At 65.6% G+C, this 57,230-nt stretch carries 53 protein-coding genes and 1 tRNA gene (1 of these 54 running past the window's edge); 38 read left to right on the plus strand and 16 right to left on the minus strand.

What is annotated here, in order from left to right; translation table 11 throughout:
* Nucleotides 1-83 precede the first annotated feature (83 nt).
* Nucleotides 84-158: transfer RNA gene (locus NZ773_06270), tRNA-Met, on the plus strand.
* Nucleotides 159-474: 316 nt separating this feature from the next.
* On the opposite strand, the gene NZ773_06275 is transcribed toward NZ773_06270, so the two are convergent.
* From NZ773_06275 to NZ773_06285, 3 genes are all read right to left on the minus strand, one after another.
* Nucleotides 475-870, minus strand: a complete 396-nt coding sequence (locus tag NZ773_06275) for a zinc-ribbon domain containing protein (GenBank protein ID MCS6801531.1) — start codon at nt 868-870, stop codon at nt 475-477.
* 227 nt (nt 871-1,097) lie between these two features.
* Nucleotides 1,098-2,426, minus strand: coding sequence for a TldD/PmbA family protein (locus tag NZ773_06280; GenBank protein MCS6801532.1), 1,329 nt, complete (start codon nt 2,424-2,426; stop codon nt 1,098-1,100).
* A gap of 10 nt (nt 2,427-2,436) precedes the next feature.
* The gene (locus NZ773_06285; protein ID MCS6801533.1) at nt 2,437-3,879 is read right to left on the minus strand and encodes a TldD/PmbA family protein; all 1,443 of its coding nucleotides are present in this window, start codon (nt 3,877-3,879) and stop codon (nt 2,437-2,439) included.
* 112 nt (nt 3,880-3,991) lie between these two features.
* Between NZ773_06285 and NZ773_06290 the strand changes: the two genes are divergently transcribed.
* Entirely contained in the window at nt 3,992-4,231 is a 240-nt protein-coding gene (locus tag NZ773_06290; GenBank protein MCS6801534.1) for a zinc ribbon domain-containing protein, read from the plus strand.
* 422 nt (nt 4,232-4,653) lie between these two features.
* On the opposite strand, the gene katG is transcribed toward NZ773_06290, so the two are convergent.
* Both katG and dnaN read right to left on the minus strand, forming a co-directional pair.
* Complete coding sequence (gene katG, locus NZ773_06295; protein MCS6801535.1) at nt 4,654-6,897, minus strand: catalase/peroxidase HPI; 2,244 nt, start codon at nt 6,895-6,897, stop codon at nt 4,654-4,656.
* Between the two features lie 727 nt (nt 6,898-7,624).
* Nucleotides 7,625-8,767, minus strand: a complete 1,143-nt coding sequence (gene dnaN, locus NZ773_06300; protein MCS6801536.1) for a DNA polymerase III subunit beta — start codon at nt 8,765-8,767, stop codon at nt 7,625-7,627.
* A gap of 161 nt (nt 8,768-8,928) precedes the next feature.
* Between dnaN and NZ773_06305 the strand changes: the two genes are divergently transcribed.
* Nucleotides 8,929-10,185 carry an FAD-dependent oxidoreductase gene (locus NZ773_06305; protein ID MCS6801537.1) on the plus strand — a complete coding sequence of 419 codons (1,257 nt, stop codon included), beginning with the start codon at nt 8,929-8,931 and terminating at the stop codon, nt 10,183-10,185.
* Here NZ773_06305 and NZ773_06310 read toward each other — a convergent pair whose 3' ends face one another.
* Complete coding sequence (locus NZ773_06310; protein MCS6801538.1) at nt 10,186-11,184, minus strand: cation diffusion facilitator family transporter; 999 nt, start codon at nt 11,182-11,184, stop codon at nt 10,186-10,188.
* 256 nt (nt 11,185-11,440) lie between these two features.
* Here NZ773_06310 and nifS point away from each other — a divergent pair, with 256 nt between their 5' ends.
* The 15 genes from nifS to murA all read left to right on the plus strand — a co-directional run bounded on the left by nifS (nt 11,441) and on the right by murA (nt 24,848).
* Nucleotides 11,441-12,607, plus strand: coding sequence for a cysteine desulfurase NifS (nifS, locus tag NZ773_06315; GenBank protein MCS6801539.1), 1,167 nt, complete (start codon nt 11,441-11,443; stop codon nt 12,605-12,607).
* 173 nt (nt 12,608-12,780) lie between these two features.
* Nucleotides 12,781-13,266, plus strand: coding sequence for a flavin reductase family protein (locus tag NZ773_06320; GenBank protein ID MCS6801540.1), 486 nt, complete (start codon nt 12,781-12,783; stop codon nt 13,264-13,266).
* An 89-nt stretch (nt 13,267-13,355) separates the two neighbouring features.
* Nucleotides 13,356-14,330 (plus strand): acyl-CoA dehydrogenase family protein, encoded by a 975-nt coding sequence (locus tag NZ773_06325; GenBank protein ID MCS6801541.1) that lies wholly within the window; start codon nt 13,356-13,358, stop codon nt 14,328-14,330.
* Nucleotides 14,327-15,268, plus strand: coding sequence for a class I SAM-dependent methyltransferase (locus NZ773_06330; GenBank protein MCS6801542.1), 942 nt, complete (start codon nt 14,327-14,329; stop codon nt 15,266-15,268). The genes NZ773_06325 and NZ773_06330 overlap by 4 nt, the downstream gene beginning before the upstream one ends.
* A gap of 39 nt (nt 15,269-15,307) precedes the next feature.
* Nucleotides 15,308-16,258 (plus strand): hypothetical protein, encoded by a 951-nt coding sequence (locus NZ773_06335; protein ID MCS6801543.1) that lies wholly within the window; start codon nt 15,308-15,310, stop codon nt 16,256-16,258.
* An 83-nt stretch (nt 16,259-16,341) separates the two neighbouring features.
* Entirely contained in the window at nt 16,342-16,572 is a 231-nt protein-coding gene (locus NZ773_06340; protein MCS6801544.1) for an AtpZ/AtpI family protein, read from the plus strand.
* A gap of 17 nt (nt 16,573-16,589) precedes the next feature.
* On the plus strand, nt 16,590-17,660 hold the full coding sequence (gene atpB / locus NZ773_06345) for a F0F1 ATP synthase subunit A (GenBank protein MCS6801545.1): 1,071 nt from the start codon (nt 16,590-16,592) through the stop codon (nt 17,658-17,660).
* A gap of 73 nt (nt 17,661-17,733) precedes the next feature.
* Nucleotides 17,734-17,961: an ATP synthase F0 subunit C gene (atpE, locus tag NZ773_06350; protein ID MCS6801546.1), complete on the plus strand. Its 228-nt coding sequence runs from the start codon at nt 17,734-17,736 to the stop codon at nt 17,959-17,961.
* Nucleotides 17,962-18,031: 70 nt separating this feature from the next.
* Entirely contained in the window at nt 18,032-18,541 is a 510-nt protein-coding gene (atpF, locus tag NZ773_06355; protein MCS6801547.1) for a F0F1 ATP synthase subunit B, read from the plus strand.
* Nucleotides 18,534-19,070 (plus strand): ATP synthase F1 subunit delta, encoded by a 537-nt coding sequence (atpH, locus tag NZ773_06360; GenBank protein ID MCS6801548.1) that lies wholly within the window; start codon nt 18,534-18,536, stop codon nt 19,068-19,070. Before atpF ends, atpH begins: the two co-directional genes overlap by 8 nt.
* A gap of 12 nt (nt 19,071-19,082) precedes the next feature.
* Entirely contained in the window at nt 19,083-20,594 is a 1,512-nt protein-coding gene (atpA, locus tag NZ773_06365) for a F0F1 ATP synthase subunit alpha (GenBank protein MCS6801549.1), read from the plus strand.
* An 89-nt stretch (nt 20,595-20,683) separates the two neighbouring features.
* A complete protein-coding gene (gene atpG / locus NZ773_06370; GenBank protein ID MCS6801550.1) occupies nt 20,684-21,544 on the plus strand; it encodes an ATP synthase F1 subunit gamma in 861 nt (286 codons plus the stop codon).
* A gap of 61 nt (nt 21,545-21,605) precedes the next feature.
* On the plus strand, nt 21,606-23,000 hold the full coding sequence (gene atpD, locus NZ773_06375) for a F0F1 ATP synthase subunit beta (protein MCS6801551.1): 1,395 nt from the start codon (nt 21,606-21,608) through the stop codon (nt 22,998-23,000).
* 77 nt (nt 23,001-23,077) lie between these two features.
* Entirely contained in the window at nt 23,078-23,503 is a 426-nt protein-coding gene (locus NZ773_06380; protein MCS6801552.1) for a F0F1 ATP synthase subunit epsilon, read from the plus strand.
* 1 nt (nt 23,504) lies between these two features.
* A complete protein-coding gene (gene murA, locus NZ773_06385) occupies nt 23,505-24,848 on the plus strand; it encodes a UDP-N-acetylglucosamine 1-carboxyvinyltransferase (protein MCS6801553.1) in 1,344 nt (447 codons plus the stop codon).
* A 3-nt stretch (nt 24,849-24,851) separates the two neighbouring features.
* Here murA and NZ773_06390 read toward each other — a convergent pair whose 3' ends face one another.
* Nucleotides 24,852-26,222 carry a hypothetical protein gene (locus NZ773_06390; protein ID MCS6801554.1) on the minus strand — a complete coding sequence of 457 codons (1,371 nt, stop codon included), beginning with the start codon at nt 26,220-26,222 and terminating at the stop codon, nt 24,852-24,854.
* 148 nt (nt 26,223-26,370) lie between these two features.
* Here NZ773_06390 and NZ773_06395 point away from each other — a divergent pair, with 148 nt between their 5' ends.
* From NZ773_06395 to NZ773_06435, 9 genes are all read left to right on the plus strand, one after another.
* A complete protein-coding gene (locus NZ773_06395) occupies nt 26,371-27,456 on the plus strand; it encodes a rod shape-determining protein (GenBank protein MCS6801555.1) in 1,086 nt (361 codons plus the stop codon).
* A 114-nt stretch (nt 27,457-27,570) separates the two neighbouring features.
* Nucleotides 27,571-28,833, plus strand: a complete 1,263-nt coding sequence (locus NZ773_06400; GenBank protein ID MCS6801556.1) for a serine hydroxymethyltransferase — start codon at nt 27,571-27,573, stop codon at nt 28,831-28,833.
* Nucleotides 28,834-29,454 (plus strand): uracil phosphoribosyltransferase, encoded by a 621-nt coding sequence (gene upp / locus NZ773_06405; protein ID MCS6801557.1) that lies wholly within the window; start codon nt 28,834-28,836, stop codon nt 29,452-29,454.
* A 71-nt stretch (nt 29,455-29,525) separates the two neighbouring features.
* Entirely contained in the window at nt 29,526-30,911 is a 1,386-nt protein-coding gene (locus NZ773_06410) for a polysaccharide biosynthesis tyrosine autokinase (GenBank protein ID MCS6801558.1), read from the plus strand.
* 364 nt (nt 30,912-31,275) lie between these two features.
* The gene (locus tag NZ773_06415) at nt 31,276-32,934 is read left to right on the plus strand and encodes a peptide ABC transporter substrate-binding protein (protein MCS6801559.1); all 1,659 of its coding nucleotides are present in this window, start codon (nt 31,276-31,278) and stop codon (nt 32,932-32,934) included.
* Between the two features lie 105 nt (nt 32,935-33,039).
* Nucleotides 33,040-33,981: an ABC transporter permease gene (locus NZ773_06420; protein MCS6801560.1), complete on the plus strand. Its 942-nt coding sequence runs from the start codon at nt 33,040-33,042 to the stop codon at nt 33,979-33,981.
* Between the two features lie 154 nt (nt 33,982-34,135).
* The gene (locus NZ773_06425; GenBank protein ID MCS6801561.1) at nt 34,136-35,065 is read left to right on the plus strand and encodes an ABC transporter permease; all 930 of its coding nucleotides are present in this window, start codon (nt 34,136-34,138) and stop codon (nt 35,063-35,065) included.
* Between the two features lie 56 nt (nt 35,066-35,121).
* Nucleotides 35,122-36,132, plus strand: a complete 1,011-nt coding sequence (locus NZ773_06430; protein MCS6801562.1) for an ABC transporter ATP-binding protein — start codon at nt 35,122-35,124, stop codon at nt 36,130-36,132.
* A 52-nt stretch (nt 36,133-36,184) separates the two neighbouring features.
* On the plus strand, nt 36,185-37,162 hold the full coding sequence (locus NZ773_06435) for a dipeptide ABC transporter ATP-binding protein (GenBank protein ID MCS6801563.1): 978 nt from the start codon (nt 36,185-36,187) through the stop codon (nt 37,160-37,162).
* Between the two features lie 123 nt (nt 37,163-37,285).
* On the opposite strand, the gene NZ773_06440 is transcribed toward NZ773_06435, so the two are convergent.
* The gene (locus NZ773_06440; GenBank protein MCS6801564.1) at nt 37,286-37,801 is read right to left on the minus strand and encodes a flavin reductase family protein; all 516 of its coding nucleotides are present in this window, start codon (nt 37,799-37,801) and stop codon (nt 37,286-37,288) included.
* A gap of 63 nt (nt 37,802-37,864) precedes the next feature.
* Nucleotides 37,865-38,719 (minus strand): tetratricopeptide repeat protein, encoded by an 855-nt coding sequence (locus tag NZ773_06445; protein MCS6801565.1) that lies wholly within the window; start codon nt 38,717-38,719, stop codon nt 37,865-37,867.
* A 124-nt stretch (nt 38,720-38,843) separates the two neighbouring features.
* Here NZ773_06445 and NZ773_06450 point away from each other — a divergent pair, with 124 nt between their 5' ends.
* On the plus strand, nt 38,844-39,545 hold the full coding sequence (locus NZ773_06450; protein MCS6801566.1) for a hypothetical protein: 702 nt from the start codon (nt 38,844-38,846) through the stop codon (nt 39,543-39,545).
* 52 nt (nt 39,546-39,597) lie between these two features.
* Nucleotides 39,598-40,542 (plus strand): thioredoxin-disulfide reductase, encoded by a 945-nt coding sequence (trxB, locus tag NZ773_06455; GenBank protein MCS6801567.1) that lies wholly within the window; start codon nt 39,598-39,600, stop codon nt 40,540-40,542.
* Here trxB and NZ773_06460 read toward each other — a convergent pair.
* The gene (locus NZ773_06460) at nt 40,526-40,864 is read right to left on the minus strand and encodes a hypothetical protein (protein ID MCS6801568.1); all 339 of its coding nucleotides are present in this window, start codon (nt 40,862-40,864) and stop codon (nt 40,526-40,528) included. The two genes, trxB and NZ773_06460, sit on opposite strands and share 17 nt — an antisense overlap.
* 97 nt (nt 40,865-40,961) lie before the next feature.
* On the opposite strand from NZ773_06460, the gene NZ773_06465 reads away from it, so the two are divergent.
* The 3 genes from NZ773_06465 (at nt 40,962) to NZ773_06475 (ending at nt 43,143) form a co-directional block, all read left to right on the plus strand.
* Nucleotides 40,962-42,074, plus strand: coding sequence for an NAD-dependent epimerase/dehydratase family protein (locus NZ773_06465; protein MCS6801569.1), 1,113 nt, complete (start codon nt 40,962-40,964; stop codon nt 42,072-42,074).
* A 74-nt stretch (nt 42,075-42,148) separates the two neighbouring features.
* A complete protein-coding gene (locus NZ773_06470; GenBank protein MCS6801570.1) occupies nt 42,149-42,787 on the plus strand; it encodes a hypothetical protein in 639 nt (212 codons plus the stop codon).
* A 53-nt stretch (nt 42,788-42,840) separates the two neighbouring features.
* Nucleotides 42,841-43,143 carry a hypothetical protein gene (locus NZ773_06475; GenBank protein MCS6801571.1) on the plus strand — a complete coding sequence of 101 codons (303 nt, stop codon included), beginning with the start codon at nt 42,841-42,843 and terminating at the stop codon, nt 43,141-43,143.
* 145 nt (nt 43,144-43,288) lie between these two features.
* Here NZ773_06475 and gltB read toward each other — a convergent pair whose 3' ends face one another.
* Entirely contained in the window at nt 43,289-47,857 is a 4,569-nt protein-coding gene (gltB, locus tag NZ773_06480) for a glutamate synthase large subunit (protein MCS6801572.1), read from the minus strand.
* 220 nt (nt 47,858-48,077) lie between these two features.
* Here gltB and NZ773_06485 point away from each other — a divergent pair, with 220 nt between their 5' ends.
* Nucleotides 48,078-48,218 (plus strand): hypothetical protein, encoded by a 141-nt coding sequence (locus NZ773_06485; protein MCS6801573.1) that lies wholly within the window; start codon nt 48,078-48,080, stop codon nt 48,216-48,218.
* Nucleotides 48,219-48,474: 256 nt separating this feature from the next.
* Here NZ773_06485 and NZ773_06490 read toward each other — a convergent pair whose 3' ends face one another.
* From NZ773_06490 to NZ773_06505, 4 genes are all read right to left on the minus strand, one after another.
* Nucleotides 48,475-49,629, minus strand: coding sequence for a branched-chain amino acid ABC transporter substrate-binding protein (locus NZ773_06490; GenBank protein MCS6801574.1), 1,155 nt, complete (start codon nt 49,627-49,629; stop codon nt 48,475-48,477).
* A gap of 65 nt (nt 49,630-49,694) precedes the next feature.
* Nucleotides 49,695-49,958, minus strand: a complete 264-nt coding sequence (locus NZ773_06495) for a hypothetical protein (GenBank protein ID MCS6801575.1) — start codon at nt 49,956-49,958, stop codon at nt 49,695-49,697.
* Between the two features lie 163 nt (nt 49,959-50,121).
* Nucleotides 50,122-51,471, minus strand: coding sequence for an MmgE/PrpD family protein (locus tag NZ773_06500; protein ID MCS6801576.1), 1,350 nt, complete (start codon nt 51,469-51,471; stop codon nt 50,122-50,124).
* Nucleotides 51,472-51,489: 18 nt separating this feature from the next.
* Entirely contained in the window at nt 51,490-51,786 is a 297-nt protein-coding gene (locus tag NZ773_06505; GenBank protein MCS6801577.1) for a cupin domain-containing protein, read from the minus strand.
* Nucleotides 51,787-51,910: 124 nt separating this feature from the next.
* On the opposite strand from NZ773_06505, the gene argF reads away from it, so the two are divergent.
* From argF to NZ773_06530, 5 genes are read left to right on the plus strand one after another with little or no spacing between them, the layout of a single operon-like run.
* Entirely contained in the window at nt 51,911-52,843 is a 933-nt protein-coding gene (gene argF / locus NZ773_06510; GenBank protein ID MCS6801578.1) for an ornithine carbamoyltransferase, read from the plus strand.
* Nucleotides 52,844-52,895: 52 nt separating this feature from the next.
* Nucleotides 52,896-54,224 carry a ribosome biogenesis GTPase Der gene (gene der, locus NZ773_06515; protein ID MCS6801579.1) on the plus strand — a complete coding sequence of 443 codons (1,329 nt, stop codon included), beginning with the start codon at nt 52,896-52,898 and terminating at the stop codon, nt 54,222-54,224.
* A complete protein-coding gene (gene plsY, locus NZ773_06520) occupies nt 54,221-54,862 on the plus strand; it encodes a glycerol-3-phosphate 1-O-acyltransferase PlsY (GenBank protein ID MCS6801580.1) in 642 nt (213 codons plus the stop codon). The genes der and plsY overlap by 4 nt, the downstream gene beginning before the upstream one ends.
* Nucleotides 54,859-55,857, plus strand: a complete 999-nt coding sequence (locus tag NZ773_06525) for an NAD(P)-dependent glycerol-3-phosphate dehydrogenase (protein ID MCS6801581.1) — start codon at nt 54,859-54,861, stop codon at nt 55,855-55,857. The genes plsY and NZ773_06525 overlap by 4 nt, the downstream gene beginning before the upstream one ends.
* A gap of 60 nt (nt 55,858-55,917) precedes the next feature.
* Nucleotides 55,918-56,511 (plus strand): hypothetical protein, encoded by a 594-nt coding sequence (locus tag NZ773_06530; GenBank protein ID MCS6801582.1) that lies wholly within the window; start codon nt 55,918-55,920, stop codon nt 56,509-56,511.
* A gap of 1 nt (nt 56,512) precedes the next feature.
* Here the strand turns inward: NZ773_06530 and secF are convergent, their stop codons facing one another.
* Nucleotides 56,513-57,230 carry the 3' portion of a protein translocase subunit SecF gene (gene secF, locus NZ773_06535; GenBank protein MCS6801583.1) on the minus strand. 251 nt of this gene lie beyond the right edge of the window, so only the last 718 of its 969 coding nucleotides appear in the window; its start codon lies off the right edge, out of view; it ends in the stop codon at nt 56,513-56,515.

The following is a 57,230-nucleotide window of genomic DNA, read 5'->3' on the forward strand; positions in this document are numbered from 1 at the left end:
CGAACACGGTCGTGAAACGCTCCAGCGCCGACGGTACTGCCCGGGCAACCGGGTGGGAGAATAGGTCACTGCCGGGGAGTCGCCGCGGGATAGAGCAGTGGCAGCTCGTCGGGCTCATAACCCGGAGGTCGGAGGTTCGAATCCTCCTCCCGCTACCAGAACGGGATCGCACACGATCCCGTTCTTTCTTTTTCGCCGAGCTATCGCGGCCGCCCCGGCCGCGGTCGATGCCCTGCTGAGCGGGGGAGCGCGGCCCGTGCTTCGCCATCCCTTTTGACCCGGAACCCGCGGAACGAGCGAGAAGCCCCGCTCCCTTCACGAAGAGCGGGGCTCTCTGGCTGAGGCGGCAGCCCAAAACGTTCGGACAGGGCGAAAGTGCCGCGTCTGGCAGGCGAGCTTCCTCCCTCGCCGTCAGCAGGGCGGTTCGAAAAGCTGGAAGAGCGCCATCGGCGCGCTATCTACGAGAGGAGACGGTTACCACCGGCCCCGGTTGCTCCGGCCGTTGCTCCGTCCGCTGCTAGAGAACGAGGTGCTACGCCTTTCGTAGCAGGACGAGCAATATACCGGTCGGTCGCCGCGCGGCTGGAAGGGCACTTCCGTCTCCTTGCCGCAGGCGCTGCAGGTCGCCGGGTGCATCGTGCGGGCGCGCCGGTCGTAGTTCCCGCTGGAATAGCTGCTTCCGTATCCGCTGTGGTAGCTGCCCGATGAGGCGTAGCCGCCTTCACTTCGCGCGCGTTTGCGCTCGGCGCGGCATTCTGGGCATCGGGACGGATCGTTCGTTAGCCCTTTGCTTGCGTAGAACGTCTGCTCTCCTTCGGTGAAGAGAAACGTTGTTCCGCAATCGCGGCAGGTGAGGGTCTTGTCTCGCATTGCGCTGACTCCTTAGAGGGTAGTGTGGTTGTGCTTCGGTCAGCGCAACTTCACAGGGGACCATGCTGCCCTGACGGGTCAAAGCTGGCTCGCTTGTGTCGGCCGCTACCGAGTCATGCCGCTCCAACTGTACTCGATCCTCCCGGAAATTGCTAGCATTGCCGGCGGCGCAGCGACGAACTGCCGGCGCCCAGCACGGCGATGCGTCGAGTGCCGGTGCAATTGGCTCAGTGTGCTGTCGCGCTGGTGAAGCGCCATCCTGCAACGCGCAGACGAGGAACGACGGTGTTGATCTCGTCGATTTCAAGCTTGGTGCGCCGGCTGATCCCGGTGACGGCATTGAGAGCGGCGAGGTAGCTGTGGGTGAAGCGGAGGTTCTTGACGGCGGCGACAACTTCTCCGCGCTCGATGAGAAACACTCCGTCCCGCGTCATGCCGGTCATCGTCACTGTCAGCGGGTGGACAGGACGGGTATACCAGAAACGGGTGACGAGCAATCCTCGGTCGACAGCGCGGACCAGATCGTCGTCGGTGCCCGGGGCAAGATAGAGATGGCGCGCGAGCGGCCCAAAGGTCGAGCCGGGGGGAAGAGCGTGGCCCGTTGACTCCTTCCCTGCACGGCTGGCGGTGAGGGTGTCGTAGACGACCCCCGCCGCAACGCCCTTGACGATGAGATCGACGCGCCGGCTGGGCACTCCCTCCGGGTCAAACGGCTCCGGGATTACCTCTTCTCCCCTCGGGTCGTCCCAAATGGAGATGTTCTCGCCCATCACGCGCTCGCCGAAACGTCCGCTGAGGAAGCTGGTCTGGTCTTGCACGCTCCGCGCCCCAAACCCTAAAAAGCTGAGAGCGGAGAGGATGTCGGCGACAGCATACGGCTCGAGCACAACGTCGTACTCCCCCGGCGCGACTTCGATCGGGTTGCGGCTGCGTCGAGCGCGTCCGAGTGCCTCCTCAGCAAGCTCCATCGGGTCGATCTGGGCAGCATCTCGCGCGAAGCGATCGGCGTAGCCCGAACCGCCGTCGCCCTGCACGACGGCCATCGCTCCGGCACTTGTCCGACGGGTAGAGGCGAACAGTCCGAGGGAGTTGGCGACGGTTATCTGTTCCGCGCGTATCTCGACGTACCCCGAGGCGACGAAGCCTGCCTCGGCAGCGCGCCGGCAGACGGGGAGCGCGAAGCGAGCTCGCGCCTCAGGAGAGGAGGCTGCCGTTGTCTCGGACCAGCCGTCGTTGGAGGGGAGCGGCTGCGGACGGGGCAACGACTGAAAGTCGGGGAGTTCGGGCGAGTGCTGAGCGAGTATGCTCGCACGCTCGACGACGCGGCGAATGCCCCCGGGCGAGAGGTCGTTGCCGGTAGCAACGCCAAGACGACGCCCGACAACCGCACGGACGGTGAACTCGACGTTTCGCTCCGCCACATTCTGATGGATGCTGTTGTTGGCGAAGCGGGTAAGCGCCGCGTCTACCTCGCGCACGACGACCTCAGTCTGGTCGGCAGCGCTGGCGGCGAATGCGGTATCAGCGAGGGCACGCAATTCACGGTCGGTCAGCATCGCGGGCTCCCTAGCGCAGTAGGCCGACGCGGACATTCCGGAAGCGGGCAGGAGCAGCGCCGTGGCCGACATGCATGGTTTGCGGCGGCTGCCCCTTGCCGCAGTTCGGCAGGCCCCAGACGATCCACTCCTCGCGATTGCAGACCGCATCGCAGCTGCGCCAGAACTCCGGAGTGATGCCGGCATAGGTAGCGTTCTTGAGAAGCGCTCCGCGCTTACCGCCGCGGATCTCCCAAGCGATTTGGGTGCCGAACTGGAAGTTCCAGCGGCGGTCGTCGATGCTCCACGACCGGTTTGTCTGCATCAGAATCCCTTCGTCGGTGTCGGCGATGAGGTCCTCAAGCGTCCACGTTCCCGGTTCGAGATTGATGTTGGTCATGCGGATGAGCGGGAGCCGGTTCCAGCCATCGGCGCGCATAGTACCATTGCTTGCTTGGCCAAGCTGCGCCGCCGTCTCCCGTGAGGTGAGGTAGCCGACAAAGCGGCCGCGGTCGACGATCGTTGTCCGCTGTGCTGGAACGCCCTCGTCATCGAAACCGAAGGTGCCTAACCCGCCGGGGATCGTTGCGTCGGCGACGATCGTGACATGCTCAGAGCCGTACTGATAGGTCCCGAGCTTGTCGGGGGTGAGAAAGCTCGTGCCGGCGTACGCGGCTTCGCTGCCGAAGACCCGGTCGAGCTCGATCGCGTGGCCGCAGCTTTCGTGCACTTGGAGCGCGGTCTGAGAGGAGTCGAGGATGACCGTGGTAACTCCCGGAGGGCACTGCTTGGCGGTCAGCAGCGCGGCCGCCTCGTCGGCGATCCGCTCAGCATGGGCAAGGATCTGCTGCTGCTCGACGAACTCCCAGCCTGCCGTGCCCATATGGAGACCGAAACTGTTGGGGTAAGAACGCGTCTGGAGCTCGTCCTCAGCGCGGGCGGTGCACTCGATCGCCACGCCGGTCTCGGTCAGCTCCTGTTCGACGTCTGCCCCTTCCGAGTTGAGGAACAGCTTCCGCTGCCGCTCACAGCCGACCCTCCCCTCCGCGACGACAATGGCCGGCTGACGGCGCATCGCTTCGTCGGCGGCGAGGAGGAGAGCAAGCCGTTCCTCGAGCGAAACGGTGAAAGGGTCGCGGATGACTGGGGTGACATAGCGGCCGCGGGTCGTCACGGGCGGGCCCAGCGTGACAGGTCGAAGTGAAAGCAGCGCGGAGGCACGCCCGATCGCGACTGCGAGCGCCGCAACCCGGTCGGCCTCGGCTGTGCTCAGGATCGCAGAACTCGCGAAGCCCCACGCGCCGTCGACGACAACGCGCACGCCGAAACCGGCGCTCTCTTCGGAGGTGATAGCGTCAACGGCTCCGTTCTTGACGGCAACGCTCTCCCGTCGTAGCTCCACCACGCGCACGTCGGCGTACTGAGCGCCCCGGCTGATAGCGGTATCTAAAGCGCGTTGGGCGACATCGCGCACAGCGTTCCCCCTTCGCTCGATTTTGCGGTATTATCGGCCGTGTGCAGGCGCTGCTGTCGGCGTGCCTGCGCCTTCTCTCGAACGTGTAACGCCCGCAGGCGGAGTGGTCCAGATGCCGATTTACGAATATCGCTGTGTTGAGGAGCGCAAGCTGTTTCAAGTGCGGCGGCCGATGAGCCAACTGGATGAGCCGACTGCTTGCCCGGACTGCGGTGCGCCCGCGAAGCGGGTCCTCTCCTTGTTTGCGACGATCGCGCGTGGCGACGGTGCCTCGTCGGCCGAGGAGAGCCTCGCCGCGCCGGGCGGCGGCTGCTGCGGCGGCGCTTGCGGCTGCGGCGCATCGCTCAACTGAGCGCCCTGATCTTCTTCCACTGCTCAAACCTTTTGGAAGGCGCGGCACCGAGCTCATGCTCTCGCGAGCGCTGATGGACGGAGCGGTGCCGCGCTCGCTCCTGCGTACTGCGGCGTCGTGCGGCGAAAAGGCAGGAGCACGCCGCCGGGCAGGCCCGTGGTGCCTGCGTGAGGGGAAGTGGTCTTCGCGAGCGGGGGAGCGTGGCGCGCCGATAAGCGCTCGCTGGGGGAGGCGGCGCTGCTAGTGAGGCTGAAGGCCGCCAGCAGCGTCGGGAGGAGAGGTGGCGAGGCTCGTTGTGCGCGCTGCGGCGAGAGAACGGCACCGCTTCGCGCTCGCGAGTGAACGCCAATCTGCGCGAGAAAGAGAACCGCGCGGGCGGCCACGAGCGGCTGCCCGCGCGGCAGGGCCGAAACGGCAGCGAGTTAGTGGGCTGGTGTGCCGGCCGGCTTCGAGCCGTTGCGCTTGATGCGAAGGTCGTAGCGGTCAAGGTTCATCACCTTGTTCCAAGCGGCCACGAAGTCGCGGACGAACTTCTCTTTGCAGTCGTCCTGGGCGTAGACCTCGCAAAGGGCGCGCAGCTCGGAGTGAGCGCCGAACACCAAGTCGACAGCGGTCGCGGTCCACTTCAGCTGACCAGTTGCGCGGTCGTACCCTTCGTAGACCCCCTCCTGCGAGCTCGACTTCTTCCACTCGGTGCTCATATCGAGGAGGTTGACGAAGAAGTCGTTCGTCAGCGCTTCCGGCCGGGTGGTGAAGACGCCGTGGCGCGACTGCCCGTAGTTCGCGTTCAGAACGCGCATGCCGCCGACAAGCACCGTCATCTCCGGCGGAGTGAGCGTCAGAAGCGCGGCACGCTCGATGAGCAGCTCCTCGGGCGTGTGGGTCAAGGGGTTCGGCCGCTGCAGATGGTCGTGCGTCAGCGTCTCCTTGGCGCGGATGTAGTTGCGGAAGCCGTCCGCGAGCGGTTCGAGGACGTTGAACGACTCGGCGTCCGTCTGCTCTTGGGAGGCATCGGTCCGGCCGGGAGCGAAGGGCACGGTAATGTCGAAGCCGGCATTCCGCGCCGCCTGCTCAACGGCCGCGCACCCGCCAAGGACGATCAGGTCAGCAAGCGAGACCTTCTTGTTGCCCGTCTGAGCGGCGTTGAACTCCTGCTGGATGCGCTCGAGCGTTGCAAGCACGCGCGCCAGCCGGGCGGGCTCATTCGACTCCCAGTCTTTCTGGGGGGCAAGGCGGATGCGAGCGCCGTTCGCGCCGCCCCGCTTGTCGGTGCCGCGGAAGCTGGCTGCCGCGCCCCACGCCGTCGCGACCAGCTCGGGGATCGACAGGCCGGAGGCCAGGATCATCCGCTTCAGGTTGGCGATGTCGTTCTCGTCGATCAGCTCATGGTCGACCGGCGGAACGGGGTCTTGCCAGAGCTGCGGCTCGGGCACCCAGGGGCCGAGATAGCGGGAGAGCGGCCCCATATCGCGGTGGAGCAGCTTATACCACGCCTTGGCGAAGGCCTCTTCCAGCTCCTCCGGATGCTCGTAGAACCGCCGCGCGATCTTCTCGTAGACCGGGTCGAAGCGGAGAGCGAGGTCAGCCGTGGTCATCACCGGCGCGTGGCGCTTGTTTGGGTCGAACGCGTCGGGGACCTTCTCCTGCGCTTCGGGGTTTTTCGCCTTCCACTGCTTGCCGCCGGCCGGGCTCGTGACGAGCTCCCAGTCGTACTTGAAGAGGTTCTCGAGATACTCGTAGTCCCACTTCGTCGGAGTGCTCGTCCACGCGCCTTCGAGACCGCTCGTGGTGATGTGCGGGCCGGGGCCGTTGTGGTAGGTGTTCTTCCAGCCGAGCCCTTGCTCCTCGAGGGGAGCGGCCTCGGGGTCGGGGCCGATGTATTCCGAGCTGACCGCGCCGTGCATCTTGCCAAAGGTGTGCCCGCCGACGATGAGGGCGACGGTCTCTTCATCGTTCATGGCCATCCGGCCGAACGTCTGGCGGATGTATTTGGCTGCGAGCACGGGGTCTGGGTTGCCGCCCGGCCCCTCGGGGTTGACGTAGATCAGGCCCATATGGTCGGCGGCATAGGGGCCGACCAACTCGCCGTCTGGCGTGTGACGCTGGTCGGCGAGCCACTGCTCTTCTGCACCCCAGTCGACCATCGGCGCTTCCCAGATATCCGGCCGACCGAAGGCGAAGCCGAACGTCTTGAAGCCCATCGCCTCCATAGCGACGTTGCCGGCGTAGACCAGCAGGTCAGCCCAGGAGATCTTGTTGCCGTACTTCTTCTTGATGGGCCACAGCAGGCGGCGCGCCTTATCCAAGTTGGCGTTGTCGGGCCAACTGTTCAGCGGGGCAAACCGCTGCGAGCCGTCACCGCCGCCGCCGCGGCCGTCGGTGATGCGGTAGGTGCCGGCGGCGTGCCAGCTCATTCGGATGAAGAGCGGGCCGTAGTGGCCATAGTCAGCGGGCCACCAGTCCTGGGGCGTTGTCATCAGCTCGATCAGGTCTTTGCGCAGCGCCTCAACGTCGAGCTCTTTGAAAGCCTCGGCGTAGTCAAAATCCGGGTCCATCGGGCTGGACGCTGGGCAGTGCTGGCGCAGCACTGACAGGTCAAGCTGGTTCGGCCACCAGTCTCGGTTGGTGCGAGGTCGGCGTCGCTGAGGGGGAGTTGCGGCGATGATAGGCGCTTCGCTCGAGCCGGTGCTGCTGGTGACGTTTTTCGTCTCAGTCACGTCGGTCCCTCTCCTCTCATACTGTGGTGTCCGCCGGTGGGGCACGATGGCCGTCGCGGCCTCAGCCGACTCCTCCCGCCCGGCACGCGCGCTGGTATGGCGCAGGCGAGCGGCTTCCGGCGGGGCAGGCGCCATCTCCCCGCGGCACGTCTGACCCGGCAAGCGCGAGCGGTCTTGCGCGGCGGGCGTCCGTCTCCGCGCGACCAACGGGACGGCAGGCTCGCTGCAGCGCGGCCCTCGCGGCCGCCCGGCCGACGCTGTTGCCGTCGGACGACGCTGTCACTTGGTGACAGTCGAGGCGATCATACTGCATTCTCGCTGTCACCCGGGATCCCCCGGTGCTGCTGCTCTCCTGCCTTGGACGGCGATTCTTATATCGTTCTAACGCGGTTCTAACGCTTGTCGAAAGTGCTCTCTTGGGCGGCATGCCGTTGATGGCAGCGTGGCAGTGTCCTTGCGCCTGCCGATCCCGGAGGCACGCTTTCCTCGACGAGAAGAGGAAGCGGCGTGTCGGGAGCATGTTGCGCGATGGATCTCTATTACGGAAGAGGAACAACCGCGTGCCGGCTCGCTGCTGGCTGCAGGGCGCCAGCCATGCTCACGGCAAGACCCCGCGCTCCTTCCTCTCCTGCGAGCGGGGCGCTAGTGAGAGCAGGCGTGTTTTTCTGACGCCGGCTTACCACGTCACGAACATCGGCATGATGACGTGGGTAAACGAGTCTTCGCCGACAGGACGGACAACGCCGGGCGAGGAGGGGCTCTTTGTTTCGAGGGCCACTTGGGGCGTGTCTAAGACCGACAGCACGTCGGTGAGATATTTCGCGTTGAAGGCGATCTTCGCTTCGCTGCCTTCGACCACCGCGTCGATCTCGCCTTGGTTGTCTCCAAGCTCTTCGGCGCGAGCGCGGATGATCATCTTCCCCGGCGCAAGCTCTCCGCCTGGAAAGGTCTCGATGCGGACGATCCCGTTGCTGTCGCGGGCGAAGATCGCCGCCGGACGAGTGGCTGCGAGAAAATCCGCCGTATTGACAACAACGCGACTGGCATAGTCGGTGGGGATCAGCTGAGCGTAATTTGGGAAATTGCCCTGGATCAGCTGCGACACCACGTCGACGCCATTCAGGTGAAAGACGATCTGCCCTTTGCCGCGAGGAAGGGCAACATACACGGGGTCGTCTTGGTCAGCGAGGAGGCGCCCCACCTCCGAAAGCGACTTGGCCGGCACAATGATCTCCACCGGCCCGTCGCCGCTCCGGTCCAGCACCGGCAGCCGCCGGACGGACAGGCGGAAGCCGTCTGCCGCCGCCATCGTCATCTCGTCTTCCCCAACTTGGAGCAGGACGCCGGCGAGCACCGGGCGCGCTTCGTCGGTCGCCGCAGCAAAGACCACCTGCCCAATCGCCTCGCGCAGCGTTTCCGGGTCGAGGGTGACCGACGCGCGGTCGCCTTCTAGGGTCTCCCACGTCGTCACCGGCGGGAAGTCATCCGCGTCTTGGCCGTTCATCCGCGCCTCGAAGCGCGCGCACTTCAGCCGCAGGATCTTGCCGCTCAGGGAAAGATCGATCCGGTCGTTCGGCAGGGCGCTGACGAACTCGGTGAGCAGCTTGGCGGGGATCGTGATCGCGCCTTCCTCCTCGACCTTCGCGCCGATCCAGCAGGTGATCCCGATCTCAAGATTGGTGGCCGAGAGCCGCAGCCGGCCTTCGTCGGTCGCCAACAGGATGTTCCCCGTGATCGGCAGCGTCGACTTCGTCGCCACGGCGCGGCCTACGATGCTCAGCCCACGCTTGAGGTTCTCCTGAAGGCACGAGACCCGCATTGCCACTCCTCGCTCGAATGTCCAATCCAAGCCCGATGCAGCTTAGGATGAAAGCAGGTGGCGGTGCAGTATAGCAACGCTCCCCCCTCCCAGCAAGAAGAACGCAGTTCGATCGCCAAGATGCACCCTCTTTTTGCGGATTGCCCCCTAGATGTTGGGGCGTGACCGGCGATAGCGCGGCGCGGCGCACTCTGGCAAGATTCTGGTATGACGATTTTTCCCTGCTGCCTGCCCCCTCGATGAACGCCGAGGTCCTCGTTCTGGGGGGCGGCTACGGCGGGCTCACCTTTGCTCGGACGCTCCACCAGCTGCTTCCCGATTGCGACATCCTGCTTCTCGACCGGGAGACAGTGCATCAGTTGGTCATCCAACTGCACGAAGGGGCGGCCTTTACGACGCCGGTCGATCGTCTCGGCATCCCCTTTGAGCGCGTCCGCAATGGGGTCCGGGTTGCGCAGCGAACGGTCACCGGCTTCGACTTCGCCGCTCGCCACGTGATCACGGACCAAGGGCCGGTTGGCTACCGCTGGCTGGTCATCGCGCTCGGCAGTGAGGTGAGCGATGCCGGTATTCCCGGAGTGGGCGACGCCTTCTGCCTGCGCTGGCTCGAGGATGCCCGCCGGCTGCGAGCGCATCTCGAGACCTTGCGCTCCGGCTTAGCCGCCGCTGCCCCCGCCGAGCGGGAGGCGTGGCAGACCATTGTCATCGGCGGCGGCGGCGCGACCGGTGTCCAGCTGGCGGGAGAATTGGCCGACTGGCTGCGCGACGACTGGAACCGCCCCCCCGGCGGGCGGGTCGTTCTCGTTGAGGCGACCCCCACCCTCCTGCCGCGCTTTCCCGCTGAGCTCGGCCGCGAGGCGGCACGCGTGCTGCGCGCGAAAGGGGTCGAAATTCGGCTTGATGAGCCGATCACCGCGGTCGCTCCTGGGGTCGTCTCTCTCGCCTCCGGCGCCCGCCTCGTCACGCGGACGATGATCTGGGCGGGCGGGATCCGCCTGCCGTCCGTAGTTGCGGCTGCCGGGCTCCCATTGCGCCAGCGCGCTCTCGCGACCGATGAGTTTCTCCGCGTGCCCGACCTGCCCGACGTGTTCGTCATCGGCGACTGTCTCGCCGTGATCGACCCCCGATCGGGCGAGCGGCTGCCAGCCTCCGCCCAACTTGCGACCCAGGCAGCGCGCGCCGCGGCCGAGAACGTCGCCCGCGCCCGCACCGGCCGTTCCCTTCGCCCGTTCCGCCCGGCGTATCTTGGCGAAGCGATCTCGCTCGGTCGGGATACTGCGGTAGCGCGGGTCGGTCCGCTGACGCTCCGCGGACTGGCCGGCCTGGCGGTCAAGCACTTCACCGAACAGCGTTATATCGAGGCGCTCGGCGGGATGAGCCTACTGCGCGAGTGGAGCGACCGCCGCCGCGCTCCCTGACTAGCGGGGAAGCGCCGACTCCGCGCACGGGACGCAGTCATGATGAATTGCGGCCGTCGCGGACTCATGCTCGAGCTGAAGCGTGGAATGTTCGATCCCGAACTCGTGATGCAGCAGTTCGGTGAGCGCTTCGAGGACCTTGCACGGCTCGGCGCTCGCGGCAATGAGAACGTGGGCGGAAAGGGAGACAAAGCCGCTCGTTACCGTCCAGAGATGGAGGTCGTGAACCGCGACCACGCCCGGCGTCTCGTTCATGCGCCGGGCAATTGCCGTCACGTCGAGATGGCGCGGCGCGACGAGCATCAGCACATCGACCGCTTCTTTGATGAGGCGAAATGCGCTGATCAGCACGAGCCCGCCGATGAAGACGCTCAAAATCGGGTCTGCAAGATACCACCCGAAGGCGGCGATCAAGAGGCCGGCCGCAATCACGGCGATCGAGCCGAGCAAGTCGCTCAGCACATGGAGATAAGCGCCCCGCTCGTTCAACCCGTGCCCATGGCCGAGGATCCGCAGGCTGACGACATTCGCGGCAAGACCAGCCACCGCAATAAGGAGCATCGGCCCTGTCGCGATCGGGCGGGGGTCCTGCAGGCGCTCAAACGCTTCGTGGCCGATCCAGAGTGCGGCAGCCACGAGAGTAAGCCCATTAATGAGCGCGGCCAGTATCTCCGCCCGGCGAAATCCGAATGTCCGTTCTCTCGTCGCGGGCTTCGCCGCCAGCCACGCTGCGCCGAGGGCGAGCAGCAGTGCTCCCGCGTCTCCCAGCAGATGGGCGGAGTCGGCGAGCAGCGCAAGCGAGCCGGTCCAGAGCCCGCCGATAAACTGAACGACAAAGAAGACCGCGGTTACGCCCAGCGCGAGCGCGAGACGACGGCGGCTTGTTCCGAGCAGCTGATGGCCGGACGCGCTAGCATGGTCATGATCGTCGTGACTGCCTTGGGGAACATGACAGTGCAGGGCATCACGCACACTTACCGCGCTTCGTCGTATCGCCACGCCACAATCATACACGATCGTTGCCGTGAGAAAAGCATCCCCCGCAGACGACTGCCGGGAGCCGCACTCGAAAAAAGAAGAGACGAAAGAGAGTGAGAATGCAGCCATAAGATGATCATCTTCGTCGAAATCGGCAAGATACACTACAGGTGTCTAGCCATTTCCAGTTCGAGATCCGCTCTCATCAGCTCAGCAGCCGATTGGCGGGTGGTGCTGGTACAATGAGAGGCCGAACTTCCGCGGGCAAGGAGGGAGTGTGGTCCGGCGACCGATCTATCTCGATTACGCGGCGACCTCGCCGGTCCATCCCGAGGCGCTGGAAGCGATGCTGCCTTACTTCTCGGAGCGCTTCGGCAATCCGTCAAGTATCTACGGTCTTGCCCGCGAAGCGCGTCAGGCCCTCGACGACGCGCGCGAGCGGATCGCGCAGTGGCTGGGCTGCCGTCCCGCAGACCTTATCTTTACCAGCGGCGGCACCGAGTCCGACAACACCGCGCTCAAAGGGGTCGCGTTTGCTGCTCGCGCCACGGGCAATCATCTAGTCACCACCGCAATCGAGCACCACGCGGTTTTGCATACGTGTGACTACCTCGAGAAGTTCGGCTTCGAGGTGACGTATCTTCCGGTGGACGGCGATGGGCTCGTCTCGCCCGAGGCGGTCGCTGCTGCCCTGACCGAGCGGACGATCCTTGTCTCCGTCATGTTGGCGAACAACGAAGTCGGCACGATCCAGCCTATCCGCGAGATCGCTGCGCTCTTGCGCGCGCAGCCGCGCCGCATCTGGTTCCATACCGATGCGGTGCAGGCGCCCGGCTATCTTGACCTCGATGTCGACACGCTTGGCGTCGACCTGCTCTCGCTCTCGGCGCATAAGTTTGGCGGGCCGAAGGGGGTCGGCCTGCTCTACCTCCGGCGCGGCACGCCGTTCCAGCCCCAGCAGTACGGCGGCTCCCAAGAGCGCAACCGCCGCGCGGGCACCGAGAATGTCCCCGGCATCGTCGGCATGGCGGCCGCGCTGGAAGTCGTGATGCGCGAGCGGGCGACCGTCCAGCCGCGGGTTGAGCGGCTGCGCGACCGGCTGATCGACGGCGTGCTCGCCTGCATCCCGGGTGCGCGGTTGAATGGCCATCGCTGGCGGCGGCTCGCCAACAATGCCAGTTTCTGCTTCGAAGGCGTCGATGGCGAGTCGCTGCTGATGGCGCTCGATCTCGCGGGCATTGCCGCCTCGAGCGGCTCGGCGTGCACCTCAGCTTCCCTCGAGCCCTCTCACGTGCTCACCGCGATGGGGCTGCCGGCAGAGATCGCGCGCGGCAGCCTCCGCCTCACCCTCGGTCCCGAGACGACCGACGCTGACATTCAGACAGTGCTCGACGTCCTTCCGCCGATTGTGGCGCGGCTGCGTGCCGTCTCCGCCAAGGCGTGACCCCTGCCGGACCGGAGAAAGCGGTGCGAGCGCGATAGAGAATGCTGCGCTCGGCTCGGCGATGAGCGGCACCATCAGCCAAGCGCTGGCCGGCGCGCCGGCGAGCAGAGAGCGCAGTATCATGCAGCGGCATCAATCAGCGCATCCTCGGAAAACGCGCTTGGGAGGGCGTGATGAACGAGCAGGCAGAAGCCGCCAAGAAGACAGCGCTCCTGATGATCCCCTATGGGCTGTATGTGCTTGGGACGCGCAACGGCGATGAGCTCCATGCCGGCACCGTCAACTGGGTCACGCAAACCTCGTTCAAGCCGCCGTTGGTGGCGGTCGGCGTCAAGCAGGACAGCGGCCTCTATGCGGCGTTGAAGGCAAGCGGCTCCTGTGCCCTCTCCTTTCTCGAAACCGGCCAGCGCGACCTCGCGTTCGCTTTCTTCAAGCCGTCCAAGGTCGAGAACGGAACGATCAATGGGCAGCCGTTCGAAACGGCCGAGACGGGCGCACCGATCATCACCGCCGCGCCGGCGTGGGTCGAAGGGCGTGTCGTCGGCGAAGTGGCGGTCGGCGACCATAGCTGTGTCGTGTTCGAAGTGACCAATGCTGGGCTGAAGCGCGAGGCGAAGATCCTGACTCTCGAGGAAGTGGGGGTGAAATACGGCGGCTAGCGCGGGCGCGCTACAATCGCCCCAGAAGGGGGCTGGGTGGGCTTCAGATATCCCCCCGAGACGGTAGCGTTTCGCGAAGAAGGCAGCGGATGATGATGGCCGACCGGAATGGCGACGGCCCAGCGACGCAGCGGTTCGTTGACGCCCTGCGCGGGCGCGGCTCCTTGCCCCTGCACTGGCCGAAGGAGGATGGAGGGCAGGGGCAGTCGAGCTTCGAGCGGGTAGTCCGTGCCGGCGCCAGCGCCTACATTGTCGGCTCGGTTGGGGTGAACCTCGCCGCTCCCGCGCTGATGCATATCGGCTCCGGGCAGCAGAAGCGCGACATTCTGCCCAAGATCGCCGGTGGCGAGATGGCCACCGAGCCCAAGGCCGGCTCCGACCTTGCCTCGCTCAAGACGACAGCGCTGCGCGATGGCGGCGAGGACCTCGTCAGCGGCGCGCAGGTATTCATCACTCTCGACATGAACAGCCCCGGCGTCGCAATCCGGCTGTTCCCCCTGATCGACGGCGGACGTCACGGGGTCAGCTCCCTCGACAACGTCGGCATCCTGCGCGCCAACCTGATTGGCAAAGAGAACCGCCGGGGATACCATGCGGCCGTCACGCTCGATTTCGAGCGCGCCGCCGCCGGCGCGGTGACGCGCGGCGAGGGAGACGTCAAGCGCCTGATCGCCTGCGCCCGCGCGATCGAGCGGAAGGGACGGCGTCGCTCGGATGACCTGGAGACCCGACGGGGGCTGCGTACAGCGTATCGCGACGCCCGAATTACCCGGGCGCTCGCCCTGCGCGTGCTCGGCAGTCAGGCGAACGGCCAGGTCGCTCGTGCCGAGACCGCAGCGCTGTCGCTCCGCAGCCAGCTCGCTGAGACCAAATCGCTGATTTACGGGATGTACAGGCTGCTCTCTTTCCCGGCTCGCCCTGCGCCGTTGAGGATGGCGATGGCGTCCACCGCTCGTGGCGCTTGGCAGGACGCCGCGCCGCCAGTACGATTGAAATTCAAAAGAACATCATCGCCCAACGCGGTCTTGGGATGCCGCGTTCGGCGCGAACGAGGAGCGCGATGACGACCGAAGCCCCGCTCGATCTTGCCGACCGCCGCGAGGCGCGCGCCCGTGCCTTCGAAATGGTCGGCAGCACCCCCCAAGGCGCGCCGGAGTATCGCCCCAATATGACCTTGGGGATCTGGATCTCGAAATACTTCCCCGGCCTCGCCAAGCTCCGCAAGCGGATTGTCTGGTCGCTCGGCGAGAAGCTCGATGGGCCCTTCGACGCAACCGACCTGATGCCGCCCGGTGCGACCGAGCCGGCGAAATACCCTGCCTATTACTTTATGAAGCCGGTTCACACCTATCCGAAGCCGGGCGCGCTGGACCCCGCGTTTGGTCCCTTTGTCGCCGAGTTCAACGCGAAGTCGCCGTTCTACTTCGGCAAGCCGGAGACGACCCGCTACTGGCTCCAGCGCGCCTATCCGGACTTCTCGCGCGGGCGCGTGCTCGATATTGGCTGCGGCGTCGGCCCGATCACCTTCGTGATGGCAGAGCTGTGGCCGGAAGCAGAAGTGATCGGCATCGACCTCTCTCCCTCCTGCATTCGCTGGGCGCGGCGAGAAGCGGAGCGGCGCGGCCTCAAGAACGTTTTCTTCTACCACCTCGACGGGGGCGACATGCGTCCGTTTGGGGATGCGACCTTTGACGTCGTCAACGAGGGCTATGTCCTCCACGAAGTGCCGACCTATCACGGCCGCGCTATCTGCCGCGAGATGATCCGGGTTGCCAAGCCGGGTGCCACCTTGACGTGGTTCGACTGGCCGCCCGCCGAAACGCCCGGCGACCTCGTGCGCCGCGAGCTTGCGGTTAAGCGCGACTCGGAGCCGTTTATGCTCCAATATCTCGACCTGAAGCTTGAGCAGTATTTGGTGGAGCTCGGCCTCGAGAATGTCGAGCGGCTGGTTCGCGTCGGTCAAGCGATGATCGTCCGCGCCCGGAAGCCGGCCGCCGCCTAACGCCTGCCTCGCCCGACGCTCCACGGAGGAGACATCGCCATGACCGCCTCTTCTCCGCGGGTCGTCGGGCGGCTCCACGCAGTGACCGTCGTCGTGCCAGCCCTCGAGGCGGCGCTCCGTTTCTACCGCGACGGGCTGGGCTACGATCTGCTCGCCCGTGGCGCGATCGGCAATTCAGCGACATTCGAGGGGGCGTCGCTAGCGGGGCGGCAGTGGGCGCTGCTTAATGCGCCGGGAGCAGTCGACGGCGCAGTACGCCTGCTCGAGGGGCCAGCCGGGGCGCCCCCGAACCGGCCGCGTCCCGAAACCCGCCCCTGGGACCCAGGGCTCGCCGTCCTCGAACTGTATGCCCGCGACCCCTTCGAGTCCTATCACTACCTCCAAGCGGCTGGCGCGCCCACGCTCTCCCCTCCGCTGCCGTATCAGCTCCCCAATGCCGGCCCGTTTGGAACGATCGAAGTGACAAGCTATGCCGCCTTTGGCCCGGCAGGCGAGCAGCTGTTCATTACGCGCGCAACCGGCGGCACGCGCCAGCGGCCGACCTTCACCACGCTCCACAGCGGGGTGTTCAATGTCGTTCTGCCTACCCTCGACCGCCGGCCAGTGCTGCGGTTCTACGAGCTGCTTCTCGGCCTTGGGCCGACCGTCGAAGTAGCAATCCGCCAAGAGACGGTCAACCGCATCATCGGGGCGCCCCCTGAGGTGAGCTTTGCGATGCTGCTGCTCGGGCCGCCGGGAGACGCGACCGGGATCGAGGTGGAGGAGTTTGACGTCGCCCATGGGCGCGTGTACCCGACCAGCCTCCATCGCACTGGGCTGGCGATGTTGACGCTCCGCGTGGCCGACCTCGGGGAATGCCGCGCGCGCTGCCGCGAGTACCGGATTGCCCAAGTCGGCAATGGAGCGCTGCCGCTGCCGGAGCGCAATCACGGCGCGGGCATGATCGTGCGCGGCGCGCTCGGCGAGCTGATCGAGCTGGTCGAGGAGTAGCTGGAGCGATTGACACTATGCTGCGATTGTGCTAATTTTCACAACACCGTGGGCAACCGGTTGTCTCTGGTACAATCGCCCCGGTGAACAAGCGCTACGCTCCGCTGCAGCTTCTCGGCATCGGCTGGTATATCGCCGTTGCTGTCGGGCTCGGGATTGGCGGCGGTATTTGGCTGGACGGTATCGCGGGGACAGCGCCGCTGTTCACGTTGGTCGGCATCCTGCTCGGAGTGACGGTTGCCCTCGTGGGTGCTTTTCGGATGATGCTCCAAGCGACCGCGCCGCGCCGCGACCTCGCGGACCATGACTCCTAACGAAAAGGAGCGCTAGGGTGGGCAAAGCCATCGCCATCGTCGTCCTTGTGCTGGCGGTCATGGTCATCAGCGCGCTGTTTATCCCCGCCCCAAAGCTCCCCGTCATCTTGCCGGCGGAGGCGGTCTTCTCCATCGGCCCCTTCGTGGTGTACAACACCTTCATCGCCGCGGTGCTGGTGACGGTTTTCTGGCTCGTTCTCTCGCTCGTCGCGACGCGCAAGATGCAGCTCGTGCCAAGCGGCGTGCAGAACTTCGTCGAGGCGATTGTTGAGTTTCTGCTCAATACCGCTGAAGAGGTGGCGGGGAAAGAGAACGGTCGGCGCTTCTTCCCCTTCGCCGCAACGATCTTTCTCTTCATTGTGACGGCGAACTGGATGAGCCTGCTGCCCGGCTTTCTCACCATCGGAAAAACGGCCGACCACCACGGTGACGCGCCCTATGTGACGATGGTGCAGCCCTTTGCGGGCGGCCCTTGGATTGTGCCGTTGGGCGGCCGGCTGCCGGAGCCGAAGTCGGAGGCGAAATCAGCCGCGACCGGGGAGGAGGCGGCCAAGCTCGCAGCCCCGGCAGCTGCGGAGCCGGTCCCGCCGGGAACGCCAGTGAAGCGGGAGTTCATTCCGATCCTGCGCGGCGCGAACACCGACCTCAACATGACGCTCGGGCTCGGCCTGATCGCTTTCCTGTTCATTGAGTATTGGGGTATCTCGGCTCTCGGGTTTTTCTCCTACTCCAGCAAGTTCATCAATCTCAAAGAAGGGCCGATCGGGTTCTTCCTTGGGATTATCGAACTGATCGCGGAGTTTGCCCGCATCGTCAGCTTTGGGTTTCGTCTCTTTGGGAACATGTTTGCGGGCGAAGTGCTGCTCGGCGTGATCGTCTTCCTTATCCCCTTGTTCGCTGTCTTGCCGTTCATGGGGCTGGAGCTGTTTGTTGGCTTCATTCAGGCGGCGGTCTTCGCGATGCTGGTCCTCGTCTTCGGCGCAACCGCCGTCGCGGAGCACGGGCATGGGGCGGAGCACGGGCACGGCACAGTGTCCCATGGCAATCATGCCGGCAGTGAGCAGCGGGCGCTGCCCGCCCATCACTGAGGCGAGGCGCCTCTGAAGAAACGGGTCGGCGGCCGCGCCGCCGACAAGCACAAGAAGGGGAGAAGAGCACACGATGGATCTTGCAACCGCACGGCAGTTTGCAGCGGCATTGGCTATCGCTGTCGGCGCCATCGCGCCCGCGCTCGGGATCGGGATGCTGGCTGCGAAGGCCATGGAGGCGCTCGGGCGCAATCCAGAGGCGGTCGACGCAATCCGTCCGAATATGATCCTCGCGATCGCGTTTGCCGAAGCGATCGCGATCTACGCGTTTGTCGTCGCCCTAATTATCAAATTCGTCTAAGCGAGCATGTCGACGGGAGCACGCTCTGCGCCGGGCAGAGCGGCTCTCGTCACCGGTCAGAGGAGGCGGCGTGGATCAGCTTGGGATCAACCTTCCCGGTCTTGTCGCGCAGCTTGTCAACTTCATTATCCTCTTCTTAATCCTGCGCGCCTTCCTCTGGCCGCGTGTCGTTGGCATGCTCGACGAGCGGGCGCGGCGCATCAAGGAGAGCATGGATCGCGCTGCCGAGCTGCAGCAGCAGACAGCGCGGGCGCAGCAGGAAGTCGAGGCACAGCTCCAGCAGGCGCGTCAGGAAGCGCAGGAGATTGTCGCGCGCGCCCTCCAGACGGCCGACCGCGTCAAGGCGGAGGCAGAGAGCGATGCCCGCAGACAAGCCGATGCCCTTATTGCGCGGGCTCGCGCGGAGATCCAGATGGAGCGCGACCGCGCAATCGCCGAGTTGCGCCGCGAATTTGCGGATGTCACCATCATGGCTGCCGAGCGCGTCATTCAGCAATCGCTCGACAAAGAGCGTCACGTCGCCTTGATCGAAGACGTGCTCGCTCAGTCTGGTCGCTTGCAGAGCAGTCGCAATGGCTGACCTGACCGTTGCTCGCCGCTATGCCCAAGCGATCTTCAGCCTCGCGAAGGATCAGAACCGCTTCGACGAGTGGGATGCTGAGCTGACGACGATTGCCGAAGCTCTCCAGCAGCCGGAGCTGCGCGCCGCGCTCGAGAGCGTGCGAGCCCCCTTTGCGGCAAAGCGCGAGCTCATTCAGTCGGTCTTCGCGGAAACGGTCAGTCCGCTCGCGAAGAATTTTTTGCTCCTGCTTGTCCAGCGGGGACGGCTTCAGCTGCTAGACGACATCATTGCCTTTTACCGCCGGCTTGTCGATGAGGAGCGGGGGATCGCGCGGGCGCGCGTCACCACCGCGGTGCCCCTCGACGAGAGCGAGCGTGAGCGCGTGGCACAACGGCTGGCGGCGATCACGGGGAAGCAGATTCGTCTCGAAACCGCCGTTGACCCGACAATTCTGGGCGGCTTGATCGCCCGCATTGGCGATAAGCTGATCGATGGCAGCACCCGAACGCGCCTGCTTGCGCTTCGGCAGCGGTTGGCTGCTGGCTAACAGAGGAGACCCATGGCAGTTCGATCCGAGGAAATCACATCGATCATCCGCCAACAGATCGAGCGGTTCGGGACCGACGTGACCACCGTCGACGTTGGCACTATCGTCGAAATCGGCGATGGCATCGCTCGCATCCACGGCCTGCAGGGCGCGATGGCGAGCGAGCTTCTCGCCTTTCCCCACGACATCTACGGGCTGGCCCTCAACCTCGAGGAGGATGCTGTTGGGGCCGTCATCCTCGGCGACTACAGCAAGATCACCGAAGGGGATGAGGTACGCACGACGGGGCGCATCATCGAGGTCCCCGTCGGCGACGCCCTAATCGGTCGCGTGGTTGACGCCCTCGGCCGCCCGATCGATGGGAAAGGGCCGATCGTCACCGAGAAGTTCCGACCAGTCGAACGCATCGCGCCGAACGTTGTTACCCGCAAGTCGGTGACAGTGCCCGTTCAAACTGGCATCAAAGCGATCGACGCGATGATCCCGATCGGGCGCGGGCAGCGCGAACTTGTCATCGGCGACCGCGGCACCGGCAAATCGGCGATCTGCCTCGACACCATTCTCAATCAGAAGGCGGGCGACCTTATCTGTATTTATGTCGCTATCGGCCAGAAAGCGTCGAAGGTCGCGCAGACGGTCGGCATCCTCGAGCAGTACGGGGCGATGGACCGGACGATCGTTGTCGCGGCGAACGCGTCAGACCCGGCGCCGCTGCAGTATCTCGCCCCCTTCGCCGGCACCGCGATGGGCGAAGAGTTTATGGAGCAGGGGCGCGATGCCCTGATCATCTACGACGACCTGACCAAGCATGCGTGGGCCTATCGCCAGATGTCGCTTCTGCTGCGCCGCCCGCCGGGCCGCGAAGCGTATCCGGGCGATGTGTTCTACCTGCATAGCCGCTTGCTGGAGCGGGCGGCGCGGCTGGACGAGAAATACGGCGGGGGGTCGCTGACCGCGCTGCCGATCATCGAAACCCAAGCGAACGACGTCTCGGCCTACATCCCGACGAATGTCATCTCGATCACCGACGGCCAGATCTATCTCGAGCCCGACCTGTTCTTCGCCGGCATCCGCCCCGCGCTGAACGTCGGCATTTCGGTCTCCCGCGTCGGCTCGTCGGCGCAGACCAAGGCGATGAAAGCGGTCGCTGGCCGGCTCCGCCTCGACCTTGCGCAGTATCAGAACTTGGCTGCCTTCGCCTCGTTCGGCACGGCCGATATGGACCGCGCGACCCGAATGCAGCTCGAGCGCGGACAGCGCGCGACCGAAGTGCTGAAGCAGCCGCAGTTCCAGCCGCTTCCGCTCGAGAAGCAGGTGATGATCCTCTTTGCTCTGGGCAATGGGTTTCTCGATGAGATCCCCGTCGACAAAGTGCGCCAGTGGGAGCAGGCGTTCTACCAATTCATGGACGCCAACTATCCCGAGGTCGGTCAACGGATCGCAGAGACGAAGGACCTCGACGAGAGCACGGTGGCAAAGCTGACAGCGGCGATCAAGGAATTCAACGCGACCGCGCCGCGCTAGGCGTGGAGTGCGCTCTGCCTGCGGGCGTCTGCCGCCTGACCGAGCGGAGAACGGCCTGCTGGGCGGCATAAGCGTCGAGAGGAGAGGCGATGCCAAGCCTGCGCGATATTCGCCGGCGTATCCGTTCGATCAAGAACACCGCGCGGATTACCAAGGCGATGGAGATGGTTGCTGCGGCGAAGATGCGGCGCGCTCAGCAGCGAGTCCTCGCCGGGCGCCCATACGCCGAGACAATCCGCGCGGTGCTTGCCGACGTGGTGGCGAAGATCCCTGCCACCGACGACGGGCCGATTAATCCGCTGCTCGATGTCCGGCCGGTCCGGCGCATCGGCTTGATCCTCATCACCTCGGACCGCGGCCTGGCCGGCGGCTTCAATGCCAACATGACCCGGCGCGCCGCCCAATTCATCTTCGAGTCGGCGGTCCCGGTTTCGGTGGTGACGATCGGCCGCAAGGGACGGGATTTCATGGTGCGGCTCGGCTGGGACCTGCGCGCTGACTATAGCAACCTCGGCGACTATCCCACGCTGCTCGATACCACGCCGATCAGCCGCGTCGTGATGGACGACTTCCGCAGCGGCTATGTCGATGAGGTCTATCTCGGCTACTCGAAGTTCGTCAACACCATGGTCCAGCGTCCCGTGATCGAGAAGCTGCTGCCGATCGACCCGCCGCCGGACCTCGACAGGACAGAGTTCCTCTACGAGCCGTCGCCGGAGGCGGTGCTGGACGCGCTGGTCACCCGCTATGTCGAGATGCAGGTGTATCACGCTGTGCTCGAAAACTCGGCAAGTGAGCATTCCGCCCGAATGGTCGCAATGCGCAACGCGACCGAGAATGCCAACGAAGTCGTCAACGACTTGACCTTGACGGCGAACAAGGTGCGCCAAGAAGTAATTACGAAAGAGCTGCTAGAGATCGTCGGCGGCGTCAACGCGCTGCGCGGTTGAGCGTCGCCTCCCCGCGATCGTCTGGCGGGAGCCCTCGGCGAGAGGGGGCAACGGAGGAGAGATGCCGGCAACCGGAAAAGTCGTCCAAGTGATCGGGACGGTGGTGGATCTGGAGTTTCCACCGGACCAGTTGCCCGAGCTGTTCAATGCGGTCGAGATTCACATGGACGGCGGCAAGCGGATCGTTGCTGAGGTGCAGCAGCATCTCGGCAACAACTGGGTGCGCGCCCTCACGATGGACTCGACCGACGGCTTGCGTCGGGGCGCGCTGGCAGTCGACACCGGCCGGCCGATTGCAGTGCCCGTCGGCGCGCCGACGCTTGGCCGCTTGTTCAACGTGCTCGGCGAGCCGATCGACGGCCTCGGTGACATCCAAGGCGCCGAACGGTGGCCCATCCATCGAACTCCGCCTTCGTTCGAAGAGCAGGAGACCAGCGCCCAAGTGCTCGAAACCGGCATCAAAGTAATTGACCTGATCGCGCCGTTCGCGCGCGGCGGCAAAGTTGGCGCCTACGGCGGCGCAGGGGTCGGCAAGACCGTTGTCATCCAAGAACTGATCCGCAACATCGCCCAGGAGCATGGCGGCTACTCGGTCTTCACCGGGGTTGGCGAACGTTCGCGCGAGGGCAACGACCTCTGGCACGAGATGCAGGCGAGCGGAGTCTTGAGCAAGACGGTGCTCGTCTTCGGCCAGATGAACGAGCCGCCGGGAGTGCGCCTCCGCGTCGCTCTCACCGGGCTGACCATGGCGGAATATTTTCGCGATGTCGAAGGGCGCGACGTCCTGCTCTTCATCGACAACATCTACCGCTATACGCTGGCCGGAATGGAGGTGTCGGCCCTGCTTGGTCGGATGCCGTCCGCCGTCGGCTATCAGCCGACGCTCGCCACCGAAATGGGCGACCTCCAGGAGCGCATCACGTCCACCAAGAAAGGGTCGATCACCTCGTTCCAGGCGATCTATGTGCCTGCCGATGACTACACCGACCCTGGCGTGGCAACGACGTTCGGGCATCTCGACGCTATCATCTCGCTCGACCGCTCAATTGCCGCCCAAGGGCTTTTCCCGGCCGTCGACCCGCTTGCGTCGTCGTCCCGCATCCTCGACCCGAACATCGTCGGGCAGGAGCACTACGACGTGGCGCGCGGCGTGCAGCGCGTCCTCCAGCGCTACAAAGACCTGCAGGACATCATCGCGATCCTCGGCGTTGAAGAGCTCTCCGAAGAAGACAAGCTGACCGTCGCCCGGGCGCGCAAAATCCAGCGCTTCCTGTCGCAGCCCTTCTTCGTCGCCGAGCAGTTCACCGGCCGGCCGGGCAAATACGTCCCAGTCCGCGAGACGGTGCGCGGATTCAAGGAGATCCTAGAAGGCAAGCACGATGACCTGCCCGAGCAGGCGTTCTACATGGTCGGCGTGATCGAGGAGGCGCGCGAAGCCGCCGAGCGGCTGCGCTAGCCGCCTCCGCCGATGGCGCGAACCCCTTGAGTGACGGCCATCCCGTCCGCCAGAATTCCCTGCGGGAGACGGACCTGATGCCGCTGAAGTTTGAGATCGTCACCGCGGAACGCCAAGTCTATGCCGACGAGGTGGACCTCGTGGTCGCGCCCGGCAGCGAAGGAGCACTCGGCATTCTGCCGCGCCACACGCCGCTCGTGACGCGCCTCGTGCCGGGTGAACTGCTCGTTCGCCGCGGCGAAGAGGAAGTGAGCCTCTTCGTCAGCGGCGGCTTCATCGAAGTGCTGCCCGATAAAGTGGTGGTGCTCGCCGACACCGCCGAGCGGGTCGAAGAGATCGACGTCGCGCGGGCTGAAGAAGCGCGCCGTCGGGCGCAAGAACGGCTGCGCGAGCGGCCTCGCGACCTCGATGTGGCACGCGCCGAGTTGGCGCTGCAACGGTCGTTGGCGCGGCTTCGGCTCGCTGAAAAACGCCGAAAACGGGATGCGCGCCCGCAGGTCTAGGATGGATCGCTCGCTCGAGCCGACCTGCTCACCGCTCCTCACCTCCTCTCCCCTGCGTCCGGTTCCTCGCTCAGCTGACGGCGCACGGTTCATCATTCAAGGCCGGCTGCCGCTGCAGGGCGAAGTGCGCGTCTCAGGGGCAAAGAACGCCGTCCTCCCCGCGATGGCAGCCGCCTTGCTCACCTCCGAGCCGGTCATCATCGAGGGCGTGCCTCGGATCGAAGATGTCGCCATCCTGAGCGAGGTGCTGGTCCGTCTGGGCGCGCGGGTGGAATGGCTCGACGCGAGCACGCTTGTCATCACTGCCGACCAGATCCATTCCTTCCATGCGCCGAGCGAGCTGGTGAAGAAAATGCGCGCCAGCTTCCTTGTCGTTGGCCCCTTGCTCGCGCGATTTGGCGAGGGTGCCTCTTGTCCGCCGGGAGGCGACGTGATCGGGCAGCGGCCGATCGATGTCCACCTCGTCGGCTTTATGGCACTCGGCGCGGAGGTGCGGTTCGACGGCGAGGTGTATTGGACTCGGGCATCGAAGCTCCGCGGCCGCACCATCTTCATGGACTACCCGAGCCATATCGGTACCGAGAACTTGCTGATGGCCGCCACGTTGGCCGAGGGCCAGACGATCATTCGGAACGCCTCTGCCGAGCCGGAGGTGGTCGACCTCGCCAAGATGCTGACGGCAATGGGAGCGAAAATCCGCGGCGCCGGCACCTCGACCATCGAGGTCGAAGGAGTGGAGCGGCTGCGGGGTGTCCGTCACCGCGTCATTCCTGACCGGATTGAGGCGGGCACGTTCGCTTTGGCTGCTGCGGCTACCGCCGGCGACGTCTGGATCGAGAATGTCCAGCCGCGCCATCTCGATGCGCTGCTCTGGAAGTTAGGAGAGATGGGCGTGCGCGTCGAGGAGCGGGAGAGCGTGCTGCGCGTTGACGCCCGCGAAGGACGGCTGCGCTCGACGAATGTCCAGTGCCTGCCCTACCCCGGCTATCCGACCGACCTCCAAGCGACGATCGGCGCCGTGCTCACCCAAGCCGACGGCCTGAGCGTCGTTCATGAGCGGGTCTACGACAACCGCCTGCTTCACGTTGCCGAGCTGCGCCGGCTTGGGGCGGAGATCGAGGTCAGCGGACAGACCGCCGTCATCCGCGGACCGGTCGCGCTTGCCGGCACCACCGTGCGGGCGCTCGACATCCGCTCCGGCGCTGCGCTTGTCATTGCTGGCCTTGCCGCCTACGGGCGGACCGAAGTGCTGGACATTAACCATCTCGATCGCGGCTACGAAGCGATCGATGTCAAGCTGCGTCAGCTTGGCGCTCGGATTGAGCGGCGGCCGCTCGCGGCGTAGCGGCTAGGGGATCCATGGCCGCCAGCGAAGCAGCTGGGCATCGCGCACGTCCCACAGGCGCGAGGGGGCATCGTTCACGCTCACCGGCTCGGCATTCCAGAAGTTAACGGCGTAGTTGTTCGCCCCAATCGCGTGGATCGCGACACTGAGGGCGAGGAGCAGCGCCGTCGTGGCCGCCGCAAGGCGGCGCGGCGCGGCGGGTAGGCGGCGGACGGCCTCTACGCCATAGGCGAGGAAGACCATCAAATACGGCAGCACATCGGTCATCAAGCGCGGACCGAAGCTGTGGCCTCCCCACCAGTTGACGAACGAGGCAATCATCAGCGTGTGAAGCGCGACAACGGCCGCAAAGGCGCTGTCGAGCAGCGTCCAGCGACCGCTCCGGGCCCGTGCAACCGCGCCTGCCAGCGCAAGGAGCAGGATCGGCGAATAGATGAACAGCCCGCGCGACGGACTGATCAGGATCCCCGCAATCGCCTCGAGCATGTTGGCCGCCGTCAGCAGCTGCGTTGGCGAGCTGTAGGGCGAGAACGGCTGGCCGTATATCCAAAGCTGATAGCCAAGCACCGGGACGAGCGCGATCGCGAGCGTCGCGAGGTAGCCTGGCAGCTGACGGCGGGAGCGCAGGGCGACCACGCCGCCGAGGATGACGACCGACAGCCAGTCCTGCGGGCGGGCGGCGGTGGCGAGCCCGAGCGGCAGGCCGGCCCAGCCGGCAGAAGCAGGCCGCCGCGGCGCTTGGAGCAGCAGCCATATCGCCATCGAGAGGAAGAGGAGGGAGGGGGCGTGTCCCCACAGCCCACGGCTGGCCGTCGACCATGCGGTGGTTCCGAACGCGAAGGCGAGCGCCACCACCACCGCGCCCGCCGTGCTTGTGATTGCCTGCGCGGTCAGAAAAACGAAGAGCGCCGCAAGCGCCACCCAGAACGAGGCGATGGTCGCCTCGATCGTCCAGAACTTGACCAACTCGGCATCGCCTCGCTCGGCGAGAAGCCGGCTCGGTAAGGGCACGACCGGCCCAATGATGGGGTCGAGCGCTGCGACAAACGGCGCGGCGAGCACTGAGATGGCGACCGGATAGGCGTGGACGAGATGTCCCCCCGTCTCCTCGATGAAATAGAAGTCGAAGCGGGCGAGCGTTTCGCGGTACTCATCGAGGTAGAGGTCGCGGTCGCGGAGGAGGCTGTAGGCGAGGTGGACCGTCCAGCGGGAGTCGGCGCCGGAGCGGATCTCGCTGCCGGCATGGACGCCAAAGACGGCAAGGACAATCGTCAGGCCGATGACCAGTCGAATGGCAATGCGCTCACTCTCGAGAAGTCGGCTCCATTCTACGAGGAGCAGAAAGAGAGTCCCACCCGCTCTTCGGACCAGCAAGACTGGCCGACGAAAGGCGGCTGCAGAGGCGGGGGAATCGCCGCCGGCACGGCGGCGCGAGCATCCGCCTCGGGAGCAAGAAGGGTGTCCTCGGCGGGCCTGCAGGCAGCGCGACAGGACCTGTCCGCTTGGCTGGAGGTGCCCTACAATGAGAGCGGCGCGCGGCCGGCACGGCGCGCGACAGGAGCGCGTAGTGTTCAGCAAGTGGATCGGGATCGACCTCGGGACGGCAAACTGCCTCGTCTATGTGAGAGGCAAAGGCATCGTCCTCAATGAACCGTCGGTTGTTGCTCTCTCGGTGAATGACAATCGGATCGTCGCCATCGGTAACGAGGCTCGCAATATGCTCGGCCGCACTCCGGGCACGATTCAAGTCGTGCGTCCGATGCGGGACGGCGTCATCGCCGACTACGTGATTACCGAGGCGATGCTGCGCTACTTCATGCAGAAGGTGACGGGGGGCTTCCGGCTGGCGAAGCCGCAGGTGATGATCTGCGTCCCTGCCGGCGTGACGAGCGTCGAGCAGTGGGCAGTGCGCGATGCCGCCGAGCAAGCGGGAGCGCGCAAGCCTGCGCATCTCATTCCCGAACCGCTTGCGGCAGCGATTGGAGCGCGGATCCCAATCGGCACGCCGGCGGGCAATATGGTCGTCGATATCGGTGGCGGCACCACCGAAGCGGCGGTCATCTCGATGTACGGTATCGTCACCTCGCAGTCTGTCCGGGTTGCCGGCAACAAACTCGACGACGCCATCGCTGCCTATATCAAGCGCAAACATAACCTGATCATCGGCTCGCGCACTGCCGAGCAGGTGAAGATCGCGATCGGGTCGGCGCTGCCGCTCCATGACAATCCCGCGATGGAGGTGCGGGGCCGCGATCAGTTGACCGGCTTGCCGCGAACCGTTGTCGTCCATTCCTGGGAAGTGACGCAGGCGCTTGCTGAGCCGCTCTCCCAGATCGTGGCGGCAGTGCGCTCGGTGCTCGAGGCGACGCCCCCTGAGCTGGCGAGCGATGTCATTGACCGGGGGATGGTGCTCACGGGCGGCGGGGCGCTGCTGCGCAACATCGACCGCCTGCTCGCGCAGGAGACGGGCGTCCCCTGTCATATCGCTCACGAACCGGAAAAGTGTGTCGCGATCGGCGCCGGCCTCGCGCTCGAGCATCTCGATGTCCTTCGCCGCAGTCTCCCCACCGACGAAGAGCCCCTGGCGGCAATGAGCGCGGCGGTGTAGCGCCGACGCTGCGCCGGGTCTGCCGTCTCAAGCGCAGAGCCACCCGCACATTGAGCGAGATGCAAAGCGGCACGCGATCGTCGACAATTTTCTCACTGCGGAATGAGGTGAGCGATGGGAGCTCTTGAGCGGGTCGATCCGGAGATGGCGGCGATCCTCGCCCGGGAAGAGGAGCGCCAGCGAACCGGCATCGAACTGATTGCGTCGGAGAACTACGTCAGCCAAGCGGTGCGGGAAGCGCAGGGATCGGTCCTGACGAATAAATATTCCGAAGGGTATCCGGGAAAGCGCTACTACGGCGGCAACGAGTTCGCCGATGAGGCGGAGAACCTTGCCCGGCAACGAGCGCTCGCCCTCTTCGGCGGCGCCCACGCGAACGTCCAGCCGCACAGCGGCGCCCAAGCGAATATGGCGGTCTACTTCGCGGTCCTCGAGCCCGGCGATACCGTTCTCGGAATGGACCTCTCTCAAGGCGGGCACCTGACGCATGGTTCGCCGGTCAACTTCTCGGGGAAGCTGTTCCGATTTGTTTCCTACGGCGTAGACCGCGAGAGCGAGCTGATCGACTATGACGCCCTCGAGCGGCTTGCGAAACAGCACCGGCCGAAGCTGATCATCGGCGGCGCGACTGCCTACTCGCGCTTTATCGACTATGCGCGGATGCGGCAGATTGCCGACGAGGTCGGCGCGATCTTTATGGTCGATATGGCGCATCCGGCTGGGCTGATCGCGGGCGGGGTGCACCCAAATCCGGTGCCGCACGCCCAGATCGTTACCTCGACGACCCACAAGACTCTGCGCGGCCCGCGCGGCGGGATGATCATCTCGACCGAAGAGTACGCCCAAGCGATCGACCGGACCGTCTTCCCGTGGATGCAGGGCGGACCGCTCATGCACACGATCGCGGCGAAAGCGGTCTGTTTCCACGAAGCGATGCAGCCGGCCTTCAAGGAATACGCCGCCCACGTGGTCGCAAATGCGAAGACGCTCGCCGCGGCGCTCCAAGCGGAGGGGCTGCGCATCGTCTCAGGAGGAACGGACAACCATCTCATGTTGGTCGACCTCTCCTCGACGACAATCAGCGGGCGCAAGGCAGAAGTGCTGCTTGACGAGGCGGGGATCACCGTCAACCGCAACGCGATCCCCTTCGACACCCGTCCCCCGCTCCAAACGAGCGGTATCCGGCTTGGGACCCCTGCTGTCACCTCGCGGGGATTCGGCCCGGACGAAATGGTCCAGATCGCGCGGTGGATCGCGCAGATCGTCCACGCGCCCGAAGATGCCGCGCTGCGGCGGCGGATCCGCGATGAGGTCGCTCATCTCTGCTCGCGCTTTCCTGTCCCGAGCCTTGAGCCGGTGCCGGCCGCTGCGCGCTGAATGCTTGCGGTCTCGCGCCATCCGCTCGTTCGCGAGCGGCTGGGCCGCCTCCGGGCCGCGGAGACGCCGCCGCGCGAGTTCCGCGCCCTTCTTCACGACCTCGCGCTGATGCTGATCCTCGAGGCGACGGCGGACCTTGCGCTGGTGCCCTATCCCCTTCAGACCCCGCTCGGCGCAGCGCAGGGGGAACGCCTCGCAGAGAGCGTGGCATTCGTGCCCATCTTGCGCGCCGGCCTCGGCATGGTGCCGGCGGCACAGCAGCTCTTCCCCGACGCGCCGATCTGGCACCTTGGGCTCTCTCGCGACGAGGAGACCCTCACGCCGGTGACGTATTACAGCCGCTTCGCGCGCTTCGCGCCGTGTGACCGGGCGTATATCCTCGACCCCATGGTCGCGACTGGGGGGTCGGCGGTGACCGCCCTCCGGCTGCTGCGCAGCCTCGGCGCGCAGCGGATTGGGCTCGTCTCGGTTATTGCTGCGCCCGAGGGGATCCGCGCTGTCGAAGCGGCGTTCCCCGAGGCCGCGATCCGCGTCGCTGCAGTGGATGAGCGGCTGAACGACCACGGATTCATCGTGCCGGGGCTGGGTGATGCCGGCGATCGCCTCTTCGGCACCTCGTGAGGCAGCCGCCCCAGCCGGTTGTTCGCTTCGAAGGCGTCTGATACAGTTCCCGCCGAACCCGCGGAGGATGGATGCAGCTTCGCGATTACGGGCGGGTGATCGCCAGACGATGGTGGATCATCCTCCTTTTCGCCGTGGCGGGGGCAGCCACCGCCTATGGCCTGAGCAAGCTTGAAACTCCGATGTACCGCTCCTCGGCGAAGCTGTACGTTTCGCCGGTGCGCCCCGACTATGGCCTTACCCTCGTTATCCAAAACCTGATCCGCTCCTACGGCCAGCAGATCACGAGCGAGCGCTTCCTGCGGCAGATCAATGAGGAGCTGAAGCTCGACCTGCCGCCCGGGGCCTTGCGCAGCCGGACAAACGTCCTTGGCACGGCCGACAACTTGGCGATCCAGATCGACTTCGACGACCCCAACCCGCTCGTCGCGCAACGGGTGGCGCGGGCGCTTGCCCAGAAGTTTGTCGAAGAGCATCAGCGGCGGATGCTCGCGGTGGAGCCGCGCGACAAGATTGAGATCGACATTTTCGACGAGCCTCAGCCCGGAACATTGACCCGGCCGCGCACCGCTGCCAACACCGTTGCCGGGGCGGTGCTTGGAGTGCTGCTCGGCGTGGTGACGGTGTTCCTGCTCGAATATCTCGACGATACGCTCAAGGGACAAGAGAGCGTCGACCGCTTCATCAAGCTGCCGGTCGTCGGCACGATCCCGCGCCTTGTCGGCGCAGGAACGAAAAGAGGGCGAGCGTTTGGGCGCTGGTCTCCCGGAGGAGCAGCCGCTATGACCCAACCAAGCGGGAATGGCCGTCTTATCAACCACCGCAATCCAAAGTCGCCAGTGGCCGAAGCCTATCGCCAGCTGCGCACGAATATCCAATTCGCGAGCCTCGATAAACCGCTGCGGACGATTCTGCTCACCAGCGCGGGTCCGCAGGAAGGCAAGAGCACCACTCTTGCCAATCTCGCGATCGCCATCGCCCAAACGGGCAGCAAAGTGATCGCCGTCGATTGCGACCTGCGGCGGCCGACGCTGCACCAGCTGTTCGGCGTCAAGAATGTCGCCGGGCTGACGACGCTGATGGTCGCCCCCACGCTCGACGACCTGTGTACCCAAGAGACCGACGTCCCCAACCTGCTCGTCCTGCCGACCGGACCCCTGCCGCCCAATCCGTCCGAGCTGCTCGGCTCGCGCCGCATGGCCGAGATTATCGAACGCTTGCGCGGCGAGGCCGACTATATTCTCTTCGACTCGCCGCCGGTTGCCGCGGTTACCGACGCTGCGGTGCTCGCGACGCGCGTCGACGGCGTCCTCCTCGTCGTGATGGCGAACAAGACGAAGCGCGAGCTCGCGCAGAAGGCGCGCGCCGCGCTCGAGAAGGTGGGGGCGAACCTCATCGGCGTCGTTCTCAACAACGTCAAGTACGACACCTCCCTCCACAACTACTACGCCGACTAGCCCCGCCCCTGCTTGCTGCGGGCCGCGGTTCGGCGCGCTCACGCCGGCCGCGCTGCTGAGTGCGGAGAGGGGCGCGCCGCTCCGCCAGCGCTGCCCTGCCCGAGGCGCAGACGGCACGGCGGCTGCAATCGACGGAGGGGGAAGGGTTTCGCGCGCGGGGGACGGTGCTGAGAAAAATCTCCTGGAGCGCAGGACCCTGTTTGCTATAGTTATCAGCGGCCGGGTGTGCGATACCGGACTGATCTCGGTGCTGCTGGGAAATCCGGCCCAGATTTCTCGCTCGTACAACGGCTAGAGGCGCGGGAGGCGCGGCTGCCGAGGTTGGCCAGCTGAGTCGTCCGACGCCGGCAGAGGAGGTCGCTCGATGTGGACTACCCGGAAGCTGCTCACGCTGGCAGCCATTGGGCTGTTCGTCTTTGCCTCGAACCCTGCGTGTCGGCTGATTCAGGGAGTGCAGAACCCCGGAAGCGCCAACCCGCCCGGGCCGGGGCCGCGCGTCTCCCGTGAAGGAACGCTGACCCTCTTGGGCGGCGACCCGCCGACCCTCGACCCGGCGACGACCGGCGACGCCACCTCTGCCACCTACATCGTCGAGATCTTCAGCGGCCTGCTCACGCTCGACCGTGACCTGCGCGTGGTCCCAGACCTTGCCGAGCGGTGGGAGGTCAGCCCGGATGGGAGAACCTACACCTTCAGCATTCGCCGGGATGCGAAGTTCCACGATGGCAAGCAGGTCAGGGCGAGCGATTTCAAATACTCCTGGGAGCGCGCTGCCAATCCGCGCACCCTCTCCCCAACTGCTGATACCTACCTTGGCGACATTGTCGGGGTGTCGGACATGCTCGCCGGTCGCGCTCAGCAGATCAGCGGCGTTCGGGTAATCGATGACTGGACGCTCCAAGTGACGATCGACGAGCCGAAGTCCTACTTCCTGGCAAAACTGACCTATCCGACCTCATTTGTCGTCGACCGCGAGAACATCGAGCGCGGGGGACGCACGTGGACCGACCGGCCGAACGGAACCGGTCCGTTCAAGCTGCGGGAATGGCGGAAGGGCCAGAACATCATCCTCGAGCGCAATGAGAACTGGTACCGCGGCGCCCCAAGCTTGCTCCGCGTGAACTACATCTTGAGCGGCGGCTCGCCGATCACGATGTATGAGAACGACGAAATCGACGCGACCGTCTTCGGCATTCTTGACGCCGAGCGCATCCTCGATCCCTCGCCGAACAACCGTCTCTACCGCGAAGTGGTGCGCGATAAGGACGGGCAGCCCGGCGTCGCCATGCTGTCCACCTTCTACATCACCTTCAATGTGACGAAGCCGCCCTTTGATGATGTCAAGATCCGCCAAGCGATGAACTACGCGGTCGACAAGGACCGGCTGATCAGCGTCGTGCTGCGGAACATGGATATCCGGGCGGACGGCATCCTCCCGCCGGGCATGCCGGGCTACAATCCGCAGCTGCGCGGCTACCGGTTCGACCCGGCGACGGCGAGGCGGCTGGTGGCAGAGTCGCGCTATCCGGACCTGTCGCGCTTTGACATCACGCTGACGACGGTCGGCGCCGGCGCCAACCCCGCTCGCTACATCCAGGCGCTCACTGAGATGTGGAAGACCCATATCGGGCTGGACGCCAAGATCGAGCAGGTCGAGTGGGCGACCTTCCTCGACGACCAATTCGCGAAGAAGTACACCTTCTTCGAAGGGCCTGGCTGGATCGCCGACTATCCCGACCCGCAGAACTTCCTCGACATCCTCTTCTACAGCAAGAGCAAGCAGAACCACACGGGTTACGCCAATCCCGAGGTCGACCGGCTGCTGCTCCAAGCACGCGTCGAACGCGATCAGAACACGCGCCTGCGCATCTACCAGCAGGTCGAACAGATGATCATGGACGATGCGGTGTGGATCCCGCTGTTCCACGAAAAACAGTTCTGGCTCGTTAAGCCCTGGGTGAAGGGGTTCGTCGTCGCGCCGATGATCATCCCGACGCTCCAATATATCTCGATTGAGCGGTAGGAACGGCGGAGCCTCCGCGGCGCCGCCGGTGGCGCTGCGGGAGGTGATGCGCGACCGGGCGGGAGAGCCAGCGGGCTCGCCCGCCCCGCCCAAGGGGAGTAGGCAATGCCTCAGAAGTCGGCCAGCACAATCATCATCCGACGGCTGCTGTGGCTCCCGGTCCTGCTCATTCTGATCTCGCTGACAGTATTCCTCTTCGGCACCTACGGTCCGGGCGACCCGGTGCTCGTTCGGCTCGGCAGCAAGGCCAACCCGGAGGCAGTCGAACGCATCCGCGCCGAGCTAGGGCTCGACCGGCCGCTGCACGAGCAGTACCTGCGCTATCTCTGGAATGTCATCCAAGGTGACTTCGGCGAGTCGACGTACTTCCAAGGCCAGTTGGTCACCGACCTGATCGCGGGCCGGTTGCTGGTCTCCCTCCAGCTCGGCGTCGCGGCAACCATCATCGTCTTCGCGGTGGGCATTCCGCTCGGCGTGATTACCGCCGCGCTCCAAGGGCGAGTGTGGGACCGGCTCATCGTCTCGCTTACGCTCATCCCCGAATCGGTGCCGGTGTTCATCATCATCCCAGTGCTCTATTTCATCTTTGTGCGCCAGCTGAAGTGGTTCCCTGCCTCCGGGTGGGATGGGCTCTTCAGTCCCTCGGCGGTGCTCCCGCTCATTGTCTTGAGCATCGGCGGGATCGCAGGAGTGGTGCGCCAAGTGCGGACGAACACGCTCGAGGTGCTCCACAACGACTTTGTCCGAACGGCGCGAGCCAAGGGGCTTCCTCCGAGCACGATCCTCAGGCGGCACGTGCTGCGCAACAGCCTGCTCCCGACGTGGACGATGGTCGGCTTTGTCATCGCCAGCCTGCCGGCGGGGTCGATCATCGTCGAGGGGCTGATGGGGATCCCCGGTATCGGCGGCCTCGCTTGGGAGTCGATCTTCCGCCGCGACTACCCGGTGATTATGGCGATCACGCTGCTCGGCGCGACACTCTATGTCATTGGCAACTTAATCGTTGATATCGGCTACCCCTTAATCGACCCGCGCATTCGGTATTGATGCGCCGCAAGGGCCTAGCCGCTCGCTTTACGAACCTTTTGGGCAGCCCTATAATCTCGGCGGTATACCGCACGTGGGATGCCCGGCGCGAGAGTAGGTGAGGATGACCCAGACGGCTGATGCGACGTCCGTTGCCTCACTGCAAGCAAAGACGATGGTCGCCGTCCGCGGGCGGAGCCCGGCGGGCGAAGCGTGGCGTCGCCTGAGGCGAAAGAAGCTGGCGATGGCCAGCCTTGTGTATATCTGCGCGATCATGCTGCTGGGCCTGCTCGCTCCTGTGCTCCCGATTAAGAGCTTCAGCCAGCAAGACCTCAGCAATGCGCGGGCCTATCCCTCCTGGGAGCATCCGCTCGGGACTGATGACCTAGGGCGCGATATGCTCAGCCGCCTGATTTGGGGCGCCAACACCGCCTTCATCGTGGCAACGGTGCCGCTCACCGTTGCCATGGCGCTCGGGATCGCCTTCGGGCTGGCGGCGGCGTGGTATCGGGGATGGGTAGATACCCTCCTGATGCGGCTGTGCGACTACCTGCTCGCCTTTCCCACCTTATTGCTCATGATCTTCCTTGCGGCGACATTGAAGCCGGCCGTGGTCAACTTTGTGCGCCAGTATGGCCCGTATATCGGCCAGCCTCAGCTCTGGCGATCCGGCCTCGTTGACTACCTCGCTGTGCTGCTCATCCTCGCCCTCGTCGGATGGTCCGGTTTGGCGCGCGTCGTCCGCGGGCAAGCGCTCTCGTTGAAAGAGCGGGAGTATATCGAAGCGGCGAGAGCGATCGGCGCTTCCGACCGGCGGATCTTGTTCCTGCACATCCTGCCGAACATTATGCCGCTGCTGATTGTGCTCGCCTCGATGTCGATGGCGGGCGCGATCGCGGCGGAGTCGACGATCTCCTTCCTCGGGATCGGGATCGTCCCGCCGTATCCAAGCTGGGGCTCGATGATCGCCTCCACCTACGGTTACTTGCGGACGCCGTACTGGTGGCTGCTCGCCGAGCCGCTGATCCTCGTGGCGACGTTGCTCTATGCCTTTGCGTATCTCGGCGACGGGCTCGCCGACGCATTAAATCCGCAAACGCGCTAAACTTCGGCGCCCACCGCGATGAACGCGCCGCATTTCAGGGCATCAGGAGGAGAAGGATGCCGCCCTTGCTGCAAGTGAAAGACCTCCGCACCCAATTCTTCACGCAGGACGGCGTGGTGAAAGCGGTGGACGGAGTTTCCTTCGAGGTGTATCCCGGCGAGACGCTCGGCATTGTCGGCGAATCGGGCTGCGGCAAAAGCGTCACCGCTCTGTCGATCATGCGGCTGATCCCGAACCCGCCCGGCAAAATCGTCAGCGGGCAGATCCTCTTCGACGGCGAGGATATTCTCAAGCTGTCCGAAAGCGAGATGCGCGATATTCGGGGCAACAAGATCGCCATGATCTTTCAAGACCCGATGACCTCGCTCAACCCCGTGTTGACGGTGTGCCGGCAGATTTCAGAGAGCCTCGAACTGCACATGGGCATGAGCCGCTCTGAGGCGCGCAAGCGGTCGCTCGAACTGTTGAAGATGGTGGGGATCCCCGCTGCCGAGCAGCGGCTCGACAACTATCCGCACCAGTTCTCGGGCGGCATGCGGCAGCGCGTCATGATCGCGATGGCGCTGGCGTGCAATCCGCAGTTGCTGCTTGCAGATGAGCCGACCACCGCTCTCGATGTCACGATCCAAGCGCAGATTTTGGACATCATCAAGCGGCTGTGTCTCGAGCGCGGAACGGCGGTCATTCTCATCACCCACGATCTCGGCGTGGTTGCGGGAATGACCCAGCGCGTCCACGTGATGTACGCCGGCCATATCGTGGAGAAGGCGACAACGCGCGACCTCTACGCCGACCCGCGCCATCCCTACACCCTCGGCTTGCTCCGCTCAATCCCGCGTCTCGATGAAGCGCAGAAGGCGAAGCTGACCCCGATCCAAGGGCTGCCGCCCGACCTCATCAACCCGCCCAATCAGTGCGACTTTGCGCCGCGGTGCGTTTTTGCGCAAGATATCTGCTGGAAAGAGCGGCCGAAGCTGCGCCAGGTCGCGCCTGACCATGAGATCGCGTGCTGGGTCGATATTCGCGAAGCCCCGGCGAGGAGTGGATCGAATGATGGAAACCAATAAGATGACCCCGCCGGCGACCGCCGGCAGCCCTGCTCCAACCAACGGCGTCGGCATGGGCGAAACGCTCCTCGAGGTCAAAGACCTGAAGATGTATTTCCCCATCACCTCGGGGCTCATCTTCCAGCGCAAAGTTGCCGACGTCAAAGCGGTCGACGGGATCAGCTTTTCGGTCAAGCGGGGCGAGACCCTCGGCCTCGTCGGCGAGTCGGGCTGCGGAAAGTCGACCACTGCCCGCGCCATCCTGCAGCTCTACCGTCCGACGGCAGGCTCGGTCAAATTCGAGGGCAAAGAGCTGACCAAAATGGGGGGCAACGAACTGCGCCGGATGCGCCGTCGGATGCAGATGATCTTTCAGGACCCCTATGCCTCGCTCAACCCGCGCATGTCGGTCGGCAGCATCATCGGCGAGCCGCTGCTCATTCACGGCATCGCGAAAAACAAGAAAGAGCGCCAAGAGCGAGTCCAAGAGCTGCTGCGCGTCGTCGGTCTGAACCCCTACTTCGTCAATCGCTACCCGCACGAGTTCTCCGGAGGACAGCGCCAGCGCATCGGCATTGCGCGCGCCCTTGCGGTCGAACCGCTCTTCATCGCCTGCGACGAACCGGTCTCCGCACTCGACGTGTCGATCCAAGCGCAGATCATCAACCTGCTCGAAGAGCTCCAAGAACAGTTTGGGCTGACCTACCTCTTCATCGCGCACGACCTCTCGGTTGTGCGCCACATCTCCGACCGCGTCGCCGTGATGTACCTCGGCCGGATCGTGGAGATCGCCGATCGGAACGAGCTGTATGAGAACCCGCTGCACCCCTACACCAAGGCCCTCCTCTCGGCCGTTCCGATCCCCGACCCCGTGGTCGAAGCGAAACGCGAGCGCATCATCCTAACGGGCGACGTGCCGAGCCCGGTGAGGCCGCCGAGCGGCTGCAATTTCCACCCGCGCTGTCCGATTGCGATCCCGGAGTGCAAGGAAATCGTCCCGCCGCTCGAGGAGAAAACGCCAGGGCACTTCGCCGCCTGCATCCGCGTCTGACCCTCAGTATTCGCGGAACCGGCTCGAGCGTTCTCGCCGCTTCCTGCGCGCGGCAGAGTGAATGCCGCACCCCCTCGCGTCTTCGTCGGCGCGGGGGGAAGACGAGCGTGGCGACTGTTGCCGCTACTCTGTCGTTCGGAAGCGGGGGGCGCTCTCGATCTCGCCGCCGAGGCGGCGGTACTTCCCCTCGTAGTAGATCAGCGGTCGGCCGGGGTTAATGCCGCCATCGAGCACTTCGCCGACATAAATCTCGTGGTCGCCGCCGGGGTATTTGGCGTACACGCGACACTCCAAGTAGCCGATCGTGTCGTCGAGGATCGGCATGCCGTGAGGGCTGTGGCGGTGGCTGACGCGCGCGAGGTCGGCCTCCGACATCGTCTTCCGAGCGAACAGTTCGGAATGCCAGCGCTGGACATCGGCCAGGATATTGACCCCAAAGAGGCCTGAGCGGTCGATGAGCGCCTTCGTGTTCGATTTGAGGTCCAAACAGACGAGGACGAGCGGCGGGTCGAGCGAGAGCGAGCAGAACGCCGATGCCGTCGCCCCATGCAGCTTCCCATTGTCGAAGGCGGTGATCACGGTCACGCCTGAAGCGAAACGGGCTAAGATTTGCCGGAACCGAGCTGCGTCAATCGCCATCCGAACCTTCGCCTCCGTGCCGACTGCGCTTGGGGCGGCGACCGTGTCCCCGCGTCCCCAACGCTACTCTTCGTCGAACTCGTCCTCGTCTTTGTCGGCAAGATCCTCTTCGAACTCGAGACTGACTTCGTCTGGGGTGGTAGCGTCTGGCTCTTCCTCCCAGTCGGTGCTGAGGTCCATCTCTTCGCCGAGCTCTTCCTCTTCCTCGAGGTCGTAGCGAAGCATACTGTCGCGGATATAGGGGCGGAAGCCCGCCTCTGGACCGCCGCGTGTGGGGAAGGACACTTTCCCCGCCTGCGTGGGATGCTGGAATGTCTCGCGGATGATAATTTCGACCGAGTTGTCGGTGAGGCTGGTCACTGCGGCGGCATACTGATTGCCGCCGCGCATCAGGCTGATCAGCCGGAGCGCAAGACGGGGTTCTACTTCGCCGATCGGCTCGTTGCGCGTGCTGAACACCCGGAGGCTTTTCCCTTCGATCCGCAGCAGCACGGGCTCGCCCGCCGTCAATGTCGCCAACTCTTCTTGGGGCGCGGTGTTGATGAGGGTTGTCACCCCCGTCTTGCCGGTTTCTTCGATGAAGAGGTTGGCATCGACCTGCGGCTGGACGGCAACCGCTGCCACTTCGTCCTCTTTGATCGCCTGGAGGCGCGTCAGGTTGCGGCGCGCAATGGCGTTGTTCGGGTCGAGCGCAACGGCCCGCGAATACGCTTCCCGCGCCTCGCTGATGCGGCCGACCTCCATCAGCGCCTTGCCGAGGCGATTGTAGGCGTCGACATCGTCCGAGAAGACCTCAAGGATCTGTTTGTTGACGGCGATCGCTTCTTCCCACCGGTTCTGCATCGCGAGCTGGATCGCTTGCTCGCTGCGAAGGCGACGAAATCGCGCCTTGTCCTCAGGCTTGAGTGGGGCAGTCATCAACCGACTCCTGACACAACCGATAAAGCGCGCGGATTGTACGGCGTTGTTCCCGTTGGTCGCAACCAGCCGAGCCGGTCGCCGCGCAGCTCATGCCTTGCTAGAATGTCGCCGGGAGCAGGCAATGCGACGCGCCGGTCGACTTCTTGAACTGCAGGAGCAAGACCTCGCGCTTGACCGAATCGACGCCCAGTTGGCTGCCATTGCTCACCGGCTCGGCGAGAGCGCGGAACTGATCGCTGCCCGCCAAGCGCTGCGCGAGGCCGAAGCGCAGGCCGCGGCGCTCGAACGTCGGCGCAAGGATGTTGATCTGCAGGTGCAGGACCTGCGCGCCAAACGGGAACGCGAAGAGACCAAGCTCTATTCGGGAACTCTCGTCTCGCCGAAGGAGATGCACAATCTCCAGCAGGAGGTAGAGGCGCTCCGTCGTCGCGTTCTTGAGCTCCAAGACCGCGAATTGGCGATCATGGCCGAGCTCGAGGAGGCGGAGGCCGCTCGTCTCGAGGCCGAACGCACGCTCGCTGCAATCGAAGCGCGCTGGCGAGAGGAGCAAGCCGCGCTTCAACGCGAGCGGGAGTCGCTGCTCGCCGAACGCGAGCGAGCGCTTGCTCTCCGCGAGCAGCGCCTCCGTTTTGTCGACCCGGCCGACCTCACGCTCTATGAGGATCTGCGCCGCCGGCTCGGCGGGCGCGCCGTCGCGCGGGTAGAGCGGGGGATCTGCGCCGCCTGCCGCGTCAGTCTTCCCGAGCGCGAAATTCAGAAGGCGCGGACGAGTCCCACTTTGGTCAGCTGCAGCAACTGTGGGAGAATTCTCTACGCTGAGTGAGGCGTCCCTCGCCTCCCTTCTATCCTTGCGATCGAGGAAAGGCTGATCAGCCATGACTCATCCGATTGGCTCGTCAGACGAGCTGTTTGACGTCATTATCATCGGCGCCGGGGCCGCCGGCCTTGCGGCGGGGCTCTATGCTGCGCGCAGCCGCTTACGCACCGTCCTCCTCGAACGTCTCGGCGTCGGAGGCCAACTCGGCCTTACCGAGTGGATCGACGACTATCCCGGCTTCGCCGACGGGATCTCGGCTGCCGAGTTGACCATTGCGATGGAGAAACAGACCAAGCGCTTTGGGCTCGAAGTCACGTACGACGAAGTGCTGTCGGTCGACTTGACCGAGAAGGTGAAAGTGGTCACCGGCGCTGAAGCGACCTATCGCGGGAAGACGGTGATCATCGCCAGCGGCGGCCAGCCGGCGCGGCTGAATGTCCCGGGCGAAGTCGAGTTCCAAGGGCGGGGGGTGTCGTATTGCGCGGTCTGCGACGGCGCCTTCTTCCAGAACCAGCCCCTTGCTGTGGTGGGGGGCGGCGACTCTGCGGTCGAGGAAGGCGATTTCCTCACTCGCTATGCCTCGCACGTAACCATCATCCACCGGCGCGACACGCTGCGCGCGACGAAGGTGCTTCAGGAACGCGCCTTCGCGAACCCGAAAATCTCCTTTCTCTGGAACACGGTGGTTGACCGCATCGAGGGCGACACCGCGGTCAACGCTCTCGTGCTCCGCAACGTGCGCTCAGGAGAGCAGTTCACGCTCAACGTCGGCGGCGTGTTCATCTTTATCGGCTATCGGCCGAACACGGCCTTCCTCGGCGGCCAAGTTGCCCTCGACGCCAACGGCTACATCGTCACCGACGAAGCGATGCGGACCAATCTGCCGGGCGTCTTTGCCGCGGGAGACGTGCGGCAGAAAACGCTGCGCCAGATCACGACGGCTGTTGCTGATGGGTCGATCGCTGCGCTTTCGGCGGATGCCTACCTCAAGGAGCAGTGGTAAGCTCTTCCTCCGCTGTTGACCCGCTCGCCGCGACGGCCCCCGTCCGAAAGCGCACGAAGGGCAGCACCCGTCGGGCACGATGCTCAGAGAGCACCTCGCCACGAAACGGGAGTTCGAGCTTCTCGAAGCAGGCGAAGTCGACCGCGAAATAGCGGCCGCCGATGATCAGCAGGACGCCGTCTCGGTGGAGGACCGGCCCTTCGCGACGGGCGCACCGGACGCAGAAGAACGGCCGGCGGCGAAACTGGCCGACGACCGTCGCCGGGTGAAAGAAGGGGTCGGTGGGCTCGGCAAGATAGCTGGGGCAGGGCTCCGACGTCACCTATCGCCTCGGCAAGAATGGATCGCTATCTTCAAGTATATCGATGCCTTGCCTCGGGTGGACCGTTCGATACAATTCCCCGGCTCGGAAGGGATGAATGCACGTTCTCGTGACCGGCGCCGCCGGCTTTATCGGCTCCCATCTCGTCGATGCGCTCCTCGCGGCGGGCCATACCGTTGTCGGGCTTGACTCCCTTGTCCCCCAAGTTCACCCCACGGGAGAATGGCCCGCCTACATCAACCGAGAAGCACGCTGGATCCGAGGCGACGTGCGCAACCCCGACGTCGTGGCGGCCGCGCTCGAGGGGGTCGAGGCGATTGTGCATCTCGCCGCCGTTGTTGGGGTCGGCCAGTCGATGTATCAGATCCGCCGCTATGTTGAGGAGAACAATGTCGGCGCTGCGGTCGTGCTTGAAGCGGCGGTAGCGCGCCGCGACCAGATCCGGAAACTGATCGTCGCCTCCTCAATGTCGCTCTACGGCGAAGGACGCTATCTCGACAGCCGAGGCCGACCGATCACGCCCCGTCCCCGCAGCGAAGCCCAGCTGCGCGCTCATGATTGGACTGTCTATGGGCCCGACGGTCAGCCGGCCACCCCGATCCCGACCGACGAGGAGAAGACCCCTCATCCCACCTCGGTCTACGCCGTTTCGAAACGTGACCAGGAAGAGCTGTTCCTCGCGGTCGGCGGCGCCTACAACATTCCGACAGTCGCGCTCCGCTTTTTCAATGTCTATGGGCCGCGCCAAGCTCTTTCGAACCCTTACACCGGCGTTGCCGCGATCTTCTCCGCTCGGCTGCTTGCGGGACGTCCCCCGGTCATCTACGAAGATGGCGAACAAACTCGCGATTTCGTCCATGTCTCGGACATCGTCCAAGCTGCCCTGCTTGCGCTCGAACGCGCCGGCGGGGACGGCCACGTCATCAACGTGGGAACAGGGCGCGCGACTACCATTCGGGAGGTTGCGGACACCCTCGCCCGCGTCCTCGGCCGACCTATCGAGCCGGAGATCACGGGGCGCTTTCGCGCCGGCGATATCCGCCATTGCATCGCCGATATCGGCCGAGCGCGCCAGCTGCTCGGCTACGAGCCGCGCGTCACCTTTGAAGCGGGAATGGCCCAGCTCGCTGAATGGGTAGCCGAGCAGCCGCCCGACGATCGCTTTGATGAGGCGCGGCAGGCGCTCGAGACGCGCCGCCTGATCCGATGATGCCGGGCCGCGCGCGAAGGCGCCGCGCGAGCAGGTTGCCCTGTCAGGAGTGGCAGGGCGGGGAGTAGACGGCCGTGGGGCTCACCTATTCGGGTGTCCATGCTGCCACCGAGGATCGCGAGGCGGTGGTCGCGGTGCTGACCGAGACGCTCGCATCGGGCGGCTACCGACGGCGGGAGGACCAGCCCCCGCCGCCGGGCGCCCCAGTCAATCGGTTCTTGGTGTCGCTTCCGCTCAACGGATGGACAACAGTTCTCCCCTCGAACGACCTCGACAGTCGAGAATATGCGTGGGCCGAAACGATTTCGAATCTCGGCTGCGCTGCGCTCTGGCTTTACCTGTACGACTCCAGCCTCCTGATGTATCGCTTATACCGCGGCGGTCACCTGCTCGACCGCTATCACTCGGCAGGCGGCGACCAGGTGGCGGTCGGCAATCCGCGCGCCTTCCGTCCGTTTCTCGTTGCGGGCGCCACGATCGAGGACCTCGATCGCGTGTTGCATCCTGAGCCCGAGGAGGCGCCCGCGCTCGAACAGCGCTACCTTGCCCTCGCCCGGCTGCTGGGGATCCAGACTGCCGCTACCTCCTACGCGCTCGCCGAGCGCGACCCCCTCCTCTTGCCGGGAGGACGGCAGACCTGGACCCTCGTTGAGTTTTGGTATGCCGGTTCGCCATCCCCGGGGCTGCCCAGCAGCGCATCGGCCGACGAGTAGCACCTTGAAGCACCGCAACTCGGTCGACCATAATCTCCGGAGGAGGCAAGCGGATGGCGAAGCGGACGGCGCCGGGTCGAACTGCGCCGAAGCGACGAAAAGAGCGGCGGCCGTTCATCCCTCCCGGAACGGTTATCAACCCGGTTGAGCCCGCTGTGCCCCCGGAGCCAGTGCCGACCCTTGTGCCCTCGCCGTCAACGCGCAGCCGTGCCGCGGCGAAGGACCGCCTTCCCCGCTTTGGCCTTCCGCTCAACACGGATTATTCGTACGTCGCTCGCGATCTGCGCCGCATCCTGATCCTCACCGGCATCATTGTCGGCGTGATGATCGCCCTCACCTTCGTCCTGCCGGGATAGCAGCCCACGAGAAGGATGCGGCGAGCGCTCGTCTCTCAGCGTAGCCTGCCGGCCGTCCCCTTCTCGATGTCAGAGAGACCGCGCAGCAGCGCTGCAGCCGGCTGGTGAGATTCTCCCGGCGGGGAGGATAATGCCCGCTGGAACGTTAGCCGCGCGCGCCTGTCGCTGAGTGATGGCCGGAGACGCGTTCGGCTGGCGACTCGTGCACTTCGCCCTGCTCGATCATCTCGGCCTTGAGCTTGGCGGACAGCGGTTTCGGCATCACCTTCCGGAACTTGGGACGCCAGCGCGACCAATCGGCGAGCAGCTGAGCGGCGCGCGGGCTGCCGGTCGCGGCAAGATGGGCTTCCACCATCTCGCGCAGGCGGTGGGCGTCACGGCCGGTCACTTCGTGCAATTCGACCAGTTCGTGATTGACACGCTGCTCAAAGTCGCCGAATTCATCGAGGACATAGGCGATGCCGGCGCTCATTCCGGCCCCAAAATTGCGGCCGGTCCGGCCGAGGACGACGACGAGGCCGCTCGTCATGTACTCGCAGCCATGGTCGCCGACCCCTTCGACAACGGCCTCAGCGCCGCTGTTGCGGACAGCAAAGCGCTCGCCGGCCCGCCCCGCAACGAACAGCCGTCCGCTCGTCGCGCCGTAGAGGCAGGTGTTGCCGACGATCACATTTTCGTGCCAAGGATAGCGTGCTTCGGCCGGCGGCTTGACGATCAATTCGCCGCCGGAGAGCCCTTTGCCGACATAGTCGTTCGCTTCGCCGGTGAGGACAAGGCGGACTCCCGGGGCGCAGAAGGCGCCGAAGCTCTGCCCCGCTGTGCCCGTGAAGTGCACTTCGATCGTGCCGGGAGGCAGCCCTTCCTTCCCCCAGCGCCGCGTTACCGCGTAGGAGAGTTGCGTTCCGAGCGCGCGGTGGACGTTGCGCACCGCGTAGGAGAGGGTCACCGGCTCCCCGCGCTCAATGGCGGGGGCAGCGTCGCGGACGATCTGCAGGTCCAGCGGCGTATCGCCCCGGTCGTTGCGCTCGAGGACGCGCCGTCGCGGCCGCTCGTTCGACGGGTCGACGTCGCTGAGGAGCCGGGAGAGGTCGAGCATGGCTGCGCGCGCCGGGAGGCCCTCCGTGCGCTGCCGCAGCAGCGACACCCGCCCGATAATCTCGTCAAGCGAGCGGTAGCCGAGCTTCGCCAGCCACTCGCGGACGTCTTGGGCGAGATGACGGAAGTAGTGAACGACTTGGTCGGGCGTTCCAGTGAACTTTGCCCGCAGGTCCTCGCGCTGCGTTGCGATGCCGGTTGGGCAGGTGTTCAGGTGGCATTGGCGCGCCATATCGCAGCCGATCGCAACGAGCGCGGCGGTGCCGAAGCCGAACTCTTCAGCGCCGAGCAGCGCCGCAATGATGACATCCCGGCCGGTCCGCAGCGCGCCGTCGGTGCGCAGGCTTACCCGGCCGCGGAGGTCGTTGAGGACCAGCACCTGCTGCGTCTCGGCAAGCCCGAGCTCCCAAGGGCAGCCGGCGTTCTTGATCGAAGAGAGGGGTGAGGCGCCGGTGCCGCCGGAGTGGCCGCTGATCAAGATATAGTCGGCATACGCCTTGGCGACCCCCGCGGCGATCGTCCCGACGCCCGTCTCAGCGACGAGCTTTACCCCAACCTTTGCCTCAGGATTGGCCTGCTTCAGGTCGTAGATCAGCTGGGCGAGGTCTTCAATGCTGTAGATGTCGTGGTGCGGCGGAGGCGAGATGAGCGGGATCCCCGGCACAGCATGTCGCACCCGCGCAATAAAGTCGGACACCTTCGTGCCGGGGAGCTGGCCCCCTTCGCCCGGCTTCGAGCCTTGGGCCATCTTGATCTCGAGCTCCGTCGACATCGCGAGGTACTGGATCGTGACGCCGAAGCGCCCTGAGGCGACCTGCTTGATCTTGTTGTGAGCGATATCTCCGTTCGGGCGCGGCGCGTAGTTTTCCTCATCCTCGCCGCCCTCGCCCGAATTGCTGCGGGAGCCGAGCCGATTCATCGCGATCGCGAGCGTTGCATGCGCTTCCTTGCTGAGCGCGCCGAGCGACATCGCGGTGCTGATGAAGCGCGGCGTAATCGCCTCAATCGGCTCGACCTCTTCGATCGGGATCGGCGGACGATCCGAGACAATCTCCAGGAGGTCGCGCGGCGAGACGGGCGGATGGTCCTCCGCGATCCGACGGAACTCTTCGTAGAAGCTGTAGTCGCTCGTGTTGGCGGCACGCTGCATCGCTCGGACGACCGGCTGCCCGAAGAGGTGATATTCGCCTTCGCGGCGATAACGGATAAAGCCGTGGTCTTTCAGCCGCGCTGGGGGGGTGGGGAACGCCTCGGCATGACGCGCCAGCACGTCCTCAGCGATCTCGCGGAAGCCGATGCCGCCGATCTGCGAGGGCGTCCCGGTGAAACACCGATCGATCACCTCTTGGCCGAGGCCGATCGCCTCGAAGATCTGCCCGCCGCGATAGCTCGTCACGGTGCTGATCCCCATCTTCGAGCAGATCTTCAGGAGCGCCTTCTCGCACGCATGGCGGAAGTTCTGTTCAGCTTGGTCAGCCGCTTCGGCGGCCTGCTCCGGGGTGGCGTTGCGAGGGATGGCGACTTGGCGCGCCGTCGCAAGCGCGAGGTACGGATTGACGGCGCTCGCTCCGTAGCCGATCAAGGTCGCCACGTGGTGCACTTCGAAGCAGTCGCCGCTCTCGACGACGATATCCGCGCGCATCCGCTTGCCGACACGGATCAAGTGGTGGTGGACGGCGCCAACGGCAAGCAGGCTCGGGATGGGGGCGCACTCCTCGGAAATCCGGCGGTCCGAGAGGATGAGGAGAGATGCGCCGTTGTCGACTTCGGCCTCGGCGCGCTGGCAAAGCCGCTCAATCGCTGCTTCAAGCCCGTCCGGTCCATCGCCGACGGGGAAAAGAATGTCGATGACCGCAGGGCGGAAGGCCGGCGCGTCCAGTTCTTTCAGCACGTCCAGCTCGGCGTCGAGAAGGACGGGCGTCTCGAGGTAGAGGAGGCGGGCATGCTCCGGCGTCTCGGTCAGGAAGCTCGCCTTCGCCCCGAGGTAGCCGTTGAGCGCCATCACGATCTGTTCGCGGAGCGGGTCGATCGGCGGGTTGGTGACCTGCGCGAACCGCTGGCGGAAGTAGTTGTAGAGCTGCCGCGGTTTCTGCGAGAGCACCGCGATTGGGGTGTCGTCTCCCATGGACCAGGTCGGGTCGGCCGCTTCCTCCGCCATCGTGAGGACGATTTGGCGCACCTCTTCGGCGGTGTAGCCGAATGCCGCTTGCAGCTGGGTGAGCGGCTCAGAGAGGGCAGGGACGCGGCCGTTGCGCGAGGCGCGCGCGGCGCGGTCGAAATCGACCCGATAGAGATGCTTGGCGACCCACTCGCCGTATGGCTGCTGGGAAGCGAGAAGGTCCTTGATGTCGTCGTTGCGGAGGAGCGCCTTGCGCTCGACATCGACCGCGATCATCTGCCCTGGCCCAAGCCGCCCTTTCTCTATGACGCGCGCCGGGTCGAGATCGACAATGCCGACCTCTGAGCCAAGGATGACCAGCCCGTCATCGGTCACCGTGTAGCGGGCGGGGCGCAAGCCGTTTCGATCGAGGACGGCGCCAACGATCGTCCCATCAGTGAACGCGAGCGCGGCCGGTCCGTCCCACGGCTCTTGGAGGCAGGCGTGATATTCATAGAACGCGCGCCACTCCGGCTTGAGGTTCGGCATGTTCTCCCAGGGCTCCGGGACCAGCATCGCCATGGCATGCAGGATGGAGCGGCCGGATTGTTCGAGCGTTTCGAGGACGTTGTCGAGGTTTGCCGAGTCCGACCCGCCAGGCTGGATGATCGGGCAAAGCTCGCGCACGCGCTCACCCCAGACGGGCGATTCGAGGGCGCCTTCGCGGGCGCGGACCCAGTTTTGGTTGCCCTGAAGGGTGTTGATCTCGCCGTTGTGGGCGAGCATGCGGAACGGTTGGGCAAGGAACCAATTCGGGAAGGTGTTCGTGCTGTAACGCTGGTGGAAGATGGCGAGTGGCGACTCGTAGTCCGGGTCGACAAGGTCGCGGTAGAACTCGGCGAGCTGCGGCGCGACGAACAGCCCCTTGTAGACCACCGTGCGCGAAGAGAAGGACGGCACGTAGAACCCGTCGATCCCCTCCTCGGCGGCAAGGCGCTCGATGGCCTTGCGCGCCAGGAACAGCCGCCGCTCGAAATCACGCGAGGAGAGCCCTGCCGGCCGCGCGATGAACACCTGCTGGATGTCGGGTCGGGTGCGGAATGCCTTCTCCCCGAGCACGGCGGGGTTGACGGGCACCTCGCGCCAGCCGAGCAGCGTCAACCCCTCGCGCGCAACGGCCTCAGCAATGATCGCCTTGATCCGGGGATGCCCCTCGCGCGGCAGGAAGAGCATGCCGACGCCGAGGTCACGAATGTCGGTGATGGAGCGGCCCAGCTTAGCAACTTCACGCAGGAACAGCTTCGCCGGCAGCGCCGTCGCGATCCCCGCGCCGTCGCCGCTTTTCGCATCGGCGTCGACCGCCCCGCGATGAGTGACATTGATGACGCTCTCAATCGCCTTGGCGACAATGTCGTGACTAGGCACACCCGTCGTCGTAGCGACAAAGCCGACGCCACAGGCGTCGTGCTCGAACCGCTCGTCGTAGAGCGTCGGGCCGGCAATGGAGGGTCGTCCACTCATTTCTTCAATCCTCACCCGATTGAGGATCGGGCGACTGTAAGATGCAACCCGCGTCTCAGTGGCGCTTTCCGAGGATCCCTCGTCAGAAAGGAGGCGCCGCAGCGCTCAGCCGGAAATGCAAAAAGGCGGAGATTTCCCCTTCCGGGAAAACCCCCGCACCACTGTGTCGCGGAGCCGGCGGTGCGTCGTTGCTCGCCCGTGCAACAGTATACTGATTAGCGTGGCGATCGTCAATCTGTTCTGCGGGGCTGCCGCCGGCAGCAGCGATGACGACCGACGGGGCCTCCCGCAGCCGCGGCCGGCCGAGTGGGCACCGACCGCCGCCGCCCCGCTGCCAGAGGGGAGCTACCGCCTCCGCTAGCGGGCGGCACCGGTTCTGGGCACGGCGGACCTCGCTGGCCCGGCGGCCGATGCACTGCAGCGGCTCCTGCCTACAATCGCTGCTCTCGCGCTGATCCTGCGCGGCCCAACCGCCGAATGATCGACGAGACGCTCCTTGGGCGCATGGCGGCGCCCTTCCTGATGCGCGCTGTCTGCTCGCGTCGGATGCCGGCCATAGGGTGCGCGAAGACAACCCTGCCGCTGCGGTGCCGGCAATCGCGCTTCTTCAGGGTCGGCTAGGCGCTCTGACGCTCGCCGGGGAAACGCGGTCCGACGAGCCGGTAGAAGACCGGCCGAGCGCCGACCCGCTGGCCGCGCTCGTCGAACCGGATCTCGCTGCTCAGCCCGGGCGTCGGCCCGAGGGTGGTCAGCGCATGGGCGACGCTCTCGCGCGTCGGTTTCGCGCTCGCAGCAGCAGCAGCAATGGCGCGGAGGGCGACGCTGGTTGCCTCGTAGGCGAGCCCGGCTTGGGGGAGCGGATCGATCCCCCACGCCGCGCGGAACGCCTGGACGAAGCTGGCCGCTCCCAATTCGACCGGGTCGGCGGCGGGGAACGTAAGGAAGGCGAAGTCGGTCGGCGAGACATTCGCAAGCCGCGCAAAGCTCGGGTTCGCTGCTGCCGGCAGGGCAACAAAGGGCAGGCCAGGCGCAATACGCCGCAGTTCGGCATAGAGCGGGCCGCCGATATCCACCCCGCCGCCGTAGACGACGACATCCGGTCCGGCGGCGACAATCCGGCTGGCGTGGGGAAGGTAGTCCGGGATCTCCCGGGGAAGGGTGTCGCCGAAGACAACAGAGCCGGCAGCGCGCCACCAGAGCGGCACCAATTCCTCGGCGGCGCGGCCGTTCGCCGAGTCGGTGATCGCGATCGCGAGCTTTGTCGCACGGAAGCGCCGCGGGAGAAAATCGAGGAGCGCTCCCGCGAGGGTGGTGTCTGAGGGACCAAGGCGGTAGACCGCAGTCTGGTCGGTAAGCGAGTCAGCCGAGGCGAGGGTGAGAAACGCCACTCCTGCGCGGCGATATTCCGGAGCGGCCGAGGTGGCGGAGGCGCTTGCAGGATGCCCAACCACCGCGACCACGTCGGGGTCGATCGTCAGTTTGCGCGCCTGCTGGAGGCCGCCGGCAGCCTCATTCCGGTCGTCGTGGGCGAGAAGCTCGACGCGCCACCCATTCACCCCCCCAGCGAGGTTGAACTCTTTGATCGCTTGCTTGACTGCAAAAAGCAAGTTGTAGCCGACTTGGTGCTCCCGCCCGGAGAAGGGAGCGACGAGCCCAATCTTGACCGTGCCGCGCAGGGCGGTGTCGATCACGCGGCAAGCCGGCGTCGCCGCCGTCGCTGCTATCCCGGCAAGGAACGCCCGGCGTGAGAGTGATGGCGCACCTGAAGTCATCGAGGGGGAATTGTAGAAAGCGCGCCCGGGCGAGTCCCGCTCACTGCCGGCGGCTGCGCTGTCAGCTATTGCTCGACGATGCGCAGCTTGATGATGGTATCGGGGATATGCACGACCCCTTCGATGACGATCGAGCCGACCCGATAGCGGACCCGATACGGTCCGCCCGGCAGCCGCTCCGGTCCTTCCACCGGCGCACCGAGGAGAAGGAGTTCTCGCCGCAGTTCGCGCTCGGCTTCGACGACAGCGTGCGGCCGCTCGTAACGGCGGTTGTAGCGGGCGAGAATGGCCACAACGGCAGCGCGTTCTTCGTTCATCTGCTCTTCCATCAACTCTTCCTTCGGCGAACAGACTTCAGGAGGCAGTCTGCTCCGCGGGCCTGGCCGCCGCAGGGGGGACCGTTGGAGCGCGACGCCCGCCTTGAGCGTGCCGCAGCGCGCCGCGGCTGCTGAAGGGGCCCCGCGAGGCGGCTGCCGCCGGGACGGCGAGCGATCACGCCGGTTCTCCGGCAAGCGGGGCGAGGAGGGGCTGAAGCGAAGGGAGGAGGGCGAGCTGATCGATCGCTGCCCGGGCAGCCGCTGCTGGTGCTGCTCCGACGACCGGGCTCACCAGCGCATCGAATTTCGCCGCCAGCTCCTCGGCGGAAAGCGGTCGTTCCGGGTCGCCGCGCGGGTGGCCGGTTTCGCCGCGCAGCCGGCGGCCTTGCCGGAGCAGAACCTCGACCGTCGCGCCGCGCCACTGCGGGCTGAGCGCTTCCCATTCCGGGTCTTCTTCGACGATGACGCGCGCCGCTACCGCGCGCACGGCAGGGTCATCGAGCGCCTCTTCCCGAAAAGCCCACGCCTCGATCGTGCCGCGGGTCACGAGGAGCGCGGCGGCGTGGGGAAGCGAAAACCGCGCTTGCAGTTCGGTTGTCGGGCGCTGCTCGCGCATCCGTGCGCCGAGCGCGCCGGTGCGGATGCGAATGTGCTCTACCTCATCTGCCGAGAAGCGATGCTCGCGAAGCAGGTCGACCAGGACGTCGATAGCGGGATGCCCGAAGCGGGCGAAGGGATACGGCTTGAAGTAGGAGGCGGTGAACTCCCATGTCGTGCCGAGGTCCATCACCGCGCGGCGGCGGACGATGCCGGCTGCCGCGATCGACCCGAAGACCACCCCGACGCCATCGCGCTCTCCTTCCCAGCCGGCGAGGGTCCAGTCGACGGCGTGGAGGGCGAGCTCTGCGCCGAGACCCGCGTAGACATGACGCACCGTTGCGCCGGCAAACGCGGTGTTCCAGCTTGTGACGAGCGTCAGTGTCGAGACAAGGTCGAAAGCGCGGCGCAGTTCGCCGGCGGTGAGGCCGCAAAGCCGGGCGGCAGCTGCGACAGCGCCAACAACGGGCCAGGTGCCATGCGGATGGAGCGTGGGGTCGAGCTGCCCTTTGGCGAGCCCGATCCGGCAGGCGACCTCTGCGCCGGCGACAAAGGCGGTCAGGAGGTCTGCGCCACTGCGCCCCAACGACTCGGCGAAGGCAAGCGCAGCGGGCAGCACATGCACCGCCGGATGGCCGCCAGACCACCGATGGCCTCCGTCGAAATCGAGCCAAGTGCCGGCTGTCCCGTGGACGAGCGCGGCGTGGCGGGGGCTTAACCGAACGCCGAGCCCCAGTCCCTGACAAGCGCCAGCTGGGTCGGCGAGCCGTCTCGCGAGCCGTTGGACTGGCGCAGCACGCGTTCCGCCGACGATCACGCCGAGGGTGTCGAGGATCTGGGCGCGCGCTTGTGTCTGAACGTCTGGAGGGAGATCCTCCGGGCGCAGCGAGACTGCAAACTCGGCGAGCTGGTCGAGATAGTCGGCCACGGTTTTCTCTTGGGCCTCTTAGCGCGGCACGGCGGCTTCCCAGCAGGCGACGCCGTCGGGGCCGACGTCTGCCGAATGGCGCGTTCCGGCCGGCAGGATCATCCGGTCGCCCGCTCGCAGCGGGATATCGCGGTCGTCAAGGTGGAAGACGATGCTCCCGCGCGAGCAGGCAAGGTACTTGTCGTAGGAGTGCGTGTGAGCGGAATAGTGGTAATGAGGACCGTTCGTCCATTGGTACGGGGTTAAGCCGCGCTCGGCGAACCACTGGCGCAGGGCGGCCTCGTCCATCGGTCCGGGAAGATACTGCAGCTCCATACTGTCATTGTACGAGAAGTCGCGTCCTAGAACTCTCCTCAGGGGATTTGCGGTATGATCCGCGGGTGGAATGAACTGAGGAGCGTGTCCGTTCGGCACCTGCTCTCAGTGAGGACGACCCGAGATGCCAGCGACCCAAGCGCGCAAACGCGATTTCCTCTCAATGGCCGATCTCGAGCCGACGGCGCTCCTCGAGCTGCTGGAGGCAGCGGCGCGGCTGAAGGCGGCGCCGCGCGGAGACCGGTTAGCGGGGATGACCCTTGCGCTTGTCTTCGAGAAGCCGTCGCTGCGGACGCGGCTTTCGTTCGATGTCGCGATGGCGCAGCAAGGCGGCCGCGCGGTCTACTTCGCTCCGGCGGAGGTCGGGCTGGGGACGCGGGAGCCGGCACGCGACGTAGCGCGCGTACTGAGCCGCATGGTTGACGCTGTCGCCTTGCGGACCCATGAAGACGAAAAACTCGTAGAGTTCGCCCAGTTTGCGAGCGTGCCGGTCATCAATGCGCTCTCGGCAGGAGAGCATCCCTGTCAGTGCTTGGCCGACCTGCTCACCATCCGCGAGCGCAAAGGGCGGCTTGCGGGGGTCCGGCTTGCCTATATCGGCGACGGCAACAATGTCGCGAACAGTTTGCTGATCGGCGGCGCGACTGCCGGCATGGAGGTCGTGCTTGCCTGCCCGGAGGGCTATGCCCCGCCCGCGCGGGTGCTCGCAATTGCCGACGAGCGCGCGCGCCAGTCGGGGGGCACGGTGCGCGTCGTCCACGACCCGGCAGCCGCGGCCGAGGGTGCCGATGTCCTCTACACCGATGTGTGGACAAGCATGGGGCAGGAAGCGGAAGCAGCGGTCCGCCGCGCTGCCTTTGCCGGCTTTACGCTTGATCGTCGGCTGCTGGCGCTCGCTGCCCCTGACGCGATCGTGATGCACGACCTGCCAGCCCACCGCGGCGAGGAGATCGAAGACGAGGTACTCGAGGGCCCGCAGTCGGTTGTCTTCGATCAGGCGGAAAATCGGCTTCACGCCCAGAAAGCGCTGCTCATCGAGCTGCTCGGGCGCGCGTAGGATCGGCAGCGCGACGCCGGCGTGCGCGGGGAAACGACCTTCGGAGGCATCCATGGCTAAGCCAGTTGTTGCCATCGTCGGCCGCCCGAACGTCGGTAAGTCGACCCTCTTCAATCGCCTGATCGGCGAGCGGCGCGCCATCGTCGAGGATCTTCCGGGCACAACGCGCGACCGTCTCTACGGCGACACCGATTGGAACGGCCGCGAGTTTCTTCTCGTCGACACGGCGGGCCTCGAGGTCGCGCCCACAGATGAACTGACCCGCCATGTCCAAGAGCAGGTGCGCCAAGCCGTAGCCGAAGCGGATGTCATCATCCTACTCACCGATGTCCGGAGCGGGGTAACCGCAGCGGACCGTGATGCCGCCGACCTGCTGCGCGCGGCCGGCAAGCCGGTCGTGCTCGCAGTCAACAAGTGTGACAGCAACCGCTACGCGCAGAACGCGGTCGAGTTTTACGAACTGGGGCTAGGCGACCCGATCCCCGTCTCCGCTCTTCAAGGGGTGGGCACTGGCGACCTTCTCGATGCGGTGGTCGGCTTGCTCCCGCCGGCGGAGGCCCCGCCGGAGGAAGAGGACATCCCAAAGATCGCGATTATCGGACGGCCGAACGTCGGCAAGTCCCAGCTTTTGAATGCTCTTCTCGGCCAAGCGCGGTCGGTGGTCTCCGAGGTTCCGGGCACAACGCGCGACGCGGTCGATAGCCGTCTCGAAGTTAAGGGCCGACCACTGCTCCTCATCGACACGGCGGGTATTCGGCGGCGCGGCCGGATCGAGCCGGGGGTAGAGAAATACAGCGTCCTGCGCTCGCTGCGCGCGGTCAGCCGGGCTGATGTCGTCTTGCTCGTTATCGATGCCGCCGAGGGCATTACCGCGCAAGACATGCATGTTGCGAGTTATGCGCTCGAAGCCGACAAGGGGTTCGTGATTGTCGTCAATAAATGGGACCTGATTGAAAAGGATACCTACACCGCTGACCGCTATACCGAACAGGTGCGCCATGCCTTCAAATTCCTGCCCGACCCGCCCGTCGTCTTTATCTCGGCGCTGACAGGGCAGCGCGTTCCGCGCGTCCTTGAGGCGGCGCTCCAGGTCTATGACCGGCGGCAGCAGCGGATCCCGACTGCACGGCTGAACCAGATCTTCGCTGAGGCGCAAGCGGCGCATCCGCCGCCGCATGTGCGCGGAAAGCAGTTTCGGATCTACTATGCCACGCAGCCAGAGGTGAATCCGCCAACCTTCGTTCTCTTCGTGAACGACCCTAAATTGCTCCACTTTTCCTACCAGCGCTACCTCGAAAACCAGCTGCGGGCGCGCGTTGACCTTGCCGGTACGCCGGTGCGCTTTGTCTTCCGCCCCCGCGAAAGTGACGAGCGTCAATGAACGAGTCTCTCGCGGTTGTTCTCACCGTGGTTTTGAGCTACCTGGCCGGCTCGTTTCCCAGCGGGATTGTGTATGGCCGCCTGTTTCGCGGCGTGGACGTCCGCTACGTCGGCAGCGGGAAGACGGGGGCGACAAATGTCCTCCGCTCGCTTGGCCCTCGGCTTGCTGTCGCGGTCGGGGTCACCGACATCCTGAAAGGGATGGTGCCTGTCGTGCTGGCGCTCTGGCTGGTGGGCACGCCGCTGGGGGCAGTCGCCGCTGGCTTTGGGGCGATCGCTGGGCACAACTGGTCGATCTTTCTCGGCTTTTCGGGCGGGCGCGGGGTCGCGACGTCAGTGGGGGCGTTCCTCCCCATGGCGCCGCTTCCCGCGATCATTGCCGTTGCCGCGTTCGTTCTCGTCGTCGTGAGGACGCGCTACGTCTCGCTTGGGTCGGTCACGGCCGCCGTGACGGCACTCCTTGCCTTTCTCGTCACCGGCCTGCTCGGGGCGCGGTATCCGAGCGAGTACTATGTCTTTACCGTCGCCGGCGCGCTGCTGCTTGTCATCCGCCACGCCGATAACCTCGCGCGCTTGCGCGCCGGCACCGAGCGGAAGCTCGGCGAGCCGGCGAGCACGGTTCGGACCCGCGCCCAATGATCGCGGTGGTCGGCGCAACGACGTGGGGCACCACGCTGGCGCTCCTGTGGTCCCGGCTCGGCCGGCCGGTGCGCCTGCTGGTGCGGACGGAGGAGGAAGCAGAGACGTTGCGGCGCGACGGCTGCAACCGCCGCCGCGTGCCCGATTATCGCTTCCCTCCCAGTTTGCGCGTCACCGCGGACCCGATCGAAGCGTTTCATCGCGCCGAAGCGATTGTGCTGGCCGTTCCCTCGCAAACGATGCGTGAGAATGTGCGCCGCATCGCGGACGCGGTGCCGGCTGATGCCATCATTGTCAGCGCAGCTAAGGGGATCGAGATCGCGACGCGCGCCCGGATGTCCGAGGTGATCGGCAGCGAACTGCCCCACCATGCGGGGCGGGTTGTCGCTCTCTCGGGGCCGAACTTGAGCAAGGAGATCGCGGCGGGGCTGCCCGCGGCCACTGTGGTCGCGGCAGAAGATGCTGCGGTGGCGACCCGGGCGCAGGACCTGCTGATGACGCCGATGTTTCGGGTCTACACCAATCGCGACATCATCGGGGTTGAACTCGGGGGCGCTTTGAAAAATGTCTATGCGCTGGTCGCGGGCATCAGCGACGGCTTGGGAATGGGGGATAACGCCAAAGCGGGGGTCATCACCCGAGGGCTCGCCGAGATGAGCCGGCTCGGCGAGGCGGCCGGGGCGCAGCGCCAGACGTTCGCCGGCCTCTCCGGGCTCGGCGATCTGGTTGCTACGTGCGTCAGCCCCACGAGCCGCAACCATCAAGTCGGGTTTCGCCTCGCTCAGGGGAAGCCGCTCGAGGCGGTGCTGCGCGACCTGGGGCAGGTTGCGGAAGGCGTGCCGACAACCCGCGCCGCTACTCGGCTCGGGGCAGAGCTTGGCGTCGAACTGCCGATCGCCGAGGCGATCCATCGAGTTCTGTTCGAAGGGGTGCCGGCGCGCGCCGCAGCGATGGCGCTCCTCGAGCGTGAACGGAAGGCCGAATTCCCCGACTGAGGGAGAGGACTGCGAGGTGGCAGCGCGCTGCAGTTCCCGCCCGCTTGAGGAGACCGGCTGATGATCGGGGCGGTGCCGACCGTGCGGATGACCTATGCCATGTCGTCTGCGGTCGAACAGAAGCTGCGGGAAGGCGGCGCGCTGCTCCGCCGCGCGGCGCGCCTGTTCGCGCTCGTGTCGGCGGCCTCCGTTGTCGTCGTGGGGGTCGGCATCGGTCTTGCGGCGCGCAATGCCGGCGCGGGGCTCCTTGCCGGCGGCGTGGCAGCCGCCCTGATCGCGCTGCCCATCGCTCTTGTTGTCCTGCGGGCACGCCAGCGGTTCGTCACCGAGCGTGCGGCTCTGCGCCGGGGCGAAGTCGCCGTCGACCGCCGCGCGGTGGTTGCGCTTCGTCAGCGGAAGGACCGCCTGCATCAGGATGAATTTTGGGTCGTGGCGGAGGGCAGCCCGCCGCTTCGCTTCGAGGTGGGCTCGCGAGAGGCGCTCGACGCCTGGCGCGTCGGAGAGTATTCAACGTTTGTCCATCTCCCGGGAAGCCGCTGGCTCCTTGTCGCTCTCGATGATGCAGGGCGGGTGATCTATCACGCTGATCAGTACGACCCCGCGGCGGACCCGCGCTGGGCCGACTGGCTCGAGTGGCGCCGGGCAGCGCGCTAGGCTAGGCAGTCGCTTGCGGCGCCGGCCGCTCGCCGCGCAGCCGGCGGAAGAAGCGCGGAATGTCGCCCTCTTCCCACGTCACCAGCAGCTGCGCGGCGTTGAAGATCGAGCTGTAGGTGCCGGAGATAATGCCGATCATCAAGGCGAGCACAAATGTGCGCGTCGGCGTGCCGCCGAAGAGATACAGCGCGAGCAAGGTCAGGATAACCGTCACCGACGTGTTGATCGAGCGCCCGATCGTTTGCATGATGGAGTGATTGACGACCGCCGGGAAGTTCGCGGTGCCGTGCCGCTTCAAGTTCTCGCGAATGCGGTCGAAGACGACGATGGTGTCGTGCACGGAGAAGCCGATCACCGTCAGCATCGCCGTGATGAACATCGAGTCGACTTCTACGCCGGCGACCTTGCCGAGGATCGAGAAGATACCGAGCACAACGAGCACGTCATGTACCATCGCGATAATGGCGCAGCTGCCGTAGCGGAAAGGATGGGAGACTTGGCGGAAAGCGAAGGCGATGTAGAGCAGGATGGCGACCGAGGCCGCCGCGACGGCGATTGCGGCGTTGCGAACCGTTTCGGCCGCGATTGTCGGCGAGACGGAGTTGTAGTCCAGCAGCCGAACCGGGCCGAACCGCTCAGTCATCCCGCTTAACAGCCGTTCGCGGTCGCTTTGCTGGACGAGAGCGCCGGCCTCATCGCGCACTTCGTCCCGCAAGGTT

This window comes from Dehalococcoidia bacterium, assembly GCA_025054935.1.
In the GTDB taxonomy this organism is placed as follows: Bacteria; Chloroflexota; Dehalococcoidia; order SpSt-223; family SpSt-223; genus JANWZD01.

What these genes read in the sequence shown, in the direction of transcription:
- NZ773_06275 (MCS6801531.1), bottom strand. Translation starts at nt 870, where the DNA reads ATGCGAGACAAGACCCTCACCTGCCGCGATTGCGGAACAACGTTTCTC.
- NZ773_06280 (MCS6801532.1), bottom strand. Translation starts at nt 2,426, where the DNA reads ATGCTGACCGACCGTGAATTGCGTGCCCTCGCTGATACCGCATTCGCC.
- NZ773_06290 (MCS6801534.1), top strand. Translation starts at nt 3,992, where the DNA reads ATGCCGATTTACGAATATCGCTGTGTTGAGGAGCGCAAGCTGTTTCAA.
- dnaN (MCS6801536.1), bottom strand. Translation starts at nt 8,767, where the DNA reads ATGCGGGTCTCGTGCCTTCAGGAGAACCTCAAGCGTGGGCTGAGCATC.
- NZ773_06320 (MCS6801540.1), top strand. Translation starts at nt 12,781, where the DNA reads ATGAACGAGCAGGCAGAAGCCGCCAAGAAGACAGCGCTCCTGATGATC.
- NZ773_06325 (MCS6801541.1), top strand. Translation starts at nt 13,356, where the DNA reads ATGATGATGGCCGACCGGAATGGCGACGGCCCAGCGACGCAGCGGTTC.
- NZ773_06330 (MCS6801542.1), top strand. Translation starts at nt 14,327, where the DNA reads ATGACGACCGAAGCCCCGCTCGATCTTGCCGACCGCCGCGAGGCGCGC.
- NZ773_06335 (MCS6801543.1), top strand. Translation starts at nt 15,308, where the DNA reads ATGACCGCCTCTTCTCCGCGGGTCGTCGGGCGGCTCCACGCAGTGACC.
- atpE (MCS6801546.1), top strand. Translation starts at nt 17,734, where the DNA reads ATGGATCTTGCAACCGCACGGCAGTTTGCAGCGGCATTGGCTATCGCT.
- atpH (MCS6801548.1), top strand. Translation starts at nt 18,534, where the DNA reads ATGGCTGACCTGACCGTTGCTCGCCGCTATGCCCAAGCGATCTTCAGC.
- atpA (MCS6801549.1), top strand. Translation starts at nt 19,083, where the DNA reads ATGGCAGTTCGATCCGAGGAAATCACATCGATCATCCGCCAACAGATC.
- atpG (MCS6801550.1), top strand. Translation starts at nt 20,684, where the DNA reads ATGCCAAGCCTGCGCGATATTCGCCGGCGTATCCGTTCGATCAAGAAC.
- atpD (MCS6801551.1), top strand. Translation starts at nt 21,606, where the DNA reads ATGCCGGCAACCGGAAAAGTCGTCCAAGTGATCGGGACGGTGGTGGAT.
- NZ773_06380 (MCS6801552.1), top strand. Translation starts at nt 23,078, where the DNA reads ATGCCGCTGAAGTTTGAGATCGTCACCGCGGAACGCCAAGTCTATGCC.
- murA (MCS6801553.1), top strand. Translation starts at nt 23,505, where the DNA reads ATGGATCGCTCGCTCGAGCCGACCTGCTCACCGCTCCTCACCTCCTCT.
- NZ773_06395 (MCS6801555.1), top strand. Translation starts at nt 26,371, where the DNA reads ATGAGAGCGGCGCGCGGCCGGCACGGCGCGCGACAGGAGCGCGTAGTG.
- NZ773_06400 (MCS6801556.1), top strand. Translation starts at nt 27,571, where the DNA reads ATGGGAGCTCTTGAGCGGGTCGATCCGGAGATGGCGGCGATCCTCGCC.
- upp (MCS6801557.1), top strand. Translation starts at nt 28,834, where the DNA reads ATGCTTGCGGTCTCGCGCCATCCGCTCGTTCGCGAGCGGCTGGGCCGC.
- NZ773_06410 (MCS6801558.1), top strand. Translation starts at nt 29,526, where the DNA reads ATGCAGCTTCGCGATTACGGGCGGGTGATCGCCAGACGATGGTGGATC.
- NZ773_06415 (MCS6801559.1), top strand. Translation starts at nt 31,276, where the DNA reads ATGTGGACTACCCGGAAGCTGCTCACGCTGGCAGCCATTGGGCTGTTC.
- NZ773_06420 (MCS6801560.1), top strand. Translation starts at nt 33,040, where the DNA reads ATGCCTCAGAAGTCGGCCAGCACAATCATCATCCGACGGCTGCTGTGG.
- NZ773_06425 (MCS6801561.1), top strand. Translation starts at nt 34,136, where the DNA reads ATGGTCGCCGTCCGCGGGCGGAGCCCGGCGGGCGAAGCGTGGCGTCGC.
- NZ773_06430 (MCS6801562.1), top strand. Translation starts at nt 35,122, where the DNA reads ATGCCGCCCTTGCTGCAAGTGAAAGACCTCCGCACCCAATTCTTCACG.
- NZ773_06435 (MCS6801563.1), top strand. Translation starts at nt 36,185, where the DNA reads ATGGGCGAAACGCTCCTCGAGGTCAAAGACCTGAAGATGTATTTCCCC.
- NZ773_06440 (MCS6801564.1), bottom strand. Translation starts at nt 37,801, where the DNA reads ATGGCGATTGACGCAGCTCGGTTCCGGCAAATCTTAGCCCGTTTCGCT.
- NZ773_06445 (MCS6801565.1), bottom strand. Translation starts at nt 38,719, where the DNA reads ATGACTGCCCCACTCAAGCCTGAGGACAAGGCGCGATTTCGTCGCCTT.
- NZ773_06450 (MCS6801566.1), top strand. Translation starts at nt 38,844, where the DNA reads ATGCGACGCGCCGGTCGACTTCTTGAACTGCAGGAGCAAGACCTCGCG.
- trxB (MCS6801567.1), top strand. Translation starts at nt 39,598, where the DNA reads ATGACTCATCCGATTGGCTCGTCAGACGAGCTGTTTGACGTCATTATC.
- NZ773_06465 (MCS6801569.1), top strand. Translation starts at nt 40,962, where the DNA reads ATGCACGTTCTCGTGACCGGCGCCGCCGGCTTTATCGGCTCCCATCTC.
- NZ773_06475 (MCS6801571.1), top strand. Translation starts at nt 42,841, where the DNA reads ATGGCGAAGCGGACGGCGCCGGGTCGAACTGCGCCGAAGCGACGAAAA.
- gltB (MCS6801572.1), bottom strand. Translation starts at nt 47,857, where the DNA reads ATGAGTGGACGACCCTCCATTGCCGGCCCGACGCTCTACGACGAGCGG.
- NZ773_06490 (MCS6801574.1), bottom strand. Translation starts at nt 49,629, where the DNA reads ATGACTTCAGGTGCGCCATCACTCTCACGCCGGGCGTTCCTTGCCGGG.
- NZ773_06495 (MCS6801575.1), bottom strand. Translation starts at nt 49,958, where the DNA reads ATGGAAGAGCAGATGAACGAAGAACGCGCTGCCGTTGTGGCCATTCTC.
- NZ773_06505 (MCS6801577.1), bottom strand. Translation starts at nt 51,786, where the DNA reads ATGGAGCTGCAGTATCTTCCCGGACCGATGGACGAGGCCGCCCTGCGC.
- argF (MCS6801578.1), top strand. Translation starts at nt 51,911, where the DNA reads ATGCCAGCGACCCAAGCGCGCAAACGCGATTTCCTCTCAATGGCCGAT.
- der (MCS6801579.1), top strand. Translation starts at nt 52,896, where the DNA reads ATGGCTAAGCCAGTTGTTGCCATCGTCGGCCGCCCGAACGTCGGTAAG.
- plsY (MCS6801580.1), top strand. Translation starts at nt 54,221, where the DNA reads ATGAACGAGTCTCTCGCGGTTGTTCTCACCGTGGTTTTGAGCTACCTG.
- NZ773_06525 (MCS6801581.1), top strand. Translation starts at nt 54,859, where the DNA reads ATGATCGCGGTGGTCGGCGCAACGACGTGGGGCACCACGCTGGCGCTC.
- NZ773_06530 (MCS6801582.1), top strand. Translation starts at nt 55,918, where the DNA reads ATGATCGGGGCGGTGCCGACCGTGCGGATGACCTATGCCATGTCGTCT.